We start from the raw sequence: 57,671 nt of genomic DNA, 5'->3' as shown, positions 1-57,671 counted from the left end.
GGCTGTCCTGGCCGATCCTCGACGCGGTGGCGAGCGCGGCCGGCGAGATGGGCATCCCGCGCAGCGCCGATTTCAACACCGGCGACAACGAGGGCGTCGGCTATTTCCACGTCAACCAGAAGCGCGGCCGGCGCTGGTCGTCGGCGCGCGGCTTCCTCAAGCCGGCTCTGCATCGCCGAAACTTGCGGCTGGAGACGAATGTCCTCACCGATCGCGTGCTGGTCGAGAACGGCCGCGCCGTCGGCGTGCGATTCTTGCAGAACGGCGTGGCAGTGGAAGCACGGGCGAGGCGTGAGGTGGTACTGTGCGCCGGCTCGATCGGCTCGGTGCAGGTGCTGCAGCGCTCGGGCATCGGCCCGGCCGAATGGCTGGCGCCGCTCGGCATCGCGCCGGTGCTGGACCGTCCCGGCGTCGGCCGTAATCTGCAGGACCATCTGCAGCAGCGCGCGATCTACCGGATCAGCGGCGGCCGCACGCTCAACGACATCTATCACTCGCTGCCGCGGCGCGCCTGGATGGGCCTCGACTACGCGTTCCGCCGCCGCGGCCCGCTGACCATGGCGCCGTCGCAGCTCGGCATCTTCACCCGCTCCGATCCGCACCAGGAGCGCGCCAACATCCAGTTTCACGTGCAGCCGCTATCGCTCGACAAGTTCGGCGATCCGCTGCATCGGTTTTCCGCCATCACCGTCGCGGCCTGCAATCTGCGGCCGACCTCGCGCGGCGAGATCAAACTGAAATCGACAGCGCTCGACGCTGCGCCGTCGATCGCGCCGCATTATCTCGAGACCGAAGACGACCGCCAGGTCGCCGCTGACGCGATCCGTGTCACCCGGCGGCTGATGAAGCAGGCGTCCCTGGCGAAGTATCACCCCGAGGAATATCTACCCGGCTCCAAAGTCGGCGACGACGATGCTTCACTCGCCAAGGCGGCCGGCGATATCGGCACCACGATCTTCCACCCGGTCGGCACCGCCAAGATGGGCCTCGCCAGCGACCCGATGGCCGTGGTCGACGAACGCCTGCGCCTGCACGGCCTCGAAGGCCTGCGCGTGGTCGACGCCTCGGTCATGCCGACCATTACCTCCGGCAACACCAACACCCCGACCGCGATGATCGCCGAGAAAGGCGCGAGCATGATCGTGGAGGACGGGAAGTAAGCGGCGAGAGACGCAGCGAGAAAGCACGATCGATCGGGGCTCGACTCGTGCGGGCATGCGTCTTGCGTTGCCGCGCCGATCCGAGCGACCAGCATTGCCGAGCAATGCCACTCGATCTTGCGACTATTCTAAAGTTCGGGAAGAAACACGTCAGACCATGACGTTACACGGATCTGCAATGATCGCCGCACGCTTTGCGTGAGCTCCGGAAATTGCTGCAGCCTGGCATTGCTGTTACGCAGCCAGGATATCGCGTCGCTGCCGTCGGCATCGCGCTTCCGTCACTCCGTGAAGTACACGTCATATGAACATAGTTGCGGACACACGCCCCACGATCATCGTGGAGGGCGAGGAGAATCTCATCCATATCGCCTACGACGCGGTTGCCGCGTATCACGGGCAAGCCGCGCTGGCGATGCTGGCGGTGACGTTTCAGGCGCTACGGCTGATGCTGCCGGCGCTATCGCCGCAGCGACCGCCACGCCGCGCCGATCTCGTCGTGGTCAGCGGACATCCCGGTCCCGGCGTACGCGACGCGTTCGAATTCGTGACCCGCGCGGTGACGCGAGGCGTCTACACCGTCGACCGCGCGCTGCCACATGCGCGGCTGTGTCCGGGCGTCGACATGTCCTATAGCTGGCGGCTGTCGGCAGGTGATCGCAGCGTCGGGGCCGCGCTACGCGCCGGCGTGGTGCCGGAGCGGTTCTTCGAACTGATCGCCCGCGGCGGCGCTCGCAGCGACGAAGAGAACGTCGAGTTGTCGGCGCTGAAGCGACGCGTTGCCGACGACGTGCTGGCCGCTGCGCCGGACACGTTGTTCGAGCGGCTGTGATCCGGATTTCGCCGTGAAGACCATCATCCGCCCGTTCTGCGGCCACAAGACATCATCGGCAGCCTGGGCCGAACGGCTCGCCGCTCTCGACTGCAACGTTCGCGACGTCGACCTCTATGCGCTCGACGCCACGCTGCTCGGCAGCGCCGATGCGCTGCTGATCGGCATGCACATGGATCAGCGCTTCCTGCAGGCGAACACCGCGCTGCTCGACAACTACGTCGCCGCCGGCGGCCGCGTGGTGATCAGCGGACACGTCGCCCACCCGTTCCTCACAGGCCTTTCCCCGGTGCAGCCGCTGGACGGCGGCAGCATCGCCGATCTCACCGTGTCCCGCGCGACCACGCATCCGATCTGGGACGGCGTCGCGCTCGACGACCTCACCTTCCGCCGCGGCGTCGCCGGCTTCTACGGCCATGCATGGCACGTCCCGCCCGACGGCGCGACGGTGATCCATACGCTCGGGCCCGCCGCTCGCCCGCTCGACTTCATCTATCCGCTCGGCCGCGGCACCGTGCTGCTGCACGGCGGCAACGATCTGTGGAGCTTCGGCGGCGACGACACTTCCCGTCGGCTGCTGCCACAACTCATCACCTGGCTGGTGGAGGCGCGCTCATGACCGTGGCAGTACTCGACGGCGGCACTTACTATCATCACGAGACGATCTTCGGGGACCGCTTCCGCGACCGTTTCGACCGCGTGATCTATACGCCGGCACTGACCGCCGACGACCTCGTCGAACCGACGCTGCTGATCGTGCCGGATCGGACGAATCCCGAGCTGATGCGCCGGCACCGTCCTCTGCTCACGGACTATCTCGCCCGCGGCCGCACCCTGGTCGTGCTCGGCGAATCCGATGCGGAGACTTGGGCGCCGGGCGTGCGAAGCGCCGCGCGGCCGACCAATTTTTGGTGGTGGCTCGACCCCGCGCAGAAACCGCCGCACCAGTTCGTCGCGCCCGATCACGAGATGTTCGGCCACGTCGCCCCGGACTCGACGATCTGGCACATCCACGGCGTGCTGTTTCCGCCGGAGGGCGCGCAGCCGCTCGTCACTGTGCCGGAGGATCGTGACGGTCGCGATCCTGGCGGCGCCCTCTTGTACGATGACCGCGTCTCGACGCCGGGCCGTCTGATCGTCTCGACGCTCGATCCGTTCTACCATCACGGCAGCCGGTTCATGCCGGCGACGACCCGCTTCCTCGACGGCTTCCTGCGCTGGGCGCAAGCCACCGCGCGGTCATGACGGCACAGTGCCAGCTGCGTCGGCCGACAGCCGATGCACCGGCACGGTCGCCTCGATGCGCGCGCCGTCCGCCTCGATCGTGACACGGCGCACCGGCACGCCGTAGACACGCGCCAGATTGGCTTCGTCGAGCGTGGTGTCGGCGGGGCCGAACACCGGCTCGCCTGCCATCATCAGCACCTTGTCGGCCACCGCCAGCGCGTGATCGGGATGATGGGTGGTGAACACCACCGTCATGCCGTCGTCGCGCACCAGGCGACGGATCAGCCGCAGCACCACGCCTTGATTGGCGAGATCGAGCGCCGAGGCCGGCTCGTCGAGCAGCAGCACCCGACAGTCGCAGGCCAGCGCGCGGGCGAACAGCACGAGCTGGCGCTGGCCGCCGCTCAGCCGGTCGTAGCGACGCTCGGCGAGCTCGGCGATACCAACAGCATCGAGACAAGCTTCGGCGCGGGCGAGATCGCGCCGGCCCGGTGCGCCGAATCGGCCGAGATAGCGGCTGCGACCGAGCAGCACCATGTCGATCACCCGATAGCCGACGTCGCCGCGCAGCGCCTGCGGCACCACGCCGACGACGCCGTCGACGCTGATCCGCCCCTGCTTCAACGCCAGCGTCGCCGCCAGCGCCCGCAGCAACGTCGTCTTGCCGCAGCCGTTCGGCCCCAGGATCGCGGTCGACTCGCCCTCAGCCACAGCAAACGACAGATCGCGAAACAGCCATTGCTCCGGCCGGAACCAATGCCCGGCCTGTTCGACCCTGATCATGCCGCCTGTCCTCTCGCATGCCGGCGCAGCAACCAGGCGAACACCGGCGTGCCGACGATCGCAGTGACGATGCCGACCGGAATCTCTGCCGCCGACAGATCGCGCGCCAGCGTGTCGGCCGCCATCAGGAAGGCCGCGCCGGCCACGGCCGACACCGGCAGCAGCCGGCGGTGATCGGCACCGACCACCATGCGCACGAGATTGGGAATCACCAGGCCAACCCAGCCGATCGTGCCGGACACCGCGACCTGTGCCGAGATCGCCAGGCAGGTCGCGGCCAGCAGGATGACGCGGTCGCGGCCGGGCTCGACGCCGAGCGTCCGCGCTTCCTCGTCGCCGAGCGACAGCACGTTGACGCGCCAGCGCATCGCCAGCATCACGCCGCCACCGACGATGGTACACGCCGCCAGCAGCGCAAGGTTCGGCCAGCTCGCCGCAGCGAAACTGCCGAGTAGCCAGAACACGATGCCGGGCAGCTTCACTTCCGGATCAGCAATGAACGTGACGAAGCCAACCAGCGCGCCGCAGAACGCACCGACCACGACGCCAGCGAGCACCAGCGTCAGCACCGGCGAGACGCCGTCGCCGCGATGCACCAGTAGCACCGCAGCGAGCGCCAGCGCGGCGCCGCCGAATGCCCCGAGATGAACCGGCAGGCCGAAGCCGAACAGCAGAATCGCGACGACGCCGCCGAGCGACGCGCCGGACGCCGCACCAATGGTCTGTGGGCCGACCAAGGGGTTGCGAAACATGCCCTGCAGCACGGCACCGGAGAGCGCCAGCCCGGCCCCCGCGATTCCGGCCATCAGAACGCGCGGCAGCCGCACCGTGGTCACGACGATGCGCTCGGTCGGCGTCCAGCTCGCGGCGGCCCAGCCCGACGGCAGCCAGCCGGCCGGGTCGACACCGAACAGGCCGAGCAGGTCGTGCAGCAGAATGCCGAACACGTGCGCGGCCGGCACCTGATAGCGCCCCGCCGACAGGCACAGCATCGCCGTCACCACCGGCAGCAGCACCAGCGCTGCGATCGCGATCGGGGCAGCGACCGGTCGGCCGGGCCGGCCCGCAGCGGCATCAAGCAGACTCATGGCATCGCCGCAAATCTTGCGTAGCCGGCGGAGCCGCCATTCTGCCGCGCATGCAGGATGTCGTCGATCTCGCTGTCGACCAGGGCGTGACCGTACAGGAACGTGTACCAGCCGCGCATCTCGGCGCGCAGATCGGTCGCGACGCGCGCCGGATGCAGCAGAGCCGCGAGCCAGGTCCAGGCCAATGCCGACTCGTGGCTCGGCGGGTCCCATCGATAGCCGCCGAGCGGAACGCGATACACCCGCCGCTGCCTCACCGCCGCAACACCCTGCAGCCTCGGATCGCGATACAGATCGTCGGGCGTCGCCGTATCGAAGTTACCGAGCAGAATGACGTCCGGATTCCAGACCAGCAGTTGCTCGAGCGTGACGGTGCGGCTGCCGCCGATCTCCGCGGCGGCGTTGCGGCCGCCCGCCGTCCTGATCACGAAATCCGAGTAGGAGTCGCGACCGGCGGCGGCGAACGAATCCGACGCGCGCGTCAGATGCAGGACGCGGGGACGCTCGGTGTCGTGCAGGCCACCGAGCGCGGTGGCGAGCCGGTCGCGCCGCTGTCGCTGCCGTTCGATGATCGCGGCCGCGCGCGGCGCCTGTCCCGCGAGCCTCCCCATCATCATGATCGCGCCTTCGACCTCGTCCTGGCCGCCGTAGCGCAGCCCCAGCACGGTCAGTCCGGCGCGGTCGAGCATCGCGATCGGCTCGTCGCCGGACGTCGCCCATTGCAGCACGGCGTCCGGATGCAACGCCATGATCGCTTCGACATTCGGCACGACGCCGGCACCGCGCGTGATGCCGGTCGGGATCTTGTCGAAGGATGGAAAGATGCGACCGAGAATACCCGACTGCATCGCGCTCGCCGAAGCCGGGTTCATGCCGGCGACATGCGCAGCGGAGCGGTCGATCGCCATGTAGGTCGACGGCGCCGGCATCGGCAGGAAGACGACGCGCTGTGCCGGTGCAGGGACCGCAACGGTGCGGCCGCGCTGATCGGTGAGCTCGCCGGCATGCACCGAGCCGAGCATCGCGACGACGACGACGATCGCGGCAACAACTGATGATCTCGTCCGACGCAGCGATGGCAACATGAATTCAACGCCTCTCGGGCCGGCGACGATCGCGCGGCGAATTGACGTGTCTTCATAGGGTGACGATGCGAAAACACAAAACCAAAACAGCTCCCGCCAATCGCAAGCGAGGCCCAACGAAATAGAATCGTTCAACGCGTGAGCGCACACGGTTGAAAGCCGTACTAATCGCACTTCCGCAAAGCGCGCATTGCAATCTGTAATGTGTCGAAGTTTGCATCCGCATGGTAGCAGGCGAACCGCCCGCTAACGTTGGGATGGTGGTGGAAGAGGTAACGACGCGTTAAGGACCCGCTCACGGTTCGTGAGCTGGGGGACGTTACTAATGATGCAAAGAACAATCACGCTCGAAACCAGAAAGAGCGCACCACTCGCGTCGACCTGCGGATTGAGCCTCGCGCTCGCGTGCGTGATGACAGCGGGATCGAGCGTCGGTGTTCGGGCCCAGACCGCGGAGACTTCGACGCAGCGCGCCCGTCACGTCTTGCCGGAAGTGCGCGTCGAATCGGCGAATTCGTCGCGGCTGCAGCGCGCGCCACGCTCGAACACCGGTCAGGCGACGCGCCGGTCGTCGACACGTGGTCCCAAGCCGCAGCAGGCTCCGCAGGCCGCGGCGGTCGGCGCCGCTGCGAGCGCCGATAATTCTCTGAAGCCGATGGGCGGCAAGCTGCCGCAGGCTGGTATCCCGCATCCGGCGCAGCAGAGCATCACGGTCGTCGACCGCGCGCAGATCGAGCAGACCAGCCCGACCAGCCTGCTCGACATTCTGCAGAATGTCCCCGGCGTGTCGATCGCGCGTGCCGGCGGCATCGGCGGCCAGATCTATCTGCGCGGCTTTTCGTCCAACAACTGGCGCTCGCCGATGTACATCGACGGCGACCGCTTCCGCGGCCGCAATACGCTGCAGCTCAATTACTTCGCGCCCGAAGAGATCGAGCGCGTCGAGGTGGTTCGCGGGCCGGCCTCGGTGGTGTACGGCTCGGAGGCGATGACCGGTCTGGTCAACGTCGTCACCCGGCGGCCGAACGTCGATCCGTTCGGACCGTGGCGGCTTGCGCATGGCGGCTTCTCGGCGGGCTACAGCTCTGTCGACAACGGCTTCAGCACCTACGAATGGGCGCAGGCGGCGGGCCTCGGCTTCGACGTGCTCGGCGGCGTCAGCTATCGCAAGGGCGGCAATTATCACACCCCGAGCGGCCCGGCGCTCAACAGCGACTACGAGAGCATCGGCGGAAATCTGCGGCTCGGCTGGTCGCCCACCCGCGACCAACGCTTCGAACTCACGCTGCGCGACTATTGGGAAGAAGACGGCCGCGCCGGCGGCGTCGGCGGGGCCCCGGGCTGGCCGTATACGCAAGTCCGCCAGCAGCCGAACCAGGTGCACATGGCGAAGCTGTCTTACGCGGGCGACTTCACCGATCAGCTGGTTCAGCACGTCGAGGGATCGTTCTACGCCAATTACTTCGACACCAAGCTCGCCACCGTGAACACCGCGACGCCGGGAGTCCTCACCCGTTCGGTGAGCCACGTCGGTGGCCCGCTGGTGATCGGCGGCCGGGCCCAGGGCGTAATCCCGTGGGAGCCGGCGCGCTGGGGACTGGTGAAGACGACGTTCGGGATCGACGGCTTCCAGGAATGGCGGCCCGGCAGCACGTCGTGGTCGGTGCGGCAGACCGCGACGACGTCGACGATCACGCCCGAAACCAAAACCGGACCGGACAATACCCAAGCCAATGTCGGCGCCTTCGTGCTGAACGAATGGACCCCGTTCAAGCTGCTGACGTTGTCGGCCGGCGGCCGGTTCGATTGGTTCAACACGACGTCCGAATTGTCGCCGGTCAGTTCGGCGAAGGCGCTCGAGGTGCTTCGCCGCAACGCCGATGTCAGCACCACTGCGCCGACCGGCAGCTTCGGCGCCACCGTTCACGTGACGCCGATCCTCGATCTGCTCGCCTCGGTCGGCACCTCCTATCGCTATCCGACCAATTCCGAGCTGTTCGCCTTCTCGGCCACCACGATTCCGAATCCGGAGCTGAAGCCGGAGACCGGCCTCACCTACGAGGGCGGCTTCCAGCTCAACTTCCCGACCGCCACCGTCAAGGTGACGGCGTTCGACAGCCACTACGCGAACTTCCTGCAGACGGTGTTCGTCAATTACAACGGCTCCTCGATGATCCAGCGGCAGAACGTCGGCCACGCCACGGTGAACGGCGTCGAGGCCGAGTGGCGCTGGCAGGCGACGCAGTCATTCAACCTGTACGGCAACGCCGCCTGGCTGCAGGCGACCAACACCGACACAGGCACGCCGCTGCCGTTCATCGCGCCGTGGAAGGGCCGGGTCGGCGTACAATACGCCCCGCTCGGCTCCGGCTACTCGCTCGGCGCGGCCGTCGACTGGGCGGCTGCAAAGACCCGCATCAGCACATCTGAGGAATACCCGACCGCGAGCTACGCTGTGCCGAGCCTGTATGCGTCGTTCGACCTCGGCGTTCTGATCTCGCCCCGCCTCGGCGACACCAAGCTGCATATCAGCCTGCAGAACATCTTCGACACGCGCTATGTGAGCGCAGCGACCTATGTGAACAAGTCCTACGCCCAGTCGATGTACAACCCGCTGCTCGAGCCCGGTCGCAACTTCACCGCCCGGCTCACGCATACGTTCTGAGGCCACGACCTCACCCGGCCCGGTCCGCGGGCCGGGTTCGCGGGCGGAGGATCAGTCTGTTCCGAGCTGCTCACGGGCGGCGCGGCAAGCTGCTCGCCACCAGCCCGATCAATGCGCGATCAGCATCGGGATCGTCACTACGCCCAACAGCGATCGCGTCACCCCGCCGAACAGCAATTCGCGTTTCGGCGAGTGACTAAAGGCGCCGAGCACGATCAAGTCCGATCGATCGTCGGCGGCGAAGCGACGGATCACATCGGCGACCGGCGTCCCCTTAGACTGCAGTTGCTCGACCCGAGCCGTCACGCCGTGACGACTCAAAAGATGCGCAATATCCGCGCCCGGCTCGGGCCCATGCAGCGGATTTTTGCCCGCGTCGATGACGACCACCGCGACCGACTCCGCCGCTTTCAGGATCGGCAGCGAGTCGGTAATCGCGCGCCGCGCCTCGCGGCTTCCGTTCCAGGCCAGTAGCACCTTGGTCGCAACCGGCCCATCGTGCCAGCCTTGCGGAACGATCAGATGCGGCACGCCGGACGACAGCAGCATCCGCTCCGGCGACCATGGCGCGGACAGGCCTCCCGGAGCTGGATGACCGACCACGACCAGATCGGTGTGCAGGCAATGCAGCCGCGCGAGATGGTCGGCATCGTCGTCGCGGATGACGCGAAATTCGAACGACGAATTGCCGCGCTCGGCCAAAGTCTCGAAGCGCAAACTTGCGTCCGACCGCGCGTTGCGTTCGGCGAGGCCGTGTCGTTCAAGCATCTCCCGGATCGCGCCGCCGCCTTGGATGAAATTGTCGGATCGGTCGTTCTGCCACGCGTTCGGCTGGATGTAGACCCCGATCAAATGCGCGCCGTGCCGCAACGCCAGCTCCGCGGCATAGCGAATCCGCGCCTCACAGGCGCTGGTCGGGTCGACGAAAACGACTAGTGATTTCAGGGACATTCCGCTCGCCCTCGGTTGAGGTCAGCCGTGGTACACGGCGGCTTCCGCAACGTAGTCGCCCCCACGCGCGGGGTCTTGCTGCAAGTCAAGCCGACACGCATGCAGATGCGCGAGCGCTGCGCCGATGCCGGTCTCCGCAGGCGTCGGCTATGCCGACTTGCGCATCGCGTTGTCGACCAGCGTCTTGCCGAGCGACCAGATCGCGCCGGGGACCTTGTGGCTGTCGGCGATCACCTGATCGAACGAGCGCTCGATCCAGCTGCAGTCGTCCTCGGTGATGGTCAGCGGCGGCAGCAGCTTGACCGTGTGCAGGCCGTGGCCGGCGACCTGCGTGAGGATCTTGTGATCCTTGAACAACGGCACCGTGATGAGCTGGACGAACAGGCCCTTGTTGGCGCTCTCCAGCATCGTCCACGACGCTTTCAGCCGCAGCGACTTCGGCGGGCCGAATTCGACGCCGATCATCAGCCCCTTGCCGCGGACTTCCTTGAGCAGCTCGTAGCCCGGGACCATGCGGGTCAGCGCCAGCCGCAGCTCGGCGCCGCGCTTGGCGGCGGCCTCGACTAGCTTCTCGGCCTTGAGCACCTCCAGCGTGGCGATGCCCGCCGCCATCGCCAGATCGTTCTTGGCGAAGGTCGACCCGTGCACCACGGCGCGATCCATGCGGTTGAAGATCTTGTCGAAGATCGCCTTGCGGGTCAGCACCGCGCCGACCGGCACATGGCCGCCCGACAGCGCCTTGGACAACAGCACCATGTCGGGCTCGACGTTCCAATGCTCGACAGCCAGGAAGCGGCCGGTGCGGCCCATGCCGGTCTGGATCTCGTCGGCGACAAACAGCGTGCCGTAGCGCTTGCACAGCGCCGCAGCGGCCGGCAGGAACTCGTCGGTGGGCATGTTGACGCCCTTGCCCTGGATCGGCTCGACGATGAAGGCGGCGATCTCGCGAGTCGATAGCGCCTTTTCCAGCGCAGCGAGATCGTTGAACGGGATCGTGGTGACTCCCGGCAGCAACTGTCCGAAGCCGCCCTGGAAATTCGGGTCGTCGGTCAGTGACAGCGCACCGTAGGTCAGGCCGTGATAGCTGTGGTCGCAGTTGACGATGCCGTTGCGGCCGGTGGCGCCGCGCGCGAACTTGATCGCAGCCTCGACGCATTCGGCACCGGAATTGGCGAAGAACACCTTGTCGAGATACGGCACCTGCTCGAGCAAACGTTCGGCGAGAATGCCCGCCAGTGTCGAGACGTCGAGCTGCACCAGGTTCGGCATGTCGGCGTCGAGCACGCTCTGCAGCGCCTTGCGCAGGACCGGATGATTACGTCCCAGCGCGAACACGCCGAAGCCGCTCAGCAGGTCGAGATAGCGCGCTCCGTCGCGATCGTAGAGATACTGGCCGGTGCCCTTCTGGAAGCCGACATCGTAACCGATGGTCTTCAGGACGCGCACGAGCTGTTCGTTGAGATGGCGCGCATGCATATTGCTGCGCTGCGCTTCGCGGGCCGCGAACATCTCGGCGAAGTCTAGATCCGACTGCTGCATGGACTACTTACGTCGCTTGTTGGACGCGCCGTCAATACAAAAGGCAGGCGCGCGCCGCTCTCGGGCTTTGTTTCCGGACTGGTGATGCGCGCTCGCCATGCCCATCTGCGGCGGACGCGACCTCGGCGTGATAGCGAAGCCCCGACGAACGTATAGTCCGATCGGACGGTCAGGCGCCAGCCCCGTCAACGCCCCTGCGTCAATCGGGACGCGCCCAGCCTTTGCACAGTATTTCATGATTTGCCCGCCGGCTGCGGGGGAATATCCACCTCCCCCACGCCCGCATGGCACCTCCGCGCGACTCACAAGTCGGTGTCGCCGCTCTCGTCGACGTGCCGCGGCTTGCCCATCAGCGCCGGCTGGAACAGCAGCACCGCGCCGAGCGTGGTGAGCAGCGATAGAGCCAGTAATTTGCCCATGCTGGCGGTGCCGGGGTGGTTCGACAGCCACAGACTCCCGAACGCCGTTGCGGTGGTCAGCGCGCTGAAGAAGATCGCTCGCGTCAGCGCCGATTGCAGCAGATTAGTGCGGCCCGCGCGCCATGCCGTGACGTAGTAGATCTTGAACGCCACGCCGATGCCGAGCATCAATGGCAGCGCGACGATATTGGCGAAGTTCAGCGGCAGATCGATCAGCACGCAGATTTCCAGCGTCACGGCGCCGGCCACCAGGAGCGGAACCAGCGTCAGCAGGACATCGGTGAAGCGCTTCAGCGTGATCCACAGCAGCAGGGAGATCGACAGCAGCGCCCACAGGCCGGCCTGGATGAACGATCCGACGATGGTGTCGCCCGACTTCAGGATCGACACCGGGCCGCCGATCGCATTCGGCTCGACCTGCAGCACCGCGGCGGCGAACTTGCGTAACGTGTCGTTGTCATTCGGGTCGCCGTTCGGCAGGACCTCGACGCGGATCTGGCCGTCCTTGGTCTTCCACGACGACACGATATCCGGCGGCAGGTTGTCGAGCGTCACCTGTTGGGCCTGCAGCATGTTGCGGAGCTGGTCGAAGGCGATCTTCAGCGGTGTGACGAACACCGCCTGGGCACGCTCTCGCGTCGCCTCATCGGCCGTCGCCAATGCGCCGAGTGCCTTGGCCAGCCGCCGAGCGGCATCCGGCCCCGCCCCGCTGGCGTCGCCGGCGGTCTTGCGCAACGCCTCCGCCGAGCTGTTCAGCGAATCGACGTTTTCCTTGTCGGTCGGCGGAGCATCGACCTGGTCCGGATTGAGCGCCGGCTGCAGCACCTTGGCGCCGGCCTGGATCAGCTTCAGCTTGGCGGGCTGGTCGGCCGGCACGAAGGTATCGAGCGACAGGGTGCGCGACACTTCCGGCAGCTTGGCCATCTTGGCCTCGATCGTCCGGGCCCCCTGCTCGTTCGGCGCCATCACATTGACCGCATTGGCGCCGGTGTTGGGATCCCGCCGCAAATCCAGGAAGGTGGCGATCGACTCGACCTTCGGGTTGCGCAGGTTGATCGGGTTGAAGTCGAACTGCATGTAGTACAGCAGCGGCAGGCCGGCGAGCGACACGCCGATGGTGCCGGCAATGATCGCGATCCGGTGCTTCTCGAGGAAATGGTCGAGCGGCGCCAGGAAGGCGTAGCCGAGCGGCTCCTTCTCGCCGCGCGGATTCAGCAGCTTGATGAGCGCCGGCAGCACCGTGATGCTGGTGAGAAACGCGATCGCCATGCCGGCGCCGGCAATCTCGCCGAGTTCCGAGATCCCCTTATAGGAGGTCGGCAGGAACGACAGGAACCCGGCGGTGGTCGACATCGCCGCAAGCGACAGCGGCACGGCCGAATAGTCCGCCGCCTGCACCAGCGCCTTGTCCAGGTCGCCGGCCTTGTGGCGTTCCGACCTGTAGCGGACGCTGTATTGGATCCCGAAATCGACCCCGAGACCGACGAACAGCACCGCAAAGGCGATCGACAGCAGGTTCAGCGAATCCACCAGCATCAGCCCGACAGCGGTCGTGATGGCCAGGCCGATGAACAGGTTGGCGGCCACGGCAAAGATGATCTTTCCGGAATGCAGCGCCAGCCACAGGATGAACAGCACCACCAGCACCGTGCCGATGCCGTTGACCACGGCGCCGTCCTTGACGGTGGCGAATTCCTCGTTGGCAATCGGCACCGGGCCGGTCAGCCGCACGTGGGCACCAAATTCCTGCTCGAGCTTGAGATCGGCGGCGGCCTGCCGGATCGCGTCCGTGGCGTCCTTGCCGGGCTCCAGCGCCTGGAAGTCCAGGATCGGCTTGATCTCGATGAACTGCCGCTTGTCGCCTTCGGTCAGCGGTTCCGGGCTGCTCAAGCCGCGCCAGGAGAAGAAGGCCGGGCGATTGGCCAGCACATCCTCGACCGTCTGGCTGATCACATTGAACGGTGCCGCGGCACCATCAAGGCTGGCTTGGCCACGCTTCACACCGATCAGACCGGTCTCCAGGGCGGCCGTCAGGCCGCGAATGCTGGGATCACCGGCCATGATCTCGATCAGCGGCACCGCGGACTGGAATTGCCCGGTGACCTTCGCGACCTCTTCGGTCGGGATGAACAGCAGGCCGTTCCGGTCGAAAAACGGCCCGCCGCCGAGCCGCTTCACCGATTCGAAGTTTTTGTTATTGCTGGATAATTTTTGAAACAAAGCGGCCGCCGCGGCGTTGGCAAACTCCGGCGTCGGAGCCTCCACCACCGTGAGGATCAGTCTTTCCTGGTCGAACGCCTTCTCGAACGCGATATCACGCTTGCGCCAGTCCAGATCCTCCGAGATCAAATGATTGATATCGGTGTTGATGCCGAAGTGTTTGAAAGTATAGAAGCCACTTGCGATGGCCAGGAGTACTCCAATCGCGACAGTAATAGATGCAAACCGGGTGCTGGCTTTGACAACGGAAACGACGGCACTTTTCAGCACATTTGCTCTTTCTATTGCTATCGGCTGGCCTAGAATGCGGCGGCTCTGCCGGGGATCGAAAGACGATCGAACGGTCTCTGTGGTTCCAGCGACCAAAACTCGAAAGACCCATGAAGCCCGCGGGCGTCGTGGCCGGAAGTAATCTCAACAGATTGGATTGCCAAGCGCGTTTTCACAGGGCGCCCGTGGGAACCCTGCGTCCCAGCGATGTGGGTGTCACCGTACCGACTAGATGTGGTATGGGATTTACCGTTAAAATCGCCGGAGACAGAACAATCATGAGCGTGGTGCCCTTTGTCTGACGTTCGCCCTCTCGAAGTGTTTCTAGCCCAGCCTCGTGGATTCTGTGCAGGCGTCGTTCGTGCGATCGAGATCGTCGAACGCGCGCTGGAAAAATATGGCCCGCCGGTCTATGTGCGACACGAAATCGTGCACAACAAATACGTGGTCGAGAGCCTGAAGGCAAAGGGTGCGATCTTCGTCGAGGACCTGTCCGAGGTGCCGCCGAAGGCCGTGACGGTGTTCAGTGCCCATGGCGTCGCCCGTAGCGTCGAAGAAGAGGCTGCTGCCCGCGACCTTCCGGTGCTCAATGCCACCTGCCCGCTTGTGACCAAGGTTCACAACCAGGGCAAGCGTTATACCTCCAAGGGCCGGACCCTGATCCTGATCGGCCACGCAGGCCATCCAGAGGTTGTCGGTACGATGGGCCAGGTTCCCGGCCCGGTGCTGTTGGTGCAGAATCTGCAGGACGTGGCGTCGCTGACGCTGCCGTCCGACACCCCGGTGGCCTACATCACCCAGACCACCCTCAGCGTCGACGACACCAAGGACATCATCGCGGCGCTTTCAAAGCGATTCTCGGATATCCAGGGCCCCGATACCCGCGATATCTGCTATGCTACGCAAAACCGGCAGTCAGCGGTGCGCGACATGAGCAAGCTGGTCGACCTGATCCTGGTGGTCGGCGCAAATAACAGTTCCAACTCGAATCGGCTGCGGGAAATCGGTACCGAAGCCGGCATCGCGAGTTATCTGATTGCCGACGGCAGCGAGCTGAACCCGGAATGGCTCGCAGGCAAGAAGGCGGTGGGAATCACCGCCGGTGCGTCCGCTCCCGAAGTGTTGGTGGACGACGTCATCGAGGCGCTGCGCCGGATCGTACCGGTGACGGTCTCGATGCTTCCGGGCCGCGAAGAAAACATCGAGTTCGTCCTGCCCGCGGAACTGGCGACGGCCTGATCCGCACACCGACGATTTGAATGAAAGAGAAGTACACGTAATGGCAATACCGTTTCACAAGGAGCTCGTGATCGGCGGCTACCTGCTCAAGCAGAAGCTGCTGGGGCGCAAGCGTTACCCGCTGGTGCTGATGCTCGAACCGCTGTTCCGCTGCAACCTGGCCTGCGTCGGCTGCGGCAAGATCGATTACCCGGATGCGATTCTGAACCGCCGCATGACCGCGCAGGAATGCTGGGACGCCGCCGAGGAATGCGGTGCGCCGATGGTCGCGATCCCGGGCGGCGAGCCGCTGATCCACAAGGAGATCGGCGAGATCGTGCGCGGCCTGGTGGCGCGCAAGAAGTTCGTGTCGCTGTGCACCAACGCGCTGCTGCTGGAGAAGAAGCTCGATCTGTTCGAGCCCTCGCCCTATTTGTTCTTCTCGGTGCACCTCGACGGCCTGAAGCAGCACCACGATCAGGCGGTGTCGCAGAAGGGCGTGTTCGATCGCGCCGTGTCGGCGATCAAGGCTGCCAAGGCGCGCGGCTTCGCCGTCAACGTCAACGCCACGATCTTCGACAACCATCCGGCCGAAGAGATCGCCAAATTCCTCGACTTCACAGCGGAACTCGGCGTCGGCGTTTCGATGTCGCCGGGCTACGCTTATGAGCGCGCGCCGGATCAGGAGCACTTCCTGAACCGCGAAAAGACCAAGAACCTGTTCCGCGACGTGTTCGCGCGCGGCAAGGGCAAGAAGTGGAATTTTATGCACTCGGGGCTATTCCTGGACTTCCTGGCGGGAAATCAGGAGTTCGAGTGCACGCCGTGGGGCATGCCGGCCCGTAACATCTTCGGCTGGCAGAAGCCCTGCTATCTGCTCGGTGAAGGCTACACCAAGACCTTCAAGGAGCTGATGGAGACCACCGACTGGGAAACTTACGGCACCGGCAAGTACGAGAAGTGCGCAGACTGCATGGCGCATTGCGGCTACGAGCCGACCGCCGCAGCGGCGTCGCTCAATAACCCGCTGAAGGCTGCCTGGGTGGCGATCCGCGGCATCCGGACCTCGGGCCCGATGGCGCCGGAAATCGATCTGTCGAAGCAGCGGCCGGCTCAGTACATCTTCGCCGAGCAGGTGCAGAAGACGCTGACGGAGATCCGCCGCGACGAGGCGGCGGAAGCCAAGGACAAGCGCCAGCCGCAAGCCTCCACCGCGGCCTGATTGCCGGCACGGCTGATAGACAAAAAGCGCGGCCTGCGGGCCGCGCTTTTATTTTGACCGTGCTGCAGTTCAATTCCTGAGGGTCTTCAGAATATCAGCTTTGACTTTGCTTGGTAGAGGAACGAACTGCATCGACCGGGCCATGCCGTCGCCATGCGCCAAGGCCCATTTGAAGAATCGCAGGGCGGCAGCGGACGTTGCGACTTTGGCTGGGCTTCGGGGGACAAGCACGAAGGTCGCCGTGACGATCGGCCAGGATTGTTCGCCCGGCATATCGGTGAGATCGACGGCATAGTTCGGCACGGACCAATCGCCATTCTGGGCGGCGGCCGCGAACGTATCGCCGTTCGGAAGGACGAACCGGCCCGCCTTGTTCTGCAATTGAACGGTCGCCAGATTATTGGCGAGGACATAGGAGAGTTCGGCATAGCCGATCCCGCCGGTGGTCATCGGCACGGTCGACGCTGCGCCGTAGCTGCCCTTGACGCCGGCCCCGACCGGCCAATTCAGTGTCATGCCGATCCCCATCCTGTCCCGCCAGACGTCGCTGGTCTTGGAAAGATATCGGGAGATCGCGTAGGTGCCGCCCGATCCGCCCGCATGATAGAGTAGCGAGATCGCAAGCTTGGGCAGGCCGAGACCGGGATTGAGCGCCACGATCCGTTCGTCGTCCCACGACGCAATGCGCCCCATGAAGATGTCGGCAAGGACCGGCGCGGTGAGCCGGAGTTGGCCGTGCGCAACACCGGGAATGTTGACCACGATCGCATAGCCGCCGGCGACGGTGGGAAACTGCAGGATGTCGCCCTCCTTAAGCTTGCTATCGTCCATCGGGACGTCGGACGCGCCGAAGTCCGTCAGACCTTTCAGGACCTGGAGCTGCCCGATGGAGGATCCAGACGGCTGATAGTTGATCGCAAGCCCCGTGGTCGACCTTTGTTGTTCTCCCCACTTGAGATAGATCGGAGCGGCGAAGGCCGACCCGGTTCCCATCACCGACGTCTCGGTGTGGCCGGCGCAGAGGCCGGCCGCGGTGATGGCGAGCGCCACCATGCCGATGCGAAGTGCACGCATGTCCGTTTTCCTTTGACTTGCCGATGAAGCGATTATTCGACGCCGTTCAGGACGAAGTCGAAGATGTCATAGTTGCGCAGCACGCCGGTTTCCGCGCGCTCGCGGTAGCCACGCGTGAGCGGGCGCGACAGCAAAAAAGGCACCCGCTGCTCGCCGAGCCCGCCATGCGAGCGCAAGCGGTGGTTGCCGAGGGCCGAGAGGTCGTGGTCTTCACGCCGCGCGCCCACCACCGTTGCGCGATCGGTGAACACCGCGAAGTCGCCCTCGCGATCCGGCGGCAACTGGTAGCGCTCGCACACCGTGGCGCGATCGAGCACCAGCTCGACGCCGGGCAGCGATCGCGCATAGGTCATCATCGCTTTGACGTCGCAGGGCTTGAGCAGATGGACGCGCACGAAGCCGCCGAGCGCGCCGTGATGACGAACGAATGGATCGGCAATCGGACAGATCACCCGCGCGACGCCGGCACCGAACTTCTCGTTCAGCGCGTCCTCGAGATAGACGACGTTCGGCCGTCCATCGGCATCCGACTTGTCCGCCATGCCGTGATCGGCGGTTAGTGCGACGGTTGCGCCGAGTTCGATCAGTCGCGCGATGCGGCCGTCGACCGCCGTGTGGAAGGCATTCGATTCCGGATCGCCCGGCTCGTACTTGTGCTGCACATAGTCCGACGTCGACAGATACATCAGATCGGGCCTGGCCGTTTCCAACAGCTTGATGCCGGCGTCCAGCGCGAACAGCGAGAGGTCGGCTGAATATTGATCCGGCTTCGCGCGGCCCACCATGTCTTCACCGCTTTTGAAGCCGAGCGCGGTGAGATCGGCGGCGTTGGGGTGTTCGGATGAGAAGGCGATCCCGTCCATTTCGTAGGCGAGCACCTTCAGCAGCTTGTCCTTGGCAGTGACCACCGCGGTCCGTACACCCGCCTTGCTCATTGCCCCGAGAATGGTGCCGCAGCGCAGCCGCCGGGCGTCCGTCACCATGATCTCTTCACCGGTCTCGGCATCGAGATAGTAGTTGCCGTTAATGCCGTGGATCGCGGGGGAGACCCCGGTGACGATCGAGGTGTTGTTGGTGTTGGTGGTCGTCGGCACCGTAGCCAGCGCCGTGCCGACATAGCCGGCCGACTGAACCGCGGCGATGGTCGGCAGCACGCCATCGGCAAGTCCGCGGTCCAGATAATCGGGGTCGAAGCCGTCCAGACAGATCACGACGACGGGCCGTTCGGGCACGGCATAGCTGCGGCCGTTGGCCTCGATCAGAGTTTGCGAACTGTCGGATTGAGAAGGGGTCGTCATGATGTTCATCCGGGTGCTGGGCGCCGCCATTCGTGTCGGCTCGGCCCCGGTGGTAGTCGGTGAAAGTGTGAGAATCGATCGAATAAAACCTACAGATATGTGAGTAAAAGTCGTCCATAAGGCGCCGCTGCTGGTCGCTATCGTCACACGGAGGTCATGGTGAAAGAACGAGAACTGCCGCTGGTTGCGCTTCGGGCGTTCGCGGTCGCGGCGCGCAGCGACAGTCTGAGCGCGGCCGCCGAAGAACTCGGGGTCACCCACGGCGCCGTCAGCAAGCAGGTGCGATTGCTGGAGGACTGGCTGGGACAACAGGTTTTCACGCGCGAGGGTCGCAGTCTGGCGCTCACGCCCTACGGCAGGGTCCTGGCCGAGCAACTGAGCCAATCGTTTCGCGACATCGAAGCTGCCTGCCACTATGTCCGACGCCGCCGCAGCAAGGCGGTGCTGGCGGTCGAGGCGCCATCGACCTTCGCCATGTACTTTCTGATGCCGCGGCTCAAACGGTTCGAAATGGCGAATCCCGATCTGTCGGTCTGGATTTCGACGCGCATGACCGGACAAACGCCGGACGTGTCCTCACACGATCTGCTGATCACGCGGGGCAGCAGCGAAAGGATCGGAGGGCATGCGAAAGCGTCGACGGCGTTGCTTGAAGAGAACCTGACGCCGGTCTGCAGCCTGGATCTGCTTCAGACGAGTCCCGTCGACAAGCCGGAGGATCTTCTGGCGTTTCCGCTGATCACGTCGTCAACGCGGCCGGGGCACTGGGAGGCGTGGCTGCAGAAGGCAGGCCTGCGCGACCATGTTTTCGAAGGCGGTCACCGTTTCGACCACATGTTCGTCGCGATGCATGCGGTGCGCGAAGGATTGGGCTCGATCGTGGCGCCCAAGGAGTTCTTTCCCGGCCAGCCAGAATGGAAACTCGCCTGTCCTTTTCCTGACCTTGTCGTGAAGGGCGAGAAGTACTTCGCTCACCCGACGTCGCGGGCGGATCCCCGATATCTTCGCCGGTTCGTCGATTGGCTCAAGGACGAGATCAAGACGTGACGTCCGATCGCTCCAGAGTAACGCGAAAGCGCGGCCCGAACGGCAAGCACGCTTGGGCTATCGCGCCAATTGCGGTGCAGGCAGCCCCTTCGCCATGGCGACTGCAACTTCCTGAGTGTCTCCGAGTGCCGCCGGGACGTCAGGCTGCACACCGACGCCACCCCAGTTGCCGTGCGTCATCGGGTTCTCAGCCCTGCCGGTCGGCACGACAACGAAGATATCGGAACCGAGGTCTTTCAGGCCGCCGGGGTTGGCGCCTCCGCGAGTTTTCTCGCCCACCACGGTCGCGCGCTTGAGTGCTTGGAGATCGTAGGCAAACTCCTCTCCAGCCGAATAGGTCTTAGGCCCGACCAGGACATAGACGGGCTTGTCGACATAATGCACCGGCGTCGCGACGCTCCAGAACGATTCCGTTCTGAAAGTCGCAGTCCCACGGTTTCGCCAGATCAAATCGTTGATATGAACGCTCTTGCCCGGGTCGAGCAGAAAACTGATCAGGTAGGCTACCGATCCCGGATGTCCGCCGCCATTGTCCCGCATGTCGATGACGAGCGCCGCGGTATCGGCCAGATTGCGCATGGCTTCGTCGGCCGCAGGCTTGAAGATATCGGGCGGAACGAAGCGCGCGAGGTGGATATATCCGATGTTCCCGTCCAATCGCTTCACCTCGAAGCCGGCCCCCTGGGATGCGGCAGGCGGGGGCTGGTTCCGAAACGGTGAGCCAAAGATCACCCGCATATGGCTGTCCTTGGTGATCGCGCCGAGTTGTTCAGTCAGGATCCGCGCGAACTGGGCTGGATCGGTGACGCCCGCATAGGCACCCTCTCCCAATGCCTTCTCCAGCGCATCCGCCGCCCGCACTCCGGTGTCGGGAAAGACGTAACCTTCCCGCAACTCGACAGCGATGCCGCCGACCACCTTGCCGACGGCTTGCCTGTCCAACGACACGCTTTGCGACTTATCGGAAATCAGCTCGGCACTTGCCGTTGAAGGCACTGCCACGGCAGCAGCAATTATCGCGAAGCACGCGATACGGAATGACGACGAAGGGGACCGCATCTCGATCTTTCGGTTGCAAGCCAATCGATCGAAGTGGGGGCCCGTTTTTGGGCTGATCTATGGCTGACGCTATCTTTGGCGCCGTGTCGAAAGCCGCACGCGCGGTCCGACGCAATCGATGACTTGCTATCAGTCGCCCCGCCCCACGGCATTTCGCAGAACCGTTTCTCAAATCTGCAGTCGGCGCGAATGCGCGGAGGATGCTGCGGCCGGGCAGCCTATTGCGGCGCCGCTAAACCCGACCAACGCGCCATCAATCTCATCACGCCCCGACCGGTCGCCGCAACGTTCCGGGATCGAAGATCTCGCGGGCACAGCCACCCAAAATGCGACGTGGCGAAGCTCCTCAGAGCTCCGCGACAAGACCGCCACGGCCCAGCACGGCGTCCAGCATGAAACCACGGCAGCCGCGCAGGCTGCGGAGCGCCCGGTTGAAGTCGATACCGGTCGAGACCAGCGAGCGGATCGACGTCGGGTGACGCGCGAGGCCACGGAGCACGCGGCGCAGATCGACATCGCCGTTCGGCTTGATCGCGGTGGACACGATCTGCGGCAGGCTTCGATTGGCGGGATCGCTGATCACGCGCAGCGCCGCGAACGGCAGCTGGGCAGCGGCGGCGTAATCGGCGGCGATGTGGCTTTCCATGTCGACCGCTGCGGCGCCGGTTTCGGCGCGCAGGATGGCCTTGGCGTCACGCGCCGCCACCACCTGCTCGGCTCCAACCAGACCGCCGCGAACGACGCGCTGACGGCCGAGGCCGGCGCTTCGCAATAATTCGTCGCTGAGGGAAACTTCCGAGGCCCAACGGCGTTCACCCGCCACAACTTCGGTGGCGATCACGACGTCTCCAGCCCGCAGCGACGGGTCGAGACCGCCGGCTACGCCAAAGCTGATGACACCCCGGATCGAGGTGGCGTCGAAGCTCGCCATCATGCGGCGCAACTGCTTTGGATCGCTACTGCTGCAAATGACCGTAAGACCCGGTCCTTCTGCAATTCTTGCTTCCTGTATCAGCCCCGTCACGATTAGAACCGGCCGCGGATCGTCCGCCGCCGCTTCATCCCTAGCCCCCAGAATCACATTCCGACCCCTACGACCTTGCTGTTCGTGGATCTCAAATTTCGATACCGCGCCAGCGCCCAGAGCGGAAAGAACTTTGAGTATCCATGATACCGCAGATAAAACACCCGCGGAAAGCCCGTACCGGTGTAGCGCTGCTCGTCCCACAGTCCTTTTTCGGTCTGTGTGCTTTTTAGGTACTCAATCCCGCGCGCCACGGCCGGATGATCGACTTCACCCGCAGCCATCAGAGCAAGCAAAGCCCATGCCGTCTGCGAGGCCGTGGAGGCTGATCTTTCGTAGCCCCGATAATCCAGCCGATAGCTGATCGCATCCTCGCCCCAGCCGCCGTCTGCGTTCTGGATCGAAGCCAGCCAGTCCACCGCTTTGCGAATCGCCGGATCCTGATGGTCGACGCCGGCGGCGTTCAGCCCGCACAGCACCGACCAGGTGCCGTACACGTAATTCAGGCCCCAGCGGCCGTACCAAGAGCCGTCCGGAAGCTGGGTCTTGCGCAGATATTCGACGCCGCGCGCCAGCGCAGGGCTCGACTGCATCGTCTCGCCGAGCTGCGCCAGCATCGACACGCAGCGTGCGGTGACGTCCTCGGTCGGCGGATCGAGCAGCGCGCCGTGGTCCGAGAACGGGATATTGTTCAGATAATACTCGGTGTTGTTCACATCGAAGGCAGCCCAGCCGCCGTCGTCGCTCTGCATGCCCTCGATCCACTCGCGGGCCCGCGCGATGGCGGTGTCGTAGGCGGGGTTCGGCGCGTCCTTGCGGGCGCGGTCGAGCGCCATCACCACCACCGCGGTGTCATCGAGATCGGGGTAATGGGCGTTGTTGTACTGGAACGCCCAGCCGCCCGGACGAACATCCGGCGCCTTGGCGGCCCAGTCGCCCTTGAGGTCGAGCACCTGGCGCGGCAGTAGCCAGTCGAGCGCCGGCTGAACGGACTTGGCTCCTTCGGTGCGGTCAGCCTCGAACACCGCATGGCTCGCCAGCGCCGTATCCCAGATCGGCGAGACGCAGGGCTGGCAGTAGGCCTCGTCGCCACGATCCACCAGCAGAAGCTCGATGCCGCGGCGCTGGCTGGCGCGCGGCGGGTAGTCTTCGCCGTAGCCCAGCGAGTCGTACATCATCACGGCGTTGGCCATCGGCGGGAAGATCGCGCCGAGCCCATCCTCGCCGTTGAGGCGCTCTTCGAGGAAGACGAGCGCTTTTTCGATCGCGAGCTTCCGGTACTTCTTCGGCATCACCGGCTCGATCGCCCGCAGCACCGCGTCAATCGAGCCGAACAGCTTGAACAGAAACGCGTTCTGGTGCGGCGCCTTGGCCAGCAGGCCGATCGACTTCGGATCCTGCAGGAACAATTCGTCGATGCCGACGCCCTTGGGGTTGCGCGCGAGCGGCTTGAGCACCGACAGCACCATCAGCGGCACGATGGTGGTGCGCGCCCAATACGAAATCTTGGTCAGCGTGAACGGCGACCAGCTCGGTAGCAGCATGATTTCGACCGGCAGCACCGGCACGGCGCGCCAGGTGGTGACCCCGTACATCGCCAGCATGAAGCGGGTGAACACGTTGCTGTGGATCGCGCCGCCACGCGAGCGGATCGCCTCGCGGGCACGCGCCATATGCGGGGCGTCCACGTCATCGCCGATCATCTTCAGCGCGAAATAGGCCTTCACGCTGGCGCTCATGTCGAAGTCGCCGTCGTGCACCAGCGCCCAGCCGCCATGCGCGCCCTGCGTGCGGCGCAGATAGGTGGCGATCTTGGCCTCGAGCTCGGTGGCAACCGGCTCGCCGAGGAAATGACGCATCAACACGTATTCGGCAGGGATCGTCGCGTCGGCTTCGAGCTCGAACACCCAATGCCCGTCGTCGCGGCGGAGGCCCATCAGCGCGCCGCGCGCAGCATCGATCGACGCCTCCAGCGTCCTGCCGCGCTCGGCGCCGGAATTGTGAATGCCGGAATCCATAGTTTTCGTAGTCTCCGTGGTCGCCGGCCCGGCGAAATCGCTCAGGCCCGGCCCCGCGCCAGCACCAGATCCGCGGCACGATTGCCCGAGCGGACCGACCCTTCGATGGTGGCCGGCAACCCCGTATCAGTCCAATCGCCTGCGAGGAACAGGTTTTTCCACTGGGTGACCGGCCCTGGACGCAGGGCGTTCTGAGCCGGTGTAGCCTCGAAGGTGGCCCGCCGCTCGCGGACAATTTGCCACGGCGGTAGATTCGCCGTGATACCGGAGATCTGGCAGATCTCGGCCCATATTTCGGCCGCAAGCTGGTCGCGCGGCGCATCGACCAGCCGGTCGCCGTTGCTGATGGTCACCGACACCCGATTCGGGAAGGCGAACAGCCACTCCACCACGCCGCCGATCACCCCGGTCAGCGCCGGCATGCCCGCCAGCGGCGGATAGGCGAAATGGGCGTTGACGATCGCCCGGTACTTCTGGGGCGTGTTCAGGCCGGGCAGCAGCGACGCCGCCGGGCGCGGCGGCACCGCCAGCACCACCGAATCGTCCGGGCCGACCGTGACCACATGCTCGCCGCCGAAATTCAGCCCGCCGACCCGGTCACCCGCCGGTGTCAGCGACCGCAGCTCGTGGCCGAACGCGACGCCCGGGCCGCTGCGCTTGAGCTGCTCGACGGCCGGCTCGACCAGCACGGCGCTGAGGCCGTCCCGGGCGATCAGCGGCCGGCAGGCCTGCCCACCGGCCAGCAGCGTCTCGCGCACCACGGCGCCGGCGAGCCCCGCCGAGCCTTCGGGCGGATCGACATTGAGCGCGGCAAGCAGCAGCGGCGCCACCAGTCGGTCATACAGCGGGCCACGGCACGGAATGGTGTCGCCGATCAGCTTGGTGGTCGGCGCCCACAGCAGCGGCGCCAGCGCCAGATAATCCCCGATCGTGGTGTCCGGCACCCGGCGCTTGGCATCGAACAGCCACAGCGGAATCCGGCCGCTGCCGAGATCGAGCTTCCAGCGCGCCTTCGACTTCAGGTCCATGAAGTCGAACTCGGCACGAGCCGGGCCGACCAGCCCCGCTTCGGTGCCGATCGACCGTGCGTAGTCGCACGCGGCCTGGTTGCCGGACAGCAGCAAATGGTTGCCGTTGTCGATCACCAGATTGGTCTGCGCGTCGAAATACGAGCGGCAGCGGCCGCCGGCCTGCTGCATCGCCTCGTGGACGTGGACGGTGAAGCCCTCGCGCGCGAGCTTGGTGGCGGCCGCGAGACCGGAAATTCCAGCACCGATAACGTGAACGGTTTTCGACATCAGACGATCGCGTATTGCAGAAGAATGCCGATCTTCGCCGCCTTGCCGAGCTTGACGGGCGCCCGCGGCGGCGCGAAGCCGCGCGCGATCAGCAGTTGAAGGATAGAGAAGTAGTACTTGCCCATGATCCGCGGCGCCTTGACGACACGGCGCGGATTACGGCTCATCACCCTGTCGGCGGCATCGAAATGCTCGAGCGCGCGCGCCACCAGCGGCGCGCAGACGTTCGGCACGGCCGGATCTTCGGCCACCGTCATCGGATCGAGGCTGGTGATGCCGGCAGCGAGCAGTCCCTCGCGCGGCAGATACAGTCGGCCGAGGCCCGCATCCTCGTCGATGTCGCGCAGAATGTTGGTGAGCTGCAGCGCCCGGCCGAGATGATGCGCGAGCAGAATGCCGTCCTGCTCGGGCAGACCGAAAATCCGCACCGACAGGCGGCCCACCGCGCTGGCGACGCGGTCGCAGTAAAGGTCGAGCGTAGCTTCGCTGGGCGCGCGGATGTCGGCGGTGACGTCCATCTCCATGCCGTCGATGATCGCCAGGAAATCCTCGCGCTTCAGCCCGAAGGCACGCACCGACTCCTGATAGTCCGCCAGCCGCGGCGGCGGCGAGCCGCGATACAGCGCGTCGATATCCTCGCGCCAGCGCTGCAATCCCGCGGCCCGAACATCACGGGGACCGTCGGAATCGGCAATGTCGTCGACGTAGCGACAGAAGCTGTAGACCTGGAACATCGCCTCGCGCTGCGGGCGCGGCAGGATGCGCATCGCGGCGTAGAACGAGCTGCCGACGGCGACGCCTTGGTGTTCGACGGGTTCGGAAGTCACTTGCTGCATGCTCATGCGCGCGGCGCCGGCTTCGACACCGGCCCCCTACCGAAGGTGCGGCGCGCGACCTCGGACCCGATCGCACCGATCGTCGCGAACAGGAATTCGGCCGGCTTCAGATGCACCCGCTCGCTGAGCGGATCGCGCACCTTCAGCATGGCGACGATGCGATCGGCGAAGCTCTGGATCACCGAAACCTCGAGGCCGAGCCGGAAGTCCTTGACTTCAGCGGCGAGCGGCCGGCCCTGGCCGAGCAGCACGTCGGTGCGCACGGCGAGGTCCTGCAGGCACTTCAGCAGCGCCGGCGAGGATTTCAGCAGGCCGAGTTCGTCGACCTTGGCGCCGACCGCATCCAGCGCGTCGCGCGGCAGGTAGACGCGGTTCAGATTGCGATAGTCCTTGCCGCAATCCTGCAGGTGATTGTTGATCTGCAGGCCGGCGCACAGCGCGTCGGAGGCCGGCCAGGTCGACGTGCTTTCGCCATGGACATCGAGCATGAAGCGCCCCACCGGCATCGCCGAGTAGCGGCAATAATGGATGACTTCGTCCCAGTCCTCGTAGCGCAGCTTGGTGACGTCCATCCGGAATGCGGTGAGCAGATCGAGCGCGTGGCGCGGCGGCATTCCGCGCGCGGCCAGCGCCTTGCGCAGCGCCACCGCCTCCGCCTGGGTTTCGCCGCGACCGAGCAGTTCGGCTTCGAGCAGGTCGAGATAGCTGAGCTTGGTGGGAGCATCGAGCATCGCGTGATCGGCGATGTCGTCAGCGGTCCGGACGAAATTGTAAAATGCCAGAATCAGCTCGCGATGGCGCGGGTGGATGATCCACGACGCGACCGGGAAATTCTCGTCCCGGTGGGTCTTGCCGGATCGCAATTCGCTCGCAGACGTCATCGGTTTCTGACTAACGCTCGGTTCGGACATGGAAAAACGTCGCGAACGGACCCGCCCCATGCAGGGCTGATCCGTTCGCGCACGCCATATACGGGAAATTCGCCGGTTAAACCAACGATATTGACGCAGGCCGGCCAGGACGGCCGCGCGGCTGCGTCAGATCCTCACCGCCCCACCAACGCGGGCGGCCAGCGTCCGCCCGGGACGAGCATTGGCGATTATTGGCCGTGATTCACCAACACCTGGTTGCAGGCGCGGCTGATCTTCGGACGGTGCTCCTTCAGGCACGCGAGGATGGCGAAATCACCCTGATCCATCAGCGCTCGGCAGTGACGGGACACGTCGCGCGAGCAAGCGGCCTGCTCTTCGGGGGTGCCGCTGCGCTGTTGCTGCTGCTGGGCGTAGGCGCCGGTGGACAGCGGAACGAGCAGCATCATCGCAACCAAGATCTTTTGCATTTTATTCCTTCGATTGTACGGGGAAACCAGAAGCGTCATCGATCGGCGTCAAAGGCGCTCCCGACAGGCTGCGAGGCCTCGATCGACTCGTCGTGTGCAGACCGTCATTTAACCGCGCGAATGCGGCCAAATTTGCGCACATAGTGCGACAGTTGCGACCATGTTTCAAACGCCGACGTCACGTCGATCGATTTCTTCGCGCGACGTTGCGGATTTGCGACATGGACGGGGAACGATGGACGCAGAACGTGTGGCCGGCGTGCGCCAGCCGACCGCCTGCATCGTTCGCGAGCTTCGTTGCAGGGAACCAACCGGCGTATTATCTGATTTGAACCAGTCGGTACGCGAGAACACTAACAGGCTGATACGGCGCAGCGTCGTTTCGGTATCATTTTTCAGGGGTAGCTAAGAATGACACTGCTTCGTTCATCCTTTTCGTTTGGCTCGTTGAAGGTGGCCGGGGTTGCCGCGGCAATGCTGTTGTCGGCCTCCGCGAGCCATGCCGAGGGCCCGTTCGCTGGATTCGAAGGCTCGTGGTCCGGCACCGGCACCGTCGCTCTCTCGGATGGAACGAAGGAGCGAATTCGCTGCCGCGCCACCTACAAGGTCGGCGGCGGCGGCAAGCAGCTGGCCCAGACGCTGCGCTGCGCCAGCGACAGCTACAAGTTCGACCTGTCCGCCGACGTCGCCAGCAACGGCGACCGCATTTCCGGCAACTGGAGCGAAGCGAGCCGCAACATCAACGGCAATCTGCAGGGCAAGGCCGGCGGCGGAAATATCGAAGTGTTCGTCGAGGCAGCCGGATTCGCCGCCAACATTTCGTTAACCACCCGCGGCAACAAGCAGTCCGTCGCGATCAGCTCCAAAGGCGACATCCGCGGCGTCAATATCAGCATGACCAAGGGCTGACAGATCTTCGTCTGAGGACCCCCTCGGGCCTGCCGGTCCGAGGGGGTTCTATTTGCCTATCACGGCCGCCGCCTCAGCGGCGCAGATTCGACGCCGCTGCGTCAACGCAACCGCATGACCGAAAAGGCACGAGAGCGCTGTCGCATCGCCGACAGGTCATCTCCACTGCCGGCGGAGCGAGCTCAAGGCGAGATCCCCCTGAGCCCACATCGCGCCACGATCGACGCGAAGGCTGTCGGCCATATTTAGCGAAACGCCGGCTGCAAACCTCTTGCCGCACAGCGACGCCGCCGCGGTCGACACCACGATGGCCATTGGGCACGAATGTTCGGCGAGCCCGGCAGCCTGCGACAAAAACCAGTCTCTGATCGAACGCATCGATCCTCCCCCCTGCTTACGGATCTGAAGCCAGCCGCGCCGATGCCCCCGAGAAGCCATCGGCACCAACGTCCTTACGACGCCTTGGCAAACAGTCGGCACCACCCATCCGCACTGATCGGGCTCTCCACCGTGATGCAGGAGCTCGGCGGCCGGAACTGCCGGCAGGTCGAGCAACGCGCCGCGCCGTTCGGCGAGTCGCGATAGCCGGCGTCCTTGTGGGTCGCCTTTTTGGTCACCTGGGCATTCGCTGCGCCGGCGCTGAGGCCCAGCGCCGCCAAGGTCCCGGCGACGCCGACAGCTGTACTCAGCATCTGTCTCCGCGAGATCGCGCGACCCGTCTTTGTTTGTCTGTCGTCCATCGTTCATTTCCTCCTGTTTTGATTTATCCGGCCGCCGTTTTGGCTGCCGAAATCATTGGCCGGCAGACGCGGCGTCCACCTCGGCATCCCCACTTCGACCGCGCGCCGACGGGTTTGGCCCCATGGCGAAGCTCACCATCGCGCATTCAGCGACAGCTGAACGAACTGCGCGTTGTAGTTAGGATTGGTCGCGCCCATGCTGATGGCGCGCGCGATCCCGGAGTCGACCAGATACAAGTACGGTGACGCCAGATCCTGCTGCCAATTGGAGACGCGATTGTTCTCCCAGATGTAGCGAAGCTTGATGAACATCTCGCCGCTCCAGCCAATCTGCGTCACTGCAGTCGGATCCACCGTGTACTTCAGCGAGCCGTCGAGGCGCTGGAAACGGGTCGTCACGGTGGGATAGCCACTGCAGGCCACGCCGCCGCAGAGCGGCACAGGCGCCGAGCCGTAAGGCGCAAAATTCCAATCCTCGTTCGAAACCGACACGGCGTAGCTCGTCTTCATGTCGAGCTTGCCGGGAATCAACGCGATATTCGCCGCGATGATGACCGTGTCGACCTTCTCGTAGGTCTGGCTCGTGTACATGTTGAGAGGAGGCGCGGTAATCGTGCCGAGGATCGTCGCGGTGGTCTGGTTGCCACCGACAAGGCTGCGATCGTAGATTTCGTGCAGATAGGACGCCGTGATCGACGAGCCGTCCTGGAACAGGTAGGTTGAATCGATACCGGCATTCCAGGTATTGCTCTTCCGCAGCCCGAAGAAATTGGGATCATCGGGATAGCTCTCGAACCGCAGACCACCGGTGGGCGACATCGTCAGTCCGCTGAGCGGGGTGTCGCTGAAGGGCGTCAAATCGAGGAAGACGTTGGCCTTGGTCTGGTTGCGGTTGGCGAGATCGAACTTCCGTAAATTGATGTTGGTGACACCTTGCCCGTTGGTGGTGTTGGTCGGATCGTACCAGACGTAACGCGCCAGCGACAACGCATCGTAGTTATCGTAGCGACGCTCCGAATATTGCACGCTCGATCGAAGCGTCGCCCAATCGTCGACCTTGAAGTCGCCAGTCAATCGTCCGAGATACTCGTTGGTGACGTTGGCCTCGCGGCGGGTGCGGTCCCAACGTTCCCAACCTGCGGTGGCGCCCAGCGTCGCCCACTTGGCCGGACGCCATTGCGCCTCTTCGCTGACGTTCTGCTTGGTGTACGAATAGGCCAGCGACCGGCGGCCGGAACCGCCGTCGCGATAAAGGCCGCCGGCCAATGTTTGTGACGAATCCTCGACGACGTAGCGCGGCAGCAGCAATTCGGGCGTCTGATTGTCATTATCGTAGTATCGGTAACGGAACGTCGTCCGGACATCCTGGCCGAGCTGCGACGTCAAATTGGTGTTGTACAGCAACGTGTTGACTTCGCCGTGAAGGCTGGAGGCCGGGAGGCTCGCGGTCGTGAAGGCCGGCATCCCGTTCGGCAGATAGACGTTGACGTTCGAGGTGAACGGTATGAACGGATCGTTCTGCCGCATCGTGGTGTACTGGACCGTGCTGTTCCAGCGCGACTTCCACGGAAGGTCGATGCCGCTCGTCACCGTGCTGTTGTAGGCCTCGTTGCTCGGCATCAGGCTGATACGCGCGTACTGCGGGAACGATGCGCGGTTGGCTGCCGTGGAGTTGTCGTAGAATGGATTTTCCAACGTGTAGGAGCTGTACTCGTTCTGATAAAGCGACGCGCCGCCAGCGAGATTGACATTGTAGCGTCCGCCCCAGGGCGTCGCGCCAAAATACTGGGTGCCGAGTTTGGCGATCTGCGTCGTATCGTTGATCGGCCGCGGTGCCTGCAGATGCTGGATCGAGGTCGCCGGCAGATTACCGATCGCAACGCCGGCGATCTGGGTGCCTTCCCGCTTTTCATTCGAATAGGCCACCCGGACGTCCCAGTTCGGATCGGGAGTCCAGCGATACGCGACCGCGCCTTTGTTGCGCTGAATGCCGACGTCGATCGTGTTGAACCTGCCCGCCAGCGCGGCATTCATCCGCGCGATGCCAACGGCATTGGCCGTCGCCGTCGAGCCGGGGATCCGCACCGAGGTGGTGAGATTGTTGGTACCGACGCCGTTCCAGATGCTCTGCGCACTGGTGTTGTACAAATGCGGGATCTGGTCCCACATCACGGTCAGGTAGTGCTCGCCCGCCTTTGTGGCATCGAAGATGAAGCGCTGGTTGTTGTTGCCGATATTGTCGGCCCGCAGCTCGCTCTCGTACGTGCCGTCCCTGGTCTGAAGATTGACCCTGAGATACTCCGCGTAGGGCCCGGGCGGAACGCGGCCATACTCCTCGAATTTGGAGATGTTGTTGCGATTGATATTGGCCGGACTGCCGGGCCTCACCCACGGAAAGGCCGAATGCGGCGGGCGGACCACGAAGGCCCGATAACCGACATCGAACTCGCCCGAATACACGACGCCGCCGTGCTCCTCGGCGAGCCCCGGCGCCGGCGCGGCCTCTTCCGCCCTGGCGCTCCAGGAGACCGCGGTCGCAGCCACGATCCAGGCGGGCGTCAGTAACCAGCTATGTCCGTGCCCGATCCTCATTGCATGCCCCCTCTGCAAAGACTTGCGCTTTGCCGATCGCTTCCCTCATGTCCTCGTCGACAGCGGTTGGGCCCGCCGTTCGGTGCTTGTCGTCAGCGATGCCAGCGTCCACCCGACGGCGAGTTCGAGCCGTGGATGTTGGTGTGGCAATTCTGGCAAGCATTGCCGACCTGGTAGCGCATGCTCGCTGCGCCGAGGCCGGGCTGATTGTGCGGATTGGTGTGGCACTGCTGACAGAGCCGCGGCCGCGCCACCACGAGCAGCGCTTCGTGGTTCGAGCCGTGCGGCTCGTGGCAATTGAGGCAGTTCTCCCGGACCGGTGGATGCTCGAACAGGAACGGCCCGCGCTTGTCGGCATGACAGGTGTAGCAAACGTCATTCACCGTCGCCTCGCGCAGCAGCTTCTCGGTCGCGCTGCCGTGCGGGTTGTGACAGTTGACGCAAGTGATCTTGTTTTCGCGGATCGGCATGTGCGAGGTGCGCTGCAATTGCGCCTTGCGGTCCTTGTGGCACTGGAAACAGGTATCCATCACCAGCGGCGTCTTGAGCTGGTTGCGCGGCGAGGTCTTGCGCATCACGGTGTGACAGCTGACGCAGGCAAGCCCGCGGCTCTCGTGCGGCGAGCCCTGCCAGTAGGTCTGGTCGCCCTTCTCGTGGCAGGTCAGACAGACCCCGTTGTATTCGGCGATATCGACGCCGCGGCTGTCGTTGAGCCGGAACGACCGGATGCCGCCCTTCTCGCGCCCGCCGCCGCCGTTGACATGCCCCGAGCCTGGGCCGTGGCAGGTCTCGCACTCCATCTTGCCCTGCGGCGTCATCTTGCCGGACTTGATGTTGCGGCCCATCACGGTCTGCTGAAATTCGTCGAACAGCCCGGCGTGACAGGTTTCGCACGGCTTCGAGCCGACGAAGTATCGGCCGTCCGGATCGCCCGGCGCGGGAGCGACCATCGGTGCACGCGATCCCGCGGCGGCCTTCGGCTGCTTCTGCGCGGCGATCAGGATCGGCTGCCAGTCTTCGCCTTTGCCGGCCAGGATCTGGACGAAATCGAAGCGCTGCGGCCGGTCGATGCTGTCGTCGAAATTCTCGATCGCCACCCAGTTGCTGAGGGTCGTGTCGTCGCGCGGATCCTGCATCTGCAGGGCGAAGTCGGGCGCGCGCGCCGGCATCGCCGCCAACGCCTTGCGGGTCTCGTGAAAGCGCAGAACGCGCTGCTCGGCGGTCGTTGCGATGCTGAACGTCGCGACCAGTTGCAGCGTGGTATCGAGCCGCTTGAGTTCGGCGGTCTCTGGCAACTTCAGCGATGGTTTGGCGTGCGCGTGGCCGGAGAAATGGGTCGCGAAGCGACGCGATGAGCCGGACGATCCATGCGGCATGATCCCCGCATGGGCCGAGGCCGCTGCCGTGGACAATCCGTGATCGGCCGGAACCGGCGAGTAGTTCAGGCCGGGCTGACCGGACTTCTTGAGGGTGTGGGCATAGTCAATCAGGGCGTCGACAGTCGGGTCAGCCAGCGAACCGGCTGCGGCGGCCGGATCGAGGGCCGAAGGGGCCTGTGCGGACGAGTCCAGTGGCAGGTCCAGCGCGGAGAGGTCCAGCGCAAGGGGACCGGAGCCGGCGCGCGCGGGCCCGGACAGATCCCCGGCATTGACCGGCAGCAATGCCGCGCAAGCGATCGCTGCCGAAGCCAACAGCAAAGATAGCCGAACGAACCAACGACGGTTCAGGGATTGCCCGAACGCTCCAGCCGACCGTCGATAGCCCCCCATCATTCCCCCCAAAACGCTGCGCAGCGCTGACAAATGCTCACAGCGGTGCATTCGCTCAGCCACAGGCGGAGCGCACAAAAAATTCAATTTTCGAAAACGGGCGGCGAACAAATCAGCCCAGGCCACCCACAGATCGCGATACTAATCGACCGCTTACTTGTTCTAAAATGGTCACACGGGGACGCAGATATTGTATTTGATTCAAATCAAATTAGTCGTCTGATGGAGCAGTGCAGCATTTTCGACGACGAGTAGTCAGATCGCTGAATTTCACGAACTAACACAATGGCCAGACGCACGATTAGGATCGCGCGCAACATCATCAAGCAAACAAGAAACAGCAAGAAATAGCTTTCGCGCAGACAATGACGCGGCAGACGACCTCAAACCAGCATCATCCGGGCGTCGACGCAAGACGGGACATTCGACGCAAACGAACTAACAGCGCGCCTTCCACCCGTGAGCAGTTATCAGCAAAGCTGGTTTCCAGCAGACGACTGCCACGACGCCCGCAAACGATCGGCCGCGGACCGACAACTGCGAGCGGATCGACAGCTGTCACTGGGTTGGTGTCTGCAATGCCGGCGGCCAGATCTCGATTGCGGCAGGCGAGACGATGCGGCGGCAGACGATCGGCTAGCGTCACCGACTGCCAAGTTCGTTTCCACGAAACGTGGAATATAAGCGAATTGCTCGCAGGAGGCATTCGCACAATTGCGGGGCGAATCGGAGCGCGGGTCGCTGGCGGCGACTCACTGCCGATTCGTCCCGCCCCGATCGTGGATCGAGACTCCGACGCGAGCCGGATTACACGACCGGGCCTGGCTTGCCACGGCCGCGCAGCCGCTCCGCCGTGCTGATCAGCCACATCGCGGTCGGGCGCAGGATGAAGAGGTCGGCGATCAGCGCCGCCACCATCGCAAACGCGCTGAGCCAGCCGAACAGCCGCAGCGACGGCAGATCCGAAAACACCGTGACGCCGAGGCCGCAGGCCAGCACCACAGTGGTGAGGATCAGCGCGGGGCCGACCAGCACGGTCGCGCGCTCCACCGCGAGTGCGGCGCTGGTGCCCGGCGGACTTTCCAGCCGCAGGCGGTTGAGGAAGTGGATCGTCGCGCTGAGGCCGAGGCCGAACGACACCGTCAGCGCCACCACGCTGGCGAATTGCAATCCCTCCCCCATCAGCCACAACAGCGTGCCCGACAGCACCACCGGGAAGATACCCGGCAGGATGCAGGCCAGCATCACCACCACGGAGCGGAAGGCGAGCCCGATAAACACGGCGACCAGCAGGAATTCGATGGTCAGGCCGTGGTTGAGCTTCGAGATCATGTCGGCGCTGTTGCGCGCGGCGATCGCCGACAGGCCGGTGACCGCGACCTCGTAGCCGGGATATTTCTGCCGCACGGTGTCGAGCGCATGGTCGAGCTTCTGCACCACCGGCAGGATCTGGGCGGAATCCAGATCCGGCACGCGTCCGGACACGACGACGGCGGTCTGGTCGGCCGAGATGAAGCGCCGCGTCAAATGCTCGGGGATGACGTCGACATATTCCTTGAGCGTCGCGACGTCACTGGTGTGAGCCTTCTCGGCGAGCCAGCGCCGCAGCGTCTCCAGCGACCAGACGTTGCCGACGCCGGCCTGCTTCTCGACCAGGCTGTGCACGTCGGCGATGACCTGCAATGTCTCCGGCGAATACAGCGTCTGGCCCTTCGGAAACTCGATGAGGACATCGATCGGATTGGCGCCCGCCAGCTTGGCGTCGAGCCGGCCGCTCGCCTGCACCGCCTGCTCCTTGTCGGGCACCTGATCGGCGAGTCGGTAGCGCGGTTCGAGATTGGCGTAGATCACGCCGAGGCCGCCGACCAGCAGCAGCGCCAGCAGGCTGAACAGGCCGGGATGACCGACCATCCGCACCGCGATGAAGGCGCAGAACCGGCGCAGCGCGTTGACGCCGAGGTCGGCCCCCTGAAATTTGGTCGCGAACGCCTGCTCATTACGGACCAGGAGTACGCCGAACACCGGCACCAGCGACAGCACCGCGATCAGCGCGATCACGGTGGCGACGAGGCCCGCCTCGCCGAACGCGCGGATCAGATCCGAATCCGAGAACTGCAGCGCGATGAACGAAATGCCGGCGGTGGCGTGGGTCAGCACGCAGGCCGGGCCGACGACCAGAACCGCGTTCTTGAACGCCGTGTATTTGTCCTCGCCGGCGATCAATCTGTCGCGGGCCGCAAAGGTGAGCTGCATTGAATCCGCGAAGCTGATCACCATGATCAGCGGCGTCATCACATTGAGGAACATGTTGAGGCTGAAGCCGGCCCAGCCGAGCACGCCAAGCGACAACAGGATCGCCAGCAGCGGCGGAAACGCCGCCGCGATCATGAAGGAGATTTTCCGGAAGAACAGGATGGCGATGATGCAGCCGGCCAGGATGCCGGCAATGTTGTAGATCAGACCGTCGCGCTCGACCGCGTTGCGGATTTCGAGCTGCATCACCGGCACGCCGGACAGTTGCCGCGACAGATTGCTGCCTTCGAGATCCTCCGCCATCACCTTGCGGATCTCGCCGATCGTGGTCGACAGCTTGTTGTTGCTGACGATCTCCGGCGACAGCGACAGCACGATCAGCGCCAGCGTGCCGTCCTCCGACAGCAGCTTGCCGCGGATGATCTCGTTGCTCTTCACCGTCTGGATGAACTTGTCGTAGGCCTCGCCCTCCGGCAGCTCGTTCGGAAACAGCGCGGCCGGAAGCTTGCCGGGCTCGGGCGCCTGCCGCGCCGAGAACAGCGAGATCAGGCCGCGGACGCCGTCGACCAGTTGAAGGTCCGTGACGAGGTCACGGACCTTCTCGAGATTGTCGCGCTGCAGCAGCGTCTTGCCTTCGACAACCACCAGCACGTCGTATTCAGTCGACGGGAAGCGTTTGGTGACCTCCTCGTACTGCTTGAACTCCTTGGTGTCGGAGCGGAACAGCTGGCTCAGCGAGTCGTCGATCTGGATGCGCTGAATCCCGAACAGCGCCCCGATCACCAGGGCGACCAGAATCAGGCAGGACAGGATCGGTGCGCGGACAGCGATCAGCCCCATCCGCTCCAGCCCGAAGGCGATGCTGAGCCTTCGGCGGTGCGCCTCGTCGACTTCGGGGTCCGTGACTTTCTTATTCAGCATGCGCTGTTCCGTTCTGGGGATCGTTCAAGTCCGCGATAATTCCGGCACGATTACGGCCTCGCCGCAGAGGAAGGCGCTCAACCGGGACCGGCTGGGTTGGAAGTCGAACCGGCGCTCAAGAGTGTTTTCGACGCAAGGTCCCGGGGCACCGCGACTTCCGCATTGCTCGGAAAAGCTGAACTCCGTGACGGCAGGCGATGGGATCATCGGATGGATGTACTGGCCCGCGCTCCCCAGCAGGGAGCACACAGGGCACAATCGATCAGATTCGCGCGCCGCGCGCGATCCTGCGCCATGCCGCGCGTCAGGGCGCCGAGAGCCTCGGTGCGACGCTACCATCCCCGCTTTCGTCCTTCAGGGCAACACCGGAGCTCCCCCGCGCCAGCGCCTCACGCACCAGCCACGCAATTTTGAACGCGGCCTCATCGGCGCTGATGCCTGCGGCATGAATGTTGGAGACGCAGTTGCGGTCGGCGTCGGTACGGCCGGGCCTGGGACCGAACGTCACATAGGCGCCGAGGCTGGCGGGAGCGGACATGCCGGGGCGTTCGCCGATCAGCACCAGCACGATCCGGGCGCCGAGCAGCGCACCGATCTCATCACCGAGCGCGACCCGGGCGCCGGTGGCGATCACCGCGGGCCCAACGCTGATCCCGGCCGCCGCCAGCCGCGGCAGCAGCCGCCGCACCACGTCTGCCGCCTGAGCCTGAACGGCCACCGGCGACAGACCATCGCCGACCACGACCGCCAGATCGGCGGTTGAAGTCTGCTGCTCCAGCACGGCGCGCGCAACCGGATCGAGCTGCCGGCCGAGGTCGGGCCGTGCCAGATAGTCGCGACGACCGACCGCCCGGCTCGCCACCCGCAGCGGTGACAGGCCGAGCGTATCAAGCTCCTCCGCAAGGCTGTCCACGTCGAACGCGGCGTGAACCGCATCCCGGGCGCGGGCATGGGCCAGCGTGAAATCGAGCAGCGCATCGGTGGTCAGACTGACGCCGGTGCGTCCCAGCGCCACGCGCGCGGGGGTCAGCGCGCGCAGATCGGTAAGCCCGCGTGGTGTCGGCAGCGACGTCATGGAAGACCCGGGAGCGGCTGGTGCTCACCGGGCACCCATGAGAACAAGCCCACCATCTCGCTACTCCGCTGGCACCGAGGCTTCGCGCAGCCGGATCGAGTAATTGGACGCATTGGCCTCCCCCTGCGAGGCTTCCCGCGCATAGATGATCAGATGATGCGCAACGACCATCACCAGCAGCAGGTTCTCGATGTCGCCCCGCACCAGCCGCTTCAGCGCGAACTTCCAGAACGCCAGCTTGTAGTCGCCGCGGATGCCGATCTGCCAGAAGATGTTCCGCAGCATGATCAGGCCGCGCTTGATGTTCGCCTTGGAGGCACGCTGCGGCGTGGCCGGATGCAGCCGCGTCGCATAAGCGTGTTTGATCTGATACTCGTAGCGCTCGAGCAGCGCCTCGGGCTCGTAGGCCCGCGCCATGCAGTCCTTCCACATCGCCACCACCTGATCGTGCGGCAGCAGGAAGTCGACATTCGACTCGCGATTGTCGTCGTGAACCAGCCGCCCCTCGCGCTCCAGACGATCCCATAGCGGCGTCTTCGGTAACGCCTGCAGCAGGTTGATGGTAAGCAGCGGGATCTTCGACTGCTCGATGAACTGCATCAGGAATTCGCCGGTTTCCGGCGTGTCGGTGTCGAGGCCGAGAATGATGCCCGACACCACTTCGATGCCGTAGCTCGAGATCGTCTCCACACCCTCCAGGATCGGGACCATCATATTGTGGTCCTTGTGCATCGCCTTCAGCGCCGTCGGGTCGGGCGTTTCGATGCCGCAGAAGATCGTGCAGAAATACGCCTCGCGCATCAGCGACAGGATCTCCGGCCGCTTGGCGATGTTGAGCGTCGCCTCACAGGCGAGTTGCAGCTGGAATCCGGTGCGCTTCTGCCATTCGACCAGGTGTGGCAACAGATCGAGCGCCGCCTTGCGATTGCCGATGAAATTGTCGTCGACAAAATACACCGAGCCGCGGATGCCGCATTCGACCATGCGGTCGAGCTCAGTGACGATCTGCTCCGGAGTCTTCAGTCGCGGGTTGCGGCCGTACAGGCCGGGAATATCGCAGAATTCGCACTGATACGGGCAGCCCGACGAATATTGCACGCTCCCGAGCAGATATTTGCTGCATTCCGCCAACTCGTAGGCCGGGATCGGAAACAATGTCATATCGAGACGGTCTTCGGTGGTGAAGACGATCTGACGCTTCGGGCGGCTGATGTCGTGCGACAGCCGGGCGATCAACTGATCGGTCGCGTCGCCGAGCTCGCCGATGTGCAGATAATCGAAGTTCGGATAGTGAGCCGGACAGGCGCTCACCGAGGGACCGCCGATCGCGACAGGGAGATCGAAATCGTGCGCGCGGCGGCAGATGTCGTTCATCTGCTGACGCTGGATGTGCATGCCGCTGACGAAAACCGCGTCCGCCCACTCGAAATCGTCGGCGGTCGCGGCACGAATGTTCTCGTCCACGAAACGCACCGACCAGTCTTCCGGCAGATAGGCCGCGATCACCAGCAGGCCTTGCGGCGGCATGAAGGCTGCAACGCCGTCCATCAACGGGTAAGCGTGCTGAAACGTGCCAAACGATTTCGTGTAACGCGGAAACACACACAGAATGCGACGGCTCATATCGCCGGATTCAGCTCTCATCAGACCCCCACAGGGAACAATTCTTCATGCCCGTCTTTGATCTGTTTGCCGGAGCCCCAGAGCGGTTCGAATGACGAGGCGAATTCGACCCGTCTGACTTAACCGTCCAATGCCAAGTCTGGTTCCGGATACTGCAAAACAATACCGACCGAACTCCGCTATCCCGATCTAATCACGACGCAATTGGCCCGGCCACTGATTTCTTAAGCGGCTTTCGGGATAGCACGGTCGCCGACGCGCATCAGGCAATCAGGCGGCTGGCGAAATCCGGCAGACGCCCATCGGCGGCGGCGAGGCGGAAGTCCGCTCTGGCGAGACCGACGCGCAGCAGCCAGTCGTCGAACTCCGGAGCGCGCTTCAGGCCGAGCAAGTCGCGGACGTAAAGCGCATCGTGAAACGAAGTCGACTGGTAATTCAGCATGACATCGTCGGCGCCCGGCACGCCCATGATAAAGCTGACGCCGGCGGTCGCCAGCAGCGTCAGCAACGTGTCCATGTCGTCCTGGTCGGCCTCGGCGTGGTTGGTGTAGCAGATGTCGACACCGAGCGGCAGGCCGAGCAGCTTGCCGCAAAAGTGATCCTCCAGCCCGGCGCGGATGATCTCCTTGCCGTCGTAGAGATATTCGGGGCCGATGAAGCCGACCACGCTATTGACCAGCAACGGCGAGAACGCACGGGCCACGGCGTAGGCCCGCGCCTCGCAGGTCTGCTGATCGACGCCGTAATGGGCGTTCGCCGACAGTGCCGATCCCTGCCCGGTCTCGAAATACATCACGTTGTCGCCGATCGTGCCGCGCTTCAGCGCCAGGCCGGCATCGTGGGCTTCCTTCAGCATCGCCAGGTCGATACCGAAGCTGCGGTTCGCCGCCTCGGTGCCGGCGATCGATTGGAACACCAGATCGACCGGCGCGCCCGCTTCCATCAGCTTCAGCGAGGTGGTGACGTGCGTCAGCACGCAGCCCTGGGTTGGGATTTCAAGACGCGTGATGACGTCGTCCAGCAACCGCACCAAACCAGCGAGCCCCGCCGGATCGTCACTCGCCGGATTGATGCCGATGCAGGCGTCGCCGGCGCCGAGCAGCAGGCCGTCGAGGATCGACGCGGTGATGCCGCGGGCGTCGTCGAACGGGTGGTTGGGCTGCAGCCGCACGCTCATCCGGCCCGGCCGCCCGATGGTGTTGCGGAAGCGGGTGACGACGCTGCACTTCTTCGCCACCAGAATGAGATCCTGATTGCGCATCAGCTTCGACACCGCCGCCGCCATCTCCGGCGTCACGCCGCGGGCGATCGAGGCGAGCGTGGCGGCCGTTGCAGCGTCCGACAGCAGCCAGTCGCGGAAGCCACCGACCGTCAGCGAGGCGATCGGCGCGAATGCGTCGGCATCATGGCTGTCGAGGATCAGCCGCGTCACGTCATCGTCCTCGTAAGGAACCACCGCTTCATTGAGGAACTGCCGCAGCGGCACGTTCGCGAGCGCCATCCGCGCGGCAACCATCTGCTCGGCGCTCTCGGCGGCGATACCGGCGAGCCGGTCGCCGGAACGCGGCGGCGTCGCCTTGGCCAGCAGGTCCCGCAGCGTGTCGAAGACATAAGTGACGTTGCTGATCGAGTGACGATAGCTCATGGCATCCCCGCGCACGGCCTGCCATCGCAGGCGTCGTCCACACGGCAGGCTAGCATCACGTGGCAGGCTAAGCGACCCGGACCGTTGTGAGAAATTTTTGCACTTCGGCGCGCAAACGGCCACTTTCATTGGACAGTAATTGCGCAGAGGTCAGCACGCGGGACGACGCTTCTCCGGTGTCGGCAGCGCCGCGATTGACGTCCGCAATGCTGTGCGCGACCTGGTTGGTGCCGACAGCGGCCTGATTGACGCTGTGCGAGATGCCTTGCGTCGCCACGCCCTGCTCGTCGACCGCCGCGGCGATGGTCGACGCGATGTGCGCAACCCGGCCGATGGTGCCTCCGATTTCCTTGATCGCCAGCACAGACTCGCGCGTCGCCGATTGAATCTCGTTGATCTGGGCGCTGATCTCTCCGGTCGCCTTCGACGTCTGCTCGGCCAGCACCTTCACTTCCTGCGCCACCACGGCAAAGCCGCGGCCGGCCTCGCCGGCGCGTGCGGCTTCGATCGTGGCGTTGAGCGCCAGCAGGTTGGTCTGCTCGGCGATGGTTGTAATGAGCTGGGTGACGTCGCCGATCCGGGTGGCGGCCTGCGCCAGCTTGCCGATCCGGCTGTCGGTCTGTTCCGCCTGGGTCACGGCTTCGGCGGCGATGCTGCGCGACTCCCGGACCTGACGCCCGACCTCGGCAACGGAGGCGTTCATCTGCTGAGCGGCCGACGCCACCGACTGAACATTGTGCGAGGTTTCGCCCGACGCGGCCGTGACGATGTCCGACAGTTTCTGCGTCGCGGTGCTGCCCTTGGCGAGCGCGTCAGCGGAGTGTTCGAGCTCACGGGCGGCCGCGCCAACAGCCTCGATGATCTGGCCCACCGCAGTTTCGAACCCGTCGGCGAGCTGATGCAACTCGGCGCGGCGCACAGCTGCGGCCTTGCGTTCCTGCTGTTCGCGCTCGGCGTGATCGCGCTCCGCCTTGGCAACCGCCTGCAGCTTGAACTCCTCGACGGCACGCGCCATCCGGCCGACCTCGTCGCCGCGCTCCAGGCCGGGCAATTGAACACCGAAATTGCCGGACGCCAACTCGTGCATCGCACCGGCCATCGCCACCACAGGCCGGGCGATGCCGCGGCCGATCAGGAACGAGGTCAGCACGCCGAGCAGCGAGACGCCGAGCAGGATCGCGCCGAGCATCCATTGCTGCCGATCCAGCCCGATGGCGGCCAAGGCGATCTCACGGTCGCGGCTCTCGTTGCTGGAGACGATGAGAGTATCGATCTGTGAATCGATCTCGGCGAAGCTCCTCTCCGCGCTCTTGATGAACAACATCGCCGAGCCGGCATCGCCGTCGGCCATCTCGATCGCGTTCTTCGCCTGCTTCTGATAGCCGGCTGCCGCCCCCTTCAGTTTCTGAAACGGCGACTGCGACGCGGCGGGGCCAAGAGCCTTTTCGATATTCGCCAAGGCCGCCGGAATCTGCGTCAGCGCGACGCTCGCCTCCTTCGACACTTTGGTGAGTTTGGTCTCGTCGGATTCGTTCGCGGCCGTGGCGGCGAGCCGATACAGCTTGGCATGGGCGGTCCACGCCGCACTGCTGAGTTCGCTCGCCTGTTCCGATAACCGCACCGGGCCAGAGATCAAAGCATCGACGCTCTGCTGATTGAACCGCAGCGCCTGCAGTGCATAGCCACCGATGCCAAGCAGCGCGACCACCAGCAGCGCCGGCGCGAGCTGAACCTTCCACGACAGACCGATGGCCTTCATCAGCGTCCCATATCCAACGCTCCGCCCCGCCGCCCAAGCAGCGATCGCGGACCATTTCCTAGAGCTTGTAGACGCCAGCGCAGACCGCGGTGTTGTCGAGACGCTCGCAATACATCTCCTTCGGCTCGACCTTCTTGCTCACCGGATTGACGAATTTGTAGTCCTGCCAGAACGACGGCTGCTTGGCGGCGAGTTCGACGCGCTCCTTGACGTAGAGCTTGCCGTCGACGTCCTGGGCGTCGATCATGTCCTTGCCGACGAACTTGGCGTTGGCGCCATGCGAGAGCACCTTTCCGTCGAGCTGATAGACCACGACGTATAGATCGTCCCTGACGAAAGGTCCGGCCCTGTCGCTGATCAGCGGGTAGGTCTTGTCGGCCCCATCCGCCTTGATCGCGGCAACCGCCTTCTTGACCATCGCGACCGCGTCGTCCTTGCTGGCTTGTGCGAAAGCGGGAACGGCCGTGCTAACGGCGATGACAGCGGCAACGGTGAATAGCAATGTCCTGTGCACCTGCGAATCTCCTGAGGATCGGCGAGCCGAATGGCGACGACCGATCCTCGCCACCAAAGGCGAACGAGACGTTAAGTGAGCACCTCGATTAGTTACGAGGTCCAACCGCGTGAATTCGGCCGAGCAAGGATCGATTGATCATCAATCGCAACTAGCGGATCCGAGACGACGACTCCACCGGGATCACATCGACCGCGACCGCCAGCTTCTGACGGCGCGAGCCGACGATCACGCCGTCGACCGGAGACACGTCGGAGAAGTCACGGCCGACTGCCAGTACGATGTGATCGTTGGCAACCAACAGATCATTGGTCGGATCGAACCCGACCCAGCCGGTCTCGTTGCCACACCATACCGAAACCCAGGCGTGTGTCGCGTCCGCGCCTTGCAGCCGCTCCTGGCCGGGCGGCGGATAGGTCCGCAAGTAACCGCTGACATAGGCTGCCGGCAGGCCGAGACCGCGCAGCCCCGCGATCATCACATGGGCGAAATCCTGACAGACGCCGTGGCGCTTCTCGAACACCTCAGCTAGCGGCGTCGAGATCACCGTCGCTTTGGAATCGTATTTGAATTCGGTGTGGATCCGCTGCATCAGCTCGGCGGTCGCGCTGAGGATGCCGCGCGCAGGTGTAAAACTCTTGGCCGCATAGCGCGTGACCGCCGACTGGATCGGCGCGAGAGCGCTGGGGAACACGTAACCAACCGGCGCGCGAGCATCGAGGCTTGCGCATTGCAGCGCCGCTTCGCGCACGCTCTCCCACGCGCTGCTGCCGGCATCGCGCGCCGGCGGCACACGGTCGACTTCGACGCGCGAGCGGCTGTCGATCCGCAGCGCCTTGTGGGGCGCCTCGATGACGATGCTCTCGGTCAAGATGCCGAAGAAATCAACGCGCGTGCTGCGCGTCGCCGGCTTCGGCTTGATTTCGATGCTGTGCGAGATCAGCTTCTGGTGCGGGTCGCTCACCGGCGTCAGCCGCAGCGAGCAGCGCGCGAAGCTGACCTGGCTGCCATAGCTGTAGCTGGTGACATGACGGATATCGTAGATCACGCCAGCCCCGTCAGTTTCTCCGGCCGCGTGGCGCTGGCGCCGTGCGGGAAGTAGTGCGAACCGATCGCGTCGGCCAGCGACAGCAGATCCTGCTCCAGCGCGAACAGCTTGCGGCTGTCGAGGTCCGACGCTTCCGCCGTGGTCAGCGTCGCTTTCAGCGCGACCGCGAGGCGCTGCGGCCGCTCGATCAGGCCGCCTTCCTTCAGCGTCGGCAGGCTGGCGATATGCTCGTTGAGCTCCTCGACCTGGAACGCCACCGAGCGCGGATTGTACGGATCGAGCACCGCCAGATCGCGCACCGGCGCCAGTAGCGGGGCCACCAGATAGCGCGACCGATAGGTGATCTGGCAGTCGATCAGCGTCAGCAGTACGTCTAGATCTTCGGCGGTGGCATCCTCGCCGGCGAACTGACGCGTCCACCGCGTCGTATTGATGGCACGCTCGACGCGGCGGCCCAGCCGCAGAAAGCGCCAGCCGGCGGCGCGGTTCATGTTTTCCTGCGACAGGCCGGAGAAGCTGGCGAGCTCCTGCAGGGTAATTTCGGCGAGGCCGATCACCGCCTCCTCGTCCTCGGCCGGCAACGCCAGACGGTCGGCGGTCTGGGTGATCACCTGCCACGCGTCCGGCGACAGCCGCTCGCGCAGTGACGAGGCGTTGCGCTGCGCGGCGCGGATCAGCGACAGCGCCGAGCCGAACTGCTCCTCGCTGTGCAGCGCGTCGGCGGCGATCTTCGCGGTCTGGGCGCGCGCCGCCAGCGAGGTCGCGCCCCAGCTGATCAGCAACCGCTGGATCCGCTCGATCGCCTGGTGCAGCGGCCCCTTGCCGGGATCACGCTGCGGCACGCTGAGCGCACGCACCAGCCGCAGCGTCGCCTCGGCGCGCTCGAGATAACGCCCGAGCCAGAACAGATTGTCGGCGGCGCGGCTCGGCAGCAGGCCGGTGATGCGCCGGATGCGGACGTTCTCGACCGCCGGCAGCAGCGACGCCGTCGATACCGCGCCCTCGGACACCACCCAGACGTCGGCGGCGCGGGCGCCCTCGCCCATCGACACCGCGCGCGAATCCAGCCGCTCGGCGATCCGGCAAAAGCCGCCGGGCATGATGGTCCAGCCATCCTCGGTGGCGGCGGCAAAGACGCGCAGCACGAACGGCCGCGGCGCCAGCTTGCCGTCATCCCACCCCGGCGTGGTCGACAGTCGCACCTGCTCCTGCGCCACATAGTCCATGCCGCGCGTGGCGATCGCCTCGCGCAGATGATCGCGCACCACCGGCGGCAATTCGGCGGGCAGAACCGGGCCCATATGGGCGAAGCCCGGCAGCGTCGGCCCGTAAGCACCCTCGATGACGAAATCATCGAGCCGCGACAGCACCTCCTCGCGCGCCGAGGCCTGTCCGCACCACCAGGTGGCGATATGCGGCATCTTCAGGTCTTCGCCGAGCAGACGGCGGCTGAGGCTGGGCAGGAAGCCGAGCAGCGAACGTGCCTCGATCACGCCGGCGCCCGGCATGTTGGCGACGACGACGCCCGATTTGCGCAGCACATCGACCAGGCCGGGCACGCCGAGCTGCGACGAAGCGTCGAGCTCGAGCGGATCCAGCGAATTGGAATCGACCCGGCGCAGCAGCACGTCGAGCCGCTTCAATCCGGCGACCGTGCGGATGTGGATGCGATCGCCCGACACCGCAAGATCATCGCCCTCGACCAGCAGGAAGCCGAGATAGCGCGCCAGCGTGGCATGCTCGAAATAGGTCTCGCTGAACGGGCCGGGCGTGAGCAGACCGATCCGCGGCTCGTCGCGATCGGCGCTGGCGCGCAGGCTGTCACGAAACGCCTCGAAGAACGGCGCGACGCGCTCGACATTCATCGATTTGTACAGATCGGTGAAGGCGCGTGACAGCACCAGGCGGTTTTCCAGCGCGTAGCCCATGCCCGACGGCGCCTGGGTGCGATCGCCCAGCACCCACCAGCGCCCATCCGGACCCCGCCCGATGTCGGCGGCGTAAAGCCGCAAATACCGTCCGGCCGGGGGCTTCACGCCCGCCATCGCACGCAGATATTCCGGGCTGCCGGCGATCGCCGCAGGCGGAATGGCACCCGACGCGATCAGCCGCCCGTCGCCATAGAGATCCTGCAGCACGTGTTCGAGCAGCGTCGCACGCTGGGCGATGCCCTCCGAAATCTGCCGCCATTCGGCATCGTCGATCAGCAGCGGGACATGGCTCAGCGACCAGGCACGCTCCGCGGCCTCGCCAGGCGCCCGATAGGTGACACCGGCGTCGCGCAGATGCCGATCGGCGGCGCCGAAGCGGCGTTCGATCTCGTCCGGCGTGAGCGCCGCAAAGGCATCGAAATAGCGCGACCACACCGGTCGCGGCACGCCATCGTCACCGAGGAATTCGTCGGGGATGCCGGGCAGCCGTGTATAATCTCGCATCCACTGCGCCACCTTGCGGTCGCGCGGACGAACGCGTTTCGCCTGACTGCCGCCCTGCGCCATGAAAGCCCCCTCTGCCGGCTGAATCAATGCAGCAGTGGGGTCCGCAAGTCGAGGGTCACGGGAAATTCAAGTGTGCGTTCCTCGTGCGGCGGTTCGACCTTGCCCGGCGTGTGGCCGTGGTCCTGGAAGCGCGCCAGCCGCCGCGCCTCGGCCTCGTAGGAATTCACCGGGCGGGTCTCGTAGGAGCGCCCGCCCGGATGCGCCACATGATAGACGCAGCCGCCGAGCGAGCGGCCGTTCCAGGTGTCGACGATGTCGAACACCAGCGGCGAATGCACCGGAATGGTCGGGTGCAGCCCGGAGGCCGGCTGCCACGCCTTGAACCGCACGGCCGCGACTACCTCGCCGGAGCGCGCGGTCGGCGTCATCGGCAGGCGGCGGCCGTTGCAGGTGATGATATGGCGACCCTCGACGAAGCCCTCGGCCTTGACCTGCAGCCGCTCGACCGAACTGTCGACAAAGCGCACGGTGCCACCCGCGGTGCCCTCCTCGCCGAGCACGTGCCACGGCTCCAAAGCTTGCCGCACCTCCAGCGTGACGCCGCCGTGATACACGCTGCCGAACACCGGAAAGCGGAATTCGAGCTGCGCGGTGAACCACTCTGGCTCGAACGCGTAGCCGGCGTTTTTCAGTTCGCCGAGGACATCGCGGAAATCCTCCCACAAGAAGTGCGGCAGCATGAAGCGGTCGTGCAGCGCCGTGCCCCAGCGCACGAACTTGCCATCGAGCGGCTGCTTCCACAGCATCGCAATCAGCGCGCGGATCAAGAGCTGCTGCGCAAGGCTCATGCGTGGATCGGGCGGCATCTCCAGCGCACGGAATTCCACCAAGCCGAGACGGCCGGTCGGACTGTCCGGTGAGAACATCTTGTCGATGCAGATCTCGGCGCGGTGCGTATTGCCGGTGATATCGACCAGAATGTTGCGGAACAGCCGGTCGGTCAGCCACAGCGGCCCCTTGACGCCGGGCGGCGGCACCTGCGCCAGCGCGATCTCGAGTTCGTACAGCGAATCGTGCCGCGCCTCGTCGATCCGCGGTGCCTGGCTGGTCGGGCCGATGAACATGCCGGAGAATAGATACGACAGCGACGGATGCCGCTGCCAGAACAGCACCAGGCTCTTCAGCAGATCGGGCCGGCGCAGAAACGGCGAATCCGCCGGGTTGGCGCCGCCGACCACGACATGATTGCCGCCGCCGGTGCCGGTGTGGCGGCCGTCGATCAGGAAGCGGTTGGCGCCGAGCCGCACCTGCGCGGCTTCTTCATAGAGGCCGAAGGTCGTGGTCACCGCCTCGCGCCAGTTCTGCGCGGGATGGATGTTGACCTCGATCACGCCGGGATCGGGCGTCACCTTGATGACCTCGATGCGCGGGTCGAACGGCGGCGGATAGCCTTCGACGTGAACCTGAAGCTGCATCTCCTCGGCGGTCGCTTCGACCGCAGAGACCAGTTCGAGATAATCCTCGATGGTCTCGGTCGGCGGCATGAAGGCGCACAGCACGCCTTCGCGGATCTCGATCGACATCGCAGTGCGGACGCCGCCCTTGCGCAACGTCTGCTCCTCGACCGACTGGCTGGCGGCGCCAGCGGCGGCGGTCGGCTGTTCGAACACCGGCATCTGCTCGGCCGCGGGCGGCGGGGCGAAGCTCATCGGCGCGTAGCTCGGCAGCGGACCGCGCGGATCGAGCGGGTCGCGCTCGACGACGAACGGATAGTCCTCTTCGGGGATATGCGGCAGCGACGCGATCGGCAGCCGCAGGCCCATCGGCGAATCGCCGGGCACCAGAAACAGATTGCCGCGGCGCAGCTTCCAGCGCTCGCTGCGCCAGCGCTTCTTCGGCTGCGGTGCTTCGGCCTGCCACGCCTGGATCGGCAGCACGAAGCCTTTCGGCGTCGTCAGCCCCGAGTCGAACACCCGCGCCATCCGCGCGCGCTCTTCCGGATCGGCGAGCTTGCTGTCGGACGGATCGACGTTCGGAGGCAGGCTCGCTTCCTTCTGCAGCCAGTGGCTGGGATCCTCGAACGCCGGCAGCACGTAGTCGGTGTCGATGCCGAGCCGCCTGGCGGTGCCGATCGCGAACTGCTCGGCCTCCTCGACCTTCGCCGGGCGCTGGCCGAAGACCGGCGCGATCAGATCCGGATTCTTCCAGATCGGCTGACCGTCCTTGCGCCAGTACAGGCCGAAGGCCCAGCGCGGCAGGCTTTCTCCCGGGTACCATTTGCCCTGGCCGAAATGCAGCAGACCGCCCGGCGCGAAGCGCGTGCGCAGCCGGCGGATCAGATCGTCGGCCAGCATCCGCTTGGCGCCGCCGACCGCGGCGACGTTCCACTCAGGCGCTTCCATATCGTCGATCGACACGAAGGTCGGCTCGCCGCCCATCGTCAGCCGCACATCCTGCGCGGCGAGATCGGCATCGACCTTGGTGCCGAGCGCATCGAGCCGCGCCCAGGATTCGTCGGAGAACGGCAGCGTGATCCGCGGCGCTTCGCGAATGCGCTCGACCTTCATCTCGAAATTGAAGTCGACATTGGCGAAGCCGACAATGCCGGAGATCGGCGCGGCCGTGCGATAATGCGGCGTCGCGGCGACCGGGATGTGGCCCTCGCCGGCGAGCAATCCCGAGGTGACGTCGAAGCCGACCCAGCCGGCACCGGGCAGATACACTTCGGCCCAGGCGTGCAGATCGGTGAAGTCGGTTTCGGCGCCTTTCGGACCGTCGAGCGACTGGATGTCCGGGCGGATCTGGATCAAGTAACCGGACACGAACCGCGCCGCGAGACCGAGATGGCGCAGCGCCTGGATCAGCAGCCACGCCGAATCGCGGCACGAGCCGCAGCCTTTGCCGAGCGTCTCCTCCGGCGTCTGCACGCCGGGCTCCATCCGAATGATGTAGTCGACGCGCTCGCGCAGTTTGGCGTTGAGATCGACCAGGAAGTTGACCGTGCTGTCCGCCTGCCGCGGAATCTGATCGAGATAGGCCTGTAGCAACGGCCCGGGCGGCTCCGTGACCAGATACGGCGCCAGTTCGTGCTGCAGGTCGTCGCTGTAGGCGAACGGAAAGCTCTCGGCGTAGCTTTCGACGAAGAAATCGAACGGGTTGATCACCGTCATCGCGGCGGTGAAATCGACCTCGATCTTGAGCTCGTTCGCCTTCTCCGGAAAAACGAACCGCGCCAGCCAGTTGCCCTGCGGGTCCTGCTGCCAATTGATGAAGTGGTTCGCCGGCGTGACCTTCAGCGAATACGACAGGATCGGCGTCCGCGTATGCGGCGCCGGACGCAGCCGGATGGTCTGTGGGCCAAGGTCAATCGGGCGGTCGTATTTGTAATGCGTGACGTGATGTAGGGCGACGTAGATCGACACAGGGCAGCTCCAGCATTGATTTTGAGCAGAACACCGGAACTGGCACGGATCAAGCGCTAACAAAGGGCAAGGGATGCGCAAGGATGGGGCGATTTCAGACCGACGCAGCCGGAAACGCGCGGTGCGGGGGCAGAGCCCCACCAAACAACGGACGTCATCGTCCGGCTCGACCGGACGACCCAGTATCCAAGAGCGCCGATTGTCGGTCCCGAGCATCGCGCTGAACGCAAGCGCTCTGGAATACTGGGTCCTCCGCTTTCGCGGAGGATGACGGTGGTGGGAGTGGCCAACGTGACGTCATCGCCGGCTTGACCGGGCGACCCAGTACGCCCGGCTTTACGGTTATCCTCCGGTGGGAGCCAAACGCTGGCTCTCTGGAATACTGGGTCGCCCGGTCAAGCCGGTCGATGACGACGAGGCAAGCTGCACGAGTGCCGTTCTTACGCCTTCCCGCCCGAGTTCTTGCGCGTCTCGCCGACCCACTGCCGCGCGCCGATCGCCATGATGCCGCTGTCGTTGAGCAGCGTCACCAGCTTGAAGCCGAGTGCGATGTTGCGGGCGGCGCCTTCGGGGCCGGAGCAATGGATGCCCGGATAGATGCCGCGCTTGTCGCATTCCTTCAACAGCTTGTCGTAGATCTTCAAAATCTCCGGCTCCTCGCGGTCGAGCTTCGGCACCAGACCATAGGAGAAGCCGAGATCGCTCGGCCCGATATAGACGCCGGCGATGCCCTCGACGTCGAGGATCGCCTCCATGTTCTCGACCGCGGTGCGGGTTTCGATCATCGGGATGCACAGCGTCTCGTCGTTCGCAGTCGTCTGATAGTTGCCGGACGAGCCGTACAGGCCGGCGCGGATCGGGCCGTTGCTGCGCGTGCCGCGCGGCGGGTACTTGCAGTACTGCACGAAGTTCTCGGCTTCCTCCCTGGTGTTCACCATCGGGCAGATGACGCCGTAGGCGCCGCCGTCCAGCACCTTGCCGATGATGCCCGGCTCGTTCCACGGCACCCGCACCATCGGCGTCACCGGATGCGCCTGCATCGCCTGGAAGCAAGCCACCATCGACTGATAGTCCTGCACGCCGTGCTGGATGTCGACGGTGACGCTGTCGAAGCCACATTGCGCCATCACCTCGGCGGAAAAGCCCGACGGAATCGCGAGCCAGCCGTTGACCACCACCTTGCCGGAGGCCCAGAGTTCTTTCACCTTGTTCGCCATTGCTACTTCCTGTGAGTTACTTGTTACCGAGCCACATCCGTCATTGCGGGGAGCGAAGCGACGAAGCAATCCAGCGCCGTGCGTGTGGCTCGTGGATTGCTTCGCTTCGCTCGCAATGACGGATAATCACGCCGTCGCCGCCTGGATCGCCTGCTCGGGCACGCCGACTTCGCGCGCTGTCGCGACGATGGCGGCCCAGGTGTCGTCGGGCAGCGGGACGCCGTTCTGGCCGCGCTCGGCGCGGGTCTTCTGTTCGGGATCGCCGGGGATTAGCACCTGATCAACGCCGGCGATGGTTTTGGCGCTCTTGAAGTAATCGATGTAGCGCGTCACCTCGGCGTCGAACACATGGGCCGGATCGATGCGCTGCGGATCGACATAGATCGAGAACATGCCGTTCGCGAACGGCCGGTTCGGCCCGGTGGCGCCGTTGCCGGTGAGCGCGCCGCCGAGCAATTCGCAGATCAGCGCCAGCCCCGAGCCCTTGTGCTCGCCGAAGGCGCGGATCGCACCCTCGCCGTTGACGTGATTGATCGGGCCGTCCTTTTCGTAGGGGCCGTAGAGCGTCGCCGGATCCTGGCTGAGGCTGCCGTCCGGATTGATCAGCGCGCCTTCCGGCAGCGATTTGCCGCCGCGCGCCGCGACCAGCACCTTGCCTTCGGCGACGATCGAGGTGGCGAGATCGAGCACCACCGGCGGCGCGCCGGGGCGCGGGATGCCGACGCAATACGGCGCGGTCGACAGTCGGCGTTCGACGCCGCCGAACGGGGCGACGAGAATCGAGCCGGCGGCCGTGACGAAGTGAATCGACACCAGCCCCTCGGCGGCGGCCATCTCGGCCCAGTCGCCGATCCTGCCGATGTGCCCCGCATTCTTCAGCCCGACCGCAGCGAGCCCCTGCGCCTTGCATTTGTCGATGCCGATCCGCACCGCCTGCGGTCCGACGGTCTGGCCGTAGCCGAATTTGCCGTCGACGATCGCCAGCGACGGCAGATCGACCGGCACGTCGACCACCTGATCGGGATGCACCGCGCCGGCATTACGCCAGCGGATGTACACCGGCACGCGGATCACGCCGTGACTATCGTGGCCGGTGAGGTTCGCCGTGGTGAGATAGGAGCCGATACGGCGCGCTTCGTCTTTCGACGAGCCGGCGCGCTCGAACACGGCGGCGACGAAATCGATCAGCCGGTCGACCTGCAGCGTCACCATGGCGTCGCACGCTCGCGGAGAACAATCTCGCGGTCACGGCCTTGCCGCGCCGCCCAGCGCTGCCCGATCATCATCGTCCTCCCTGCGCGTCCGGGCGTGTCGCCGGCCGTCGTTTGCTCGGCGCAGTTGACCGAAATTCCGGCTCGCTGTCCACCACATCGGCCGCATGCCGCATCGGCATCTCCACCAGATGAGTTTCGAGCGCGCCCAGCATCTCCTGCAGTGCAGCGAGCTTTGCTTGGCCGAAATGGCGCGCGATGTCGGCGTAGATCTGTTCGGAGAACGGCGCGACGATCTCGATCAGCTTCAGGCCTTTGGGCGTGATCGACACCCGGCTGCGGCGTTGATCGTCCTTCGCCAGCTTCCGCGCGATCAGCTTGCGCCCCTCGAGATCGCGCAGCATCCGCGACAGGCTGGGCCCGAGCAGAAACGCACGCTCCGCCAGCTCCGTCACCTCGACTGCCTCGATCTCGGTCAGCGCGCGCAGGATGCGCCATTGCTGCTCGCTCAGGCCGTGGGCGCGCAACAGCGGCCGGAAATGCCGCATCACCGCTTCGCGGCTGCGCAGCAGCGCCATCGGCAGCGAGCGCGAGAAGGTGCGCATCGGCGGCTCTTGGTTCTGCGCCGCTCCCTCCGGGTCTTTGCAAGGCGCAACGCGCCGAAGCAGTCTAGCTCCGGAACGCGCGGCTGAATTGCTTCGCTTCGCTCGCAATGACGGTGGCTGAGATTTTTGCATCGCAACAAACAAGGATTGGGTTTGAGCGCGATCATTTAACATGTTAACCAGTTTTCGCGCGAGGATTTTGTTGATCCCGCACAGGGTGGAAGAACAAGGCGGAAGCCGAGCATGGCGTTGTCGAACAACGAAATTCGCGCCGCGGCCGAACGGCTGCACCAGGCGGAACAAACCAAGGTCCAGATCCGGCAATTGTCGCTCGATCATCCGGCGATCAGCATCGCCGACGCCTATGCAATTCAGAACGCCTGGATCGACATCAAGCTCGGCGAAGGCTGCATCATCCGTGGCCACAAGATCGGCCTGACCTCGAAGGCGATGCAGAGCCAGCTGGCGATCGACGAACCGGATTCCGGCGTGCTGCTGGACGACATGTTTTTCGACGACGGCGGCGTGATCCCCACCGATCGCTTCATTGCGACGCGGATCGAGGCCGAGCTCGCCTTCGTCATCAAGCATCGCCTCGCCGGCCCGCATTGCACGATCTTCGACGTGCTCAACGCCACCGATTTCGTGGTGCCTGCGCTGGAAATCCTCGATACCCGCGTGCAGCGCGTCGACCCGGAAACCAAGGCGACGCGCAAGATCTATGACACGATCGCCGACAACGCCGCGAATGCCGGCATCGTGCTCGGCGGTCGGCCGATCCGCCCGCTCGACACCGACCTGCGCTGGATCGGCGCGCTGGCTTATAAGAACGGGCAGCTCGAAGAGACCGGCCTCGCCGCCGGCGTGCTCAACCATCCGGCGACCGCGGTGGCGTGGCTCGCCAACAAGATCGCAGCCCTGGGGCTGGCGCTGGAGCCCGGACAGGTCGTGCTGGCCGGCTCGTTCATCCGCGCCATCGAATGTCGCAAGGGTGATACCATTCAGGCCGACTATGGGCCCTGCGGCACCGTCAGTTGTTACTTCGGATGATCAGCGAGCGAGCGTAGCCATGCCGCATTTCACCATCGAATATTCGGCCAATCTCGAGGCCAAGGTCGACATCGCCGCGCTGGTCGAGCTAGTCCGCACATCCGCGATCGAGACCGGGATCTTCCCGGTCGGCGGCATCCGCGTCCGCGCGATCCGCTGCGAGCATTATGCGATCGCCGACGGCCGCACCGACTTCGCCTTCATGGCGATGCTGCTGCGGCTCGGCGAAGGCCGCGACCTCGCCGCCCGCAAGCGCGCCGGCGAGCACATCTTCGCAAAGCTCTCGGACGAACTCGACCCGCTGTTCGCCGAGGAAGGTTTCGCGCTGTCGTTCGACATGCAGATCAACGACAAGGAAACCAGCTGGAAGCGCAACTCCATCCACGATCTGCTGATTGCCGAGGCCCGCCATGGCTGATGCCGCTCCCCCGTCCAACACGTCGGCTGCACTGCAGGCCAATCTCGACCGCGCCGCACCGCTGCTGAAGCAACTGCGCGCAGATGGCATCGGCCATCTGATCAACGGCGAGGTCGTGCCGTCTTCGTCGGGCGAGACGTTTGCGACGTCGTCGCCGATCGATAATGGGGAATTGGCGCAGGTTGCACGTGGCACGGCGGCGGATATCGATGGCGCCGCCAAGGCTGCGAAGGACGCGTTTCCGGCCTGGCGTGATATGGCCCCGGCCAAGCGGCGCAAGCTGCTGCACAAGATCGCCGATGCGATCGAAGCACGCGCCGACGACATCGCCGTGCTGGAATGCATCGACACCGGCCAGGCACATCGCTTCATGGCCAAGGCGGCGGTCCGCGCCGCCGAGAACTTCCGGTTCTTCGCCGACAAATGCGCCGAGGCGCGCGACGGGCTGAACACGCCGAGCGACGAACACTGGAACGTTTCGACCCGCGTGCCGATCGGCCCGGTCGGCGTGATCACGCCGTGGAACACGCCTTTCATGCTGTCGACCTGGAAGATCGCGCCGGCGCTCGCCGCCGGTTGCACCGTGGTCCACAAGCCGGCGGAATGGTCGCCGGTGACGGCCGACATGCTGACGCGGATCTGCAGGGACGCCGGTCTGCCGAACGGCGTGCTCAACACCGTCCACGGCTTCGGCGAAGAGGCCGGCAAGGCGCTGACCGAACATCCGGCCATCAAGGCGATCGCGTTTGTCGGCGAAACTGCGACCGGCGCGGCGATCATGGCGCAGGGCGCACCGACGCTGAAGCGGGTGCATTTCGAACTCGGCGGCAAGAACCCGGTGATCGTGTTCGACGACGCCGATCTCGACCGCGCGCTCGATGCCGTGGTGTTCATGATCTACTCGCTCAATGGCGAGCGCTGCACCTCGTCGAGCCGGCTGCTGATCCAGCAGTCGATCGCCGACAAATTCATCGACAAGCTGGCTGCCCGCGTCCGCGCGCTCAAGGTCGGCCATCCGCTCGACCCGGCAACCGAGGTCGGGCCGCTGATTCATCAGCGCCATCTCGACAAGGTCTGCTCGTATTTCGACATAGCCAAAAACGACGGCGCCACCATCGCGGTCGGCGGCGCGCGTCACGAAGGCCCGGGCGGCGGCCATTACGTGCAGCCGACGCTGGTGACCGGCGCGCGCGGCGACATGCGTGTCGCGCAAGACGAAGTGTTTGGGCCGTTCCTCACCGTCATCCCGTTCAGCGACGAGGCGGAGGCGATCGCCATCGCCAACGACATCCGCTACGGCCTCACCGGCTATGTCTGGACCAGCGACATGGGCCGCGCGCTGCGCGTCGCCGATGCGCTCGAGGCCGGCATGATCTGGCTGAATTCGGAGAACGTCCGCCACCTGCCGACCCCGTTCGGCGGCATGAAGCAGTCCGGCATCGGCCGCGACGGCGGCGACTACTCGTTCGAGTTCTACATGGAAACCAAACACGTCTCGCTCGCGCGCGGCACCCATAAAATTCAGAAGCTGGGGGTGGCGTGACGATCGCCCCCTCCAAGAGTCATTTCGGGGCGCGCGAAGCGCGAGCCCGGAATGACGAACTTTGATGCAGTGAACTAACAACTAAACTTCCTGGGGACCCTGCAATGCCGGTGCCGCAACACGTGTTCGATCCGCCGTTCAACATCGTCCGCTCGAGCCATGTCGTGCTCGACGTCGTCGACCTCGCCAAAAGCGTCGACTTCTACGAGAACATCATCGGCCTGCACGTCGAGGATCGCGACGACGCCACTGCTTATCTGCGCGGCAGCGAAGAGCATCAGCATCACTCGGTGGTGCTGCGCAAAGCGGAGCAGCCCGCCGCAGCGCGGCTCGGTTTCAAGGTCGCGAGCGAAGCCGATCTCGACAAGGCCGGCAGCTTCTTCGCCGAAAATGGCGTGCTCTACAGCTTCGTCGACCGGCCGTTCCAGGGCCGCACGCTGCACGTCACCGATCCGTTCGGCTTCCGGCTGGAGTTCTACGCCTCGATGGAGAAGCGGCCGCATCTGTTGCGCCGCTATGAGCGCTACAAGGGCTGCCATCCGCAGCGGCTCGACCACTTCAACGTGTTCGCCGCCGAGACCCAGGATACGATCGACTTCTATGCGCGGCTAGGCTTCCGCCTCACCGAATATGCCGAGGAGGACGGCGACGGCGGCCGCATCGCCGCCGCCTGGATGCATCGCAAGGGCAACGTCCACGACTTCGCCATCACCAACGGCAAGGGCCCGCGGCTGCACCATTTTGCCTATTGGGTGCCGGGGCCGCTCAACATCATCCACCTATGCGACGTGATGGCCTCGAGCGGCTTGCCACTGGAACGCGGCCCGGGCCGGCACGGCATCTCCAACGCGTTCTTCCTCTATGTCCGCGATCCGGACGGCCACCGTATCGAGCTGTATTGCAGCGACTATCAGACCATGGACCACGACCACGAGCCGCTGCGCTGGTCGCTGCGCGACCCCCGCCGCCAGACCCTGTGGGGCGCCCCGGCCCCGCGTTCCTGGTTCGAACAAGGCTCGCCGTTCGCCGGGCAGGAGGTCCGCGAGCCGGTGTTCGTAGCCGATGTGGTGATTGCGGATTGAAAACGGGGCGCCGAATGTACCCCTCCCCCTTGCGGGGAGGGTCGGCCGAGCAAAGCGGAGGCCGGGGTGGGGGTCCACGGGCACTGAGTGTGTGGCGGGGGCCCCCCCCCCGCGGGGGGGGGGGGGGGGGCCGCGCCCGCCCCGCGGGGGGGGGGGGGGGGGGGG

45 protein-coding genes (1 of these 45 running past the window's edge) are annotated in these 57,671 nt (G+C 65.1%); 14 read left to right on the top strand and 31 right to left on the bottom strand.

Annotated features, from left to right (window positions below):
- The 4 genes from LPW26_RS17935 to LPW26_RS17920 all read left to right on the top strand — a co-directional run.
- Window positions 1–1,160: the 3' portion of a GMC family oxidoreductase gene (locus LPW26_RS17935; protein ID WP_238736897.1), read on the top strand. Its footprint begins 460 nt before the window's first position; only the last 1,160 of its 1,620 coding nucleotides appear in the window; the start codon falls outside the window, past its left edge; the stop codon is at window positions 1,158–1,160.
- Between the two features lie 304 nt (window positions 1,161–1,464).
- Complete coding sequence (locus LPW26_RS17930; RefSeq protein WP_238736896.1) at window positions 1,465–1,992, top strand: hypothetical protein; 528 nt, start codon at window positions 1,465–1,467, stop codon at window positions 1,990–1,992.
- Between the two features lie 13 nt (window positions 1,993–2,005).
- Window positions 2,006–2,611: a hypothetical protein gene (locus LPW26_RS17925; protein ID WP_238736895.1), complete on the top strand. Its 606-nt coding sequence runs from the start codon at window positions 2,006–2,008 to the stop codon at window positions 2,609–2,611.
- Window positions 2,608–3,237, top strand: coding sequence for a hypothetical protein (locus LPW26_RS17920; RefSeq protein ID WP_238736894.1), 630 nt, complete (start codon window positions 2,608–2,610; stop codon window positions 3,235–3,237). The genes LPW26_RS17925 and LPW26_RS17920 overlap by 4 nt, the downstream gene beginning before the upstream one ends.
- On the opposite strand, the gene LPW26_RS17915 is transcribed toward LPW26_RS17920, so the two are convergent.
- From LPW26_RS17915 to LPW26_RS17905, 3 genes are read right to left on the bottom strand one after another with little or no spacing between them, the layout of a single operon-like run.
- Window positions 3,232–4,002: an ABC transporter ATP-binding protein gene (locus LPW26_RS17915; protein ID WP_238736893.1), complete on the bottom strand. Its 771-nt coding sequence runs from the start codon at window positions 4,000–4,002 to the stop codon at window positions 3,232–3,234. The two genes, LPW26_RS17920 and LPW26_RS17915, sit on opposite strands and share 6 nt — an antisense overlap.
- Window positions 3,999–5,090, bottom strand: coding sequence for a FecCD family ABC transporter permease (locus LPW26_RS17910; RefSeq protein ID WP_238736892.1), 1,092 nt, complete (start codon window positions 5,088–5,090; stop codon window positions 3,999–4,001). Before LPW26_RS17910 ends, LPW26_RS17915 begins: the two co-directional genes overlap by 4 nt.
- Window positions 5,087–6,175 carry an ABC transporter substrate-binding protein gene (locus LPW26_RS17905; RefSeq protein WP_238736891.1) on the bottom strand — a complete coding sequence of 363 codons (1,089 nt, stop codon included), beginning with the start codon at window positions 6,173–6,175 and terminating at the stop codon, window positions 5,087–5,089. Before LPW26_RS17905 ends, LPW26_RS17910 begins: the two co-directional genes overlap by 4 nt.
- Before the next feature lie 412 nt (window positions 6,176–6,587).
- Between LPW26_RS17905 and LPW26_RS17900 the strand changes: the two genes are divergently transcribed.
- On the top strand, window positions 6,588–8,840 hold the full coding sequence (locus LPW26_RS17900) for a TonB-dependent receptor (protein WP_238736890.1): 2,253 nt from the start codon (window positions 6,588–6,590) through the stop codon (window positions 8,838–8,840).
- A gap of 108 nt (window positions 8,841–8,948) precedes the next feature.
- On the opposite strand, the gene LPW26_RS17895 is transcribed toward LPW26_RS17900, so the two are convergent.
- Entirely contained in the window at window positions 8,949–9,389 is a 441-nt protein-coding gene (locus LPW26_RS17895) for a universal stress protein (protein ID WP_238736889.1), read from the bottom strand.
- 42 nt (window positions 9,390–9,431) lie between these two features.
- Between LPW26_RS17895 and LPW26_RS17890 the strand changes: the two genes are divergently transcribed.
- The gene (locus LPW26_RS17890; RefSeq protein ID WP_238736888.1) at window positions 9,432–9,776 is read left to right on the top strand and encodes a hypothetical protein; all 345 of its coding nucleotides are present in this window, start codon (window positions 9,432–9,434) and stop codon (window positions 9,774–9,776) included.
- 162 nt (window positions 9,777–9,938) lie between these two features.
- Here LPW26_RS17890 and hpnO read toward each other — a convergent pair whose 3' ends face one another.
- Window positions 9,939–11,330: an aminobacteriohopanetriol synthase HpnO gene (gene hpnO, locus LPW26_RS17885; protein ID WP_238736887.1), complete on the bottom strand. Its 1,392-nt coding sequence runs from the start codon at window positions 11,328–11,330 to the stop codon at window positions 9,939–9,941.
- 302 nt (window positions 11,331–11,632) lie between these two features.
- On the bottom strand, window positions 11,633–14,239 hold the full coding sequence (gene hpnN / locus LPW26_RS17880) for a hopanoid transporter HpnN (RefSeq protein ID WP_238736886.1): 2,607 nt from the start codon (window positions 14,237–14,239) through the stop codon (window positions 11,633–11,635).
- Between the two features lie 294 nt (window positions 14,240–14,533).
- On the opposite strand from hpnN, the gene ispH reads away from it, so the two are divergent.
- Window positions 14,534–15,478, top strand: coding sequence for a 4-hydroxy-3-methylbut-2-enyl diphosphate reductase (ispH, locus tag LPW26_RS17875; protein ID WP_238736885.1), 945 nt, complete (start codon window positions 14,534–14,536; stop codon window positions 15,476–15,478).
- Between the two features lie 40 nt (window positions 15,479–15,518).
- Window positions 15,519–16,679 carry an adenosyl-hopene transferase HpnH gene (hpnH, locus tag LPW26_RS17870; RefSeq protein WP_238736884.1) on the top strand — a complete coding sequence of 387 codons (1,161 nt, stop codon included), beginning with the start codon at window positions 15,519–15,521 and terminating at the stop codon, window positions 16,677–16,679.
- Between the two features lie 69 nt (window positions 16,680–16,748).
- On the opposite strand, the gene pstS is transcribed toward hpnH, so the two are convergent.
- Both pstS and phnA read right to left on the bottom strand, forming a co-directional pair.
- On the bottom strand, window positions 16,749–17,732 hold the full coding sequence (gene pstS, locus LPW26_RS17865) for a phosphate ABC transporter substrate-binding protein PstS (protein ID WP_238736883.1): 984 nt from the start codon (window positions 17,730–17,732) through the stop codon (window positions 16,749–16,751).
- A 53-nt stretch (window positions 17,733–17,785) separates the two neighbouring features.
- A complete protein-coding gene (gene phnA, locus LPW26_RS17860) occupies window positions 17,786–19,051 on the bottom strand; it encodes a phosphonoacetate hydrolase (protein ID WP_238736910.1) in 1,266 nt (421 codons plus the stop codon).
- A 156-nt stretch (window positions 19,052–19,207) separates the two neighbouring features.
- Between phnA and LPW26_RS17855 the strand changes: the two genes are divergently transcribed.
- A complete protein-coding gene (locus LPW26_RS17855; RefSeq protein WP_238736881.1) occupies window positions 19,208–20,098 on the top strand; it encodes a LysR substrate-binding domain-containing protein in 891 nt (296 codons plus the stop codon).
- Between the two features lie 57 nt (window positions 20,099–20,155).
- Here the strand turns inward: LPW26_RS17855 and LPW26_RS17850 are convergent, their stop codons facing one another.
- The 7 genes from LPW26_RS17850 to LPW26_RS17820 form a co-directional block, all read right to left on the bottom strand.
- Complete coding sequence (locus LPW26_RS17850; RefSeq protein WP_238736880.1) at window positions 20,156–21,100, bottom strand: S41 family peptidase; 945 nt, start codon at window positions 21,098–21,100, stop codon at window positions 20,156–20,158.
- Between the two features lie 403 nt (window positions 21,101–21,503).
- Window positions 21,504–22,238 (bottom strand): phosphorylase, encoded by a 735-nt coding sequence (locus LPW26_RS17845; protein WP_238736878.1) that lies wholly within the window; start codon window positions 22,236–22,238, stop codon window positions 21,504–21,506.
- Window positions 22,235–24,199: a squalene--hopene cyclase gene (gene shc / locus LPW26_RS17840; protein ID WP_238736876.1), complete on the bottom strand. Its 1,965-nt coding sequence runs from the start codon at window positions 24,197–24,199 to the stop codon at window positions 22,235–22,237. Before shc ends, LPW26_RS17845 begins: the two co-directional genes overlap by 4 nt.
- Window positions 24,200–24,240: 41 nt before the next feature.
- The gene (gene hpnE, locus LPW26_RS17835; protein ID WP_238736875.1) at window positions 24,241–25,497 is read right to left on the bottom strand and encodes a hydroxysqualene dehydroxylase HpnE; all 1,257 of its coding nucleotides are present in this window, start codon (window positions 25,495–25,497) and stop codon (window positions 24,241–24,243) included.
- Entirely contained in the window at window positions 25,497–26,333 is an 837-nt protein-coding gene (gene hpnD / locus LPW26_RS17830) for a presqualene diphosphate synthase HpnD (RefSeq protein WP_406677829.1), read from the bottom strand. Before hpnD ends, hpnE begins: the two co-directional genes overlap by 1 nt.
- 2 nt (window positions 26,334–26,335) lie before the next feature.
- Window positions 26,336–27,214, bottom strand: a complete 879-nt coding sequence (gene hpnC, locus LPW26_RS17825; RefSeq protein ID WP_238736872.1) for a squalene synthase HpnC — start codon at window positions 27,212–27,214, stop codon at window positions 26,336–26,338.
- A 218-nt stretch (window positions 27,215–27,432) separates the two neighbouring features.
- A complete protein-coding gene (locus tag LPW26_RS17820) occupies window positions 27,433–27,672 on the bottom strand; it encodes a hypothetical protein (protein ID WP_238736870.1) in 240 nt (79 codons plus the stop codon).
- 411 nt (window positions 27,673–28,083) lie between these two features.
- Here LPW26_RS17820 and LPW26_RS17815 point away from each other — a divergent pair, with 411 nt between their 5' ends.
- The gene (locus LPW26_RS17815) at window positions 28,084–28,581 is read left to right on the top strand and encodes a hypothetical protein (protein ID WP_238736868.1); all 498 of its coding nucleotides are present in this window, start codon (window positions 28,084–28,086) and stop codon (window positions 28,579–28,581) included.
- Window positions 28,582–28,737: 156 nt separating this feature from the next.
- Here the strand turns inward: LPW26_RS17815 and LPW26_RS17810 are convergent, their stop codons facing one another.
- The 16 genes from LPW26_RS17810 to hpaR all read right to left on the bottom strand — a co-directional run bounded on the left by LPW26_RS17810 (window position 28,738) and on the right by hpaR (window position 53,413).
- Window positions 28,738–28,959, bottom strand: coding sequence for a hypothetical protein (locus tag LPW26_RS17810; protein ID WP_238736866.1), 222 nt, complete (start codon window positions 28,957–28,959; stop codon window positions 28,738–28,740).
- Between the two features lie 74 nt (window positions 28,960–29,033).
- Entirely contained in the window at window positions 29,034–29,273 is a 240-nt protein-coding gene (locus LPW26_RS17805; RefSeq protein WP_238736864.1) for a high potential iron sulfur protein, read from the bottom strand.
- Window positions 29,274–29,453: 180 nt separating this feature from the next.
- Entirely contained in the window at window positions 29,454–31,913 is a 2,460-nt protein-coding gene (locus tag LPW26_RS17800; RefSeq protein ID WP_238736862.1) for an MtrB/PioB family decaheme-associated outer membrane protein, read from the bottom strand.
- 92 nt (window positions 31,914–32,005) lie between these two features.
- Window positions 32,006–33,604: a DmsE family decaheme c-type cytochrome gene (locus LPW26_RS17795; protein WP_238736861.1), complete on the bottom strand. Its 1,599-nt coding sequence runs from the start codon at window positions 33,602–33,604 to the stop codon at window positions 32,006–32,008.
- An 885-nt stretch (window positions 33,605–34,489) separates the two neighbouring features.
- Window positions 34,490–36,856, bottom strand: coding sequence for an efflux RND transporter permease subunit (locus LPW26_RS17790; RefSeq protein WP_238736859.1), 2,367 nt, complete (start codon window positions 36,854–36,856; stop codon window positions 34,490–34,492).
- 304 nt (window positions 36,857–37,160) lie between these two features.
- Complete coding sequence (gene eutC, locus LPW26_RS17785; protein WP_238736858.1) at window positions 37,161–37,931, bottom strand: ethanolamine ammonia-lyase subunit EutC; 771 nt, start codon at window positions 37,929–37,931, stop codon at window positions 37,161–37,163.
- Between the two features lie 60 nt (window positions 37,932–37,991).
- Window positions 37,992–39,575: a hopanoid C-2 methylase gene (gene hpnP / locus LPW26_RS17780; RefSeq protein WP_238736857.1), complete on the bottom strand. Its 1,584-nt coding sequence runs from the start codon at window positions 39,573–39,575 to the stop codon at window positions 37,992–37,994.
- A 241-nt stretch (window positions 39,576–39,816) separates the two neighbouring features.
- Entirely contained in the window at window positions 39,817–41,199 is a 1,383-nt protein-coding gene (locus LPW26_RS17775; protein WP_238736856.1) for an ethanolamine ammonia-lyase subunit EutB, read from the bottom strand.
- Window positions 41,200–41,266: 67 nt separating this feature from the next.
- Complete coding sequence (locus LPW26_RS17770) at window positions 41,267–42,958, bottom strand: methyl-accepting chemotaxis protein (protein ID WP_238736854.1); 1,692 nt, start codon at window positions 42,956–42,958, stop codon at window positions 41,267–41,269.
- 58 nt (window positions 42,959–43,016) lie between these two features.
- On the bottom strand, window positions 43,017–43,472 hold the full coding sequence (locus LPW26_RS17765) for a cache domain-containing protein (RefSeq protein ID WP_238736852.1): 456 nt from the start codon (window positions 43,470–43,472) through the stop codon (window positions 43,017–43,019).
- A gap of 151 nt (window positions 43,473–43,623) precedes the next feature.
- Complete coding sequence (locus LPW26_RS17760) at window positions 43,624–44,520, bottom strand: transglutaminase family protein (protein WP_238736851.1); 897 nt, start codon at window positions 44,518–44,520, stop codon at window positions 43,624–43,626.
- Window positions 44,517–47,018, bottom strand: coding sequence for a circularly permuted type 2 ATP-grasp protein (locus tag LPW26_RS17755; RefSeq protein WP_238736849.1), 2,502 nt, complete (start codon window positions 47,016–47,018; stop codon window positions 44,517–44,519). The genes LPW26_RS17760 and LPW26_RS17755 overlap by 4 nt, the downstream gene beginning before the upstream one ends.
- 23 nt (window positions 47,019–47,041) lie before the next feature.
- Complete coding sequence (locus LPW26_RS17750) at window positions 47,042–50,380, bottom strand: transglutaminase family protein (protein ID WP_238736848.1); 3,339 nt, start codon at window positions 50,378–50,380, stop codon at window positions 47,042–47,044.
- Window positions 50,381–50,820: 440 nt separating this feature from the next.
- Window positions 50,821–51,597: an HpcH/HpaI aldolase family protein gene (locus LPW26_RS17745; RefSeq protein WP_238736846.1), complete on the bottom strand. Its 777-nt coding sequence runs from the start codon at window positions 51,595–51,597 to the stop codon at window positions 50,821–50,823.
- Between the two features lie 126 nt (window positions 51,598–51,723).
- Entirely contained in the window at window positions 51,724–52,809 is a 1,086-nt protein-coding gene (locus LPW26_RS17740) for a malate/lactate/ureidoglycolate dehydrogenase (protein WP_238736845.1), read from the bottom strand.
- A 70-nt stretch (window positions 52,810–52,879) separates the two neighbouring features.
- Window positions 52,880–53,413 (bottom strand): homoprotocatechuate degradation operon regulator HpaR, encoded by a 534-nt coding sequence (gene hpaR, locus LPW26_RS17735; RefSeq protein WP_238736843.1) that lies wholly within the window; start codon window positions 53,411–53,413, stop codon window positions 52,880–52,882.
- A 243-nt stretch (window positions 53,414–53,656) separates the two neighbouring features.
- On the opposite strand from hpaR, the gene hpaH reads away from it, so the two are divergent.
- The 4 genes from hpaH to hpaD all read left to right on the top strand — a co-directional run bounded on the left by hpaH (window position 53,657) and on the right by hpaD (window position 57,506).
- Entirely contained in the window at window positions 53,657–54,463 is an 807-nt protein-coding gene (hpaH, locus tag LPW26_RS17730; RefSeq protein ID WP_238736841.1) for a 2-oxo-hept-4-ene-1,7-dioate hydratase, read from the top strand.
- Between the two features lie 19 nt (window positions 54,464–54,482).
- Window positions 54,483–54,881, top strand: a complete 399-nt coding sequence (locus tag LPW26_RS17725; RefSeq protein ID WP_238736839.1) for a 5-carboxymethyl-2-hydroxymuconate Delta-isomerase — start codon at window positions 54,483–54,485, stop codon at window positions 54,879–54,881.
- A complete protein-coding gene (gene hpaE / locus LPW26_RS17720) occupies window positions 54,874–56,424 on the top strand; it encodes a 5-carboxymethyl-2-hydroxymuconate semialdehyde dehydrogenase (RefSeq protein WP_238736837.1) in 1,551 nt (516 codons plus the stop codon). Before LPW26_RS17725 ends, hpaE begins: the two co-directional genes overlap by 8 nt.
- 104 nt (window positions 56,425–56,528) lie before the next feature.
- Entirely contained in the window at window positions 56,529–57,506 is a 978-nt protein-coding gene (gene hpaD, locus LPW26_RS17715; protein WP_238736835.1) for a 3,4-dihydroxyphenylacetate 2,3-dioxygenase, read from the top strand.
- Window positions 57,507–57,671: the final 165 nt, after the last annotated feature.

This window comes from Rhodopseudomonas infernalis (assembly GCF_022271405.1).
Lineage (GTDB): Bacteria > Pseudomonadota > Alphaproteobacteria > Rhizobiales > Xanthobacteraceae > Rhodopseudomonas > Rhodopseudomonas infernalis.
The sequence above is the reverse complement of the archived record's forward strand: the minus strand, read 5'-3'. Positions and strand labels throughout refer to the sequence as shown.

Coding starts and splice junctions, on each gene's coding strand:
- hpaD (WP_238736835.1), top strand. CDS start 56,529: ATGCCGGTGCCGCAACACGTGTTCGATCCGCCGTTCAACATCGTCCGC.
- LPW26_RS17915 (WP_238736893.1), bottom strand. CDS start 4,002: ATGATCAGGGTCGAACAGGCCGGGCATTGGTTCCGGCCGGAGCAATGG.
- LPW26_RS17790 (WP_238736859.1), bottom strand. CDS start 36,856: ATGCTGAATAAGAAAGTCACGGACCCCGAAGTCGACGAGGCGCACCGC.
- hpnC (WP_238736872.1), bottom strand. CDS start 27,214: ATGACGTCTGCGAGCGAATTGCGATCCGGCAAGACCCACCGGGACGAG.
- LPW26_RS17745 (WP_238736846.1), bottom strand. CDS start 51,597: ATGGCGAACAAGGTGAAAGAACTCTGGGCCTCCGGCAAGGTGGTGGTC.
- LPW26_RS17895 (WP_238736889.1), bottom strand. CDS start 9,389: ATGCTGCTGTCGTCCGGCGTGCCGCATCTGATCGTTCCGCAAGGCTGG.
- LPW26_RS17725 (WP_238736839.1), top strand. CDS start 54,483: ATGCCGCATTTCACCATCGAATATTCGGCCAATCTCGAGGCCAAGGTC.
- LPW26_RS17920 (WP_238736894.1), top strand. CDS start 2,608: ATGACCGTGGCAGTACTCGACGGCGGCACTTACTATCATCACGAGACG.
- LPW26_RS17820 (WP_238736870.1), bottom strand. CDS start 27,672: ATGCAAAAGATCTTGGTTGCGATGATGCTGCTCGTTCCGCTGTCCACC.
- hpnH (WP_238736884.1), top strand. CDS start 15,519: ATGGCAATACCGTTTCACAAGGAGCTCGTGATCGGCGGCTACCTGCTC.
- hpaH (WP_238736841.1), top strand. CDS start 53,657: ATGGCGTTGTCGAACAACGAAATTCGCGCCGCGGCCGAACGGCTGCAC.
- eutC (WP_238736858.1), bottom strand. CDS start 37,931: ATGACGTCGCTGCCGACACCACGCGGGCTTACCGATCTGCGCGCGCTG.
- LPW26_RS17900 (WP_238736890.1), top strand. CDS start 6,588: ATGACAGCGGGATCGAGCGTCGGTGTTCGGGCCCAGACCGCGGAGACT.
- LPW26_RS17805 (WP_238736864.1), bottom strand. CDS start 29,273: ATGCTGAGTACAGCTGTCGGCGTCGCCGGGACCTTGGCGGCGCTGGGC.
- LPW26_RS17775 (WP_238736856.1), bottom strand. CDS start 41,199: ATGAGCTATCGTCACTCGATCAGCAACGTCACTTATGTCTTCGACACG.
- LPW26_RS17755 (WP_238736849.1), bottom strand. CDS start 47,018: ATGGCGCAGGGCGGCAGTCAGGCGAAACGCGTTCGTCCGCGCGACCGC.
- hpnE (WP_238736875.1), bottom strand. CDS start 25,497: ATGTCGAAAACCGTTCACGTTATCGGTGCTGGAATTTCCGGTCTCGCG.
- LPW26_RS17930 (WP_238736896.1), top strand. CDS start 1,465: ATGAACATAGTTGCGGACACACGCCCCACGATCATCGTGGAGGGCGAG.
- hpnP (WP_238736857.1), bottom strand. CDS start 39,575: ATGAGAGCTGAATCCGGCGATATGAGCCGTCGCATTCTGTGTGTGTTT.
- LPW26_RS17905 (WP_238736891.1), bottom strand. CDS start 6,175: ATGTTGCCATCGCTGCGTCGGACGAGATCATCAGTTGTTGCCGCGATC.
- LPW26_RS17800 (WP_238736862.1), bottom strand. CDS start 31,913: ATGAGGATCGGGCACGGACATAGCTGGTTACTGACGCCCGCCTGGATC.
- LPW26_RS17770 (WP_238736854.1), bottom strand. CDS start 42,958: ATGAAGGCCATCGGTCTGTCGTGGAAGGTTCAGCTCGCGCCGGCGCTG.
- phnA (WP_238736910.1), bottom strand. CDS start 19,051: ATGACGACCCCTTCTCAATCCGACAGTTCGCAAACTCTGATCGAGGCC.
- LPW26_RS17815 (WP_238736868.1), top strand. CDS start 28,084: ATGACACTGCTTCGTTCATCCTTTTCGTTTGGCTCGTTGAAGGTGGCC.
- hpnO (WP_238736887.1), bottom strand. CDS start 11,330: ATGCAGCAGTCGGATCTAGACTTCGCCGAGATGTTCGCGGCCCGCGAA.
- pstS (WP_238736883.1), bottom strand. CDS start 17,732: ATGGTGGCGCTCGCCATCACCGCGGCCGGCCTCTGCGCCGGCCACACC.
- shc (WP_238736876.1), bottom strand. CDS start 24,199: ATGGATTCCGGCATTCACAATTCCGGCGCCGAGCGCGGCAGGACGCTG.
- LPW26_RS17810 (WP_238736866.1), bottom strand. CDS start 28,959: ATGCGTTCGATCAGAGACTGGTTTTTGTCGCAGGCTGCCGGGCTCGCC.
- hpaR (WP_238736843.1), bottom strand. CDS start 53,413: ATGCGCACCTTCTCGCGCTCGCTGCCGATGGCGCTGCTGCGCAGCCGC.
- LPW26_RS17855 (WP_238736881.1), top strand. CDS start 19,208: ATGGTGAAAGAACGAGAACTGCCGCTGGTTGCGCTTCGGGCGTTCGCG.
- LPW26_RS17890 (WP_238736888.1), top strand. CDS start 9,432: ATGACCGACCACGACCAGATCGGTGTGCAGGCAATGCAGCCGCGCGAG.
- hpaE (WP_238736837.1), top strand. CDS start 54,874: ATGGCTGATGCCGCTCCCCCGTCCAACACGTCGGCTGCACTGCAGGCC.
- LPW26_RS17740 (WP_238736845.1), bottom strand. CDS start 52,809: ATGGTGACGCTGCAGGTCGACCGGCTGATCGATTTCGTCGCCGCCGTG.
- LPW26_RS17910 (WP_238736892.1), bottom strand. CDS start 5,090: ATGAGTCTGCTTGATGCCGCTGCGGGCCGGCCCGGCCGACCGGTCGCT.
- hpnD (WP_406677829.1), bottom strand. CDS start 26,333: ATGCAGCAAGTGACTTCCGAACCCGTCGAACACCAAGGCGTCGCCGTC.